A 45599-nucleotide genomic window follows, 5' to 3' on the forward strand; every position below is an offset into this window, starting at 1 on the left:
GGATAGAGCCTATCCACGTGCGTTAAAAATGAGTAAAAACAAGTATCCCATTAAGCCTAAGAAAAATGCCGTTCACACTAAGTGAACGGCATTAGGGATAACCCCGCTTTTTCTATTTCCGGTGCCCAATTCAGGGCAAAATTGACTTCCTGAGCCTTGACTATTGTTCGCAAGAGCAAGAAACATGCTAATCTAACGAGCCTTTTTTAATATTCAGCAATGTCATCATAATGAAAGAAACCCTGATCTATATCTGCAAAGCTGTGGTCTTTGGCCTGGTAATGGCAGCCGTCTTTCTGCTGGCCAACCGTTTTATGGGCGAAGGCAATCTCGGTGGCAACCTGTTGCAGTTCAGGGGAAACAGTGGTGCAGAGCTGTCCTTTGCCAAGGCGGTACGCCGCGCCGCGCCGGCGGTAGTGAATATCTATAGCCTGAGTATCAACCAGAGCCGGCCTCTAAATGGCGGCTCTCTGCAGGGCTTGGGCTCAGGCGTCATCATGAGCAAGGAAGGCTACATTCTCACTAACTATCATGTGGTCAAGAAGGCCGATGAAATTGTGGTGGCATTGCAGGATGGCCGAAAATTCGGTGCAGAGGTAGTCGGTCAGGATCCTGAAACCGACCTGGCCGTGCTGGAGATCCAGGGGGATAACCTGCCAGTAGTACCGGTTAACCTCGACAGCCCACCTCAAGTGGGCGATGTGGTGCTTGCCATAGGTAACCCCTATAACCTGGGGCAAACCATTACCCAGGGGATCATCAGTGCCACAGGTCGTAACGGCCTGAGCACAGGCTACCTGGACTTTCTGCAAACCGATGCCGCCATCAATGCCGGTAACTCGGGTGGCGCCCTGATAGACACCCATGGCGGCCTGATAGGCATCAACACTGCCGCCTTCCAGATAGGCGGTGAAGGGGGTGGCCATGGCATCAACTTCGCCATTCCCATCAAGCTGGCCTACGCTGTCATGGGCAAACTGATCAAGGACGGCCGGGTTATTCGCGGGGCTCTGGGGATCTCGGGTGAAGACGTCAGCCCGGTTGTGGCGCAAATACTTAACTTGCCGGATCTTCGCGGCGTAGTGGTAACCGGCATAGAACCCAATGGCCCGGCAGCACTGGCCGGTCTGAGGCCCAGAGATGTGATCACTCAGTATCAGGGTGAAGAGGTTACCCGCATCTATATGCTGATGGACAGGATTGCCGAGACCACCCCAGGTACCAAGGTCACCCTGCAGGTGATCCGCGCCGGTAAACAGATAGAGCTCCCGGTCGTTATTGGCGAGAAGCCGGTCGACTACAACTGAAAATAAATCTGCCGGCAAAACCGCCAGAGACAAAAACACCGGGCCAAGAACCCGGTGTTTTTATTGGTAACAGGACTTAGTCCTGCTCTTCGTCGTCTTCATCTTCCAGCTCGTCACCTATGTAATAGGTGCCCCAGCCGTCATAGTCAACCTTATGCTTGACCGCCAGCTGCAGCAACTGCTCACAGGCCTTATCCAGAAGTTCGGCTTCCAGTTGGTGGTAGGCAATGGCGTCAAAACAGAAAATCAAACTACCATCATCCAGTTCCACCTCTTCGGCATCGTTAACCTCAAAGCCCAATTTAAAGGCATCGACTGCGGCCTTTTCCAGGCGGTCAAAGTTAGTGGACGAAAAATGGTGTTCTATGGTGTATTCAGCATCGGCCTCAGAACCGTCATCCAGCAAGGACTGAATAATGTCACGGTTTTCCTGCTTCTGTGCCTGCAACAGACGTTCAATGGACATGCTTGTCTCCGAAAAAATAGGTCAGAGGGTATTATACGATATCCGCGGGCACAGTTTTACCCATAAGTGCTGCCGCCTCGGCATTGAGTTGTTTCAGTTTGCTGGCCATGGTGGCATGGACCTTATCGGACAACTCTTTAACATTGGCCTTGCTTAGGCCTTTGGTCGCCACCGGCTCCATCATCTCAATGATCACCACGCCATTGTTCCAGCGGTTGAGCTTGATATGGCACTGATTGGAAGCCAGTACCGGTACCATAGGCACTCCGGCGGCTATGGCGGTATGAAATGCCCCAGCCTTGAAGGGCAGCAAGCCGCGACCGCGACTGCGGGTGCCTTCAGGAAATATCCATACAGAGAGGCATTTCTCTTTGATCTTACGCGCCGTCTCGGCCATGGTTTCAAAGGCGCGGGTACGGTTTTTACGGTCGATGAGAATATTACCCGAAAGCCAATAAAGCTGACCAAACAGCGGCATCCACAACAGGCTCTTCTTTCCCAGGCTGACAGTGCCTTTGGGAACCGCTGCTGTGTGGGTAAACATATCGAAATTATTTTGATGGTTCGCCAGAAAGATACAGGGCTCACCCGGGTTGGTTTTGCCTGCACGCACTATGACTTTAACACCCAGTATAGGCGCTACCGCCGAAAACAGTCGGGCAAACAGGTGTACATTGTCTCTGTGTCTTGGACGCAAGATGCAAAAAATGCCACCAAAAACAAAGGCCAGCAATAAGAGTACCGCCAGCAGCAGAGAACGGACTATCAACAGCATAAATTTACTCCACTTATGCAACGGCGGACAGTATAGCTACAGGCCTGCTGTGGCTCAATCTTTTGTTTACATCTGTGCGCTGATTTTTAACAGCATAAAAAAATGCGGCCACTGGGGCCGCATTCAATCTCGCCAGTCTCAGCGGCGGCCGCTGAAGCCAAGCAGCACACGGAACAGCAGAGCGCTCAGTGCCAGAGTTGCCACTATGGCGGCCCCACTAGGCAGGTCATAACTCGCCGAGGCCCACAGACCGGCGACATAACCCAATACCCCGACCAGATAGGCCCAGCCAAGCGCGAAACGGCCGCTGTATTTATTCAGCGCCAGTGCAGGCAGGATCAAGGTGCTGAACACCAGATAGACACCCACCAGCTCCACCGACAGGGTTATCACCAGGGCAAACAGGGGATAAAACACGGCGCCATTGAGCAAAGACGGGCGCCACAGCAATAGCCCCAACACCAGAGCATAAACCAGTGCCGGCAAGATCAGTTGTGGCCAGTTGACCCAAAGGATCTGTCCCGACATCAGTTGCTTGAGCAGCTCGGCACCATGGGGGTCGTTGGAGAGCAGCAACATGGCAGCCACAGCGGCCAACACGTAGAAGCAGCCGATCATGGCCTCCAGCTCAGAGGCCATCTTACGTGACAACCAGGCTATGACTCCGGCCCCGGCCAGGGCAAACAATGCCGGCATCCATACATGAGAATAAGGAATATCCTCCAGATCATGGTTAAGATGCGCCACTATCGCCCCCAGAGCCGCCACTTGGGCAATCGCCAGATCGATAAAGATGATCCCGCGCTTCAACACCTGGCGCCCCAATACCACATGGGTTGAGAGCACCAGCAGGCCGGCCGCAAAGGCCGGCAAGAGTATGCTGAACAGTCCGCTGTCCATAATCAATTCACGCTCTTGAGCAGCGAGATGGCGCTGTCATACAGGCTGAAAAGATCCTGACTCTGGGCGTTACCACCGACCGACATGGGCAATACCAATACAGGCAACTTGGCTCTTTCACCCAACCAGTTGGCGCCACGTTCATCCTGATAGGATGCCACTACCACGGCACTGACATCCCCTTGCCCTGCCCGCTCAAGCAGCGAAGCCAAGTGTGAACTGCTGGGGGGCAACCCGGGCTTGGGCTCGAGATCCGCGACCTGAGAAACTCCCAACCAGTTGAACAGATAGCGGAAACTGGTGTGATAGGCGATAACCTTCTTGCCCTTGAGTGATGCCGCTTCGGCTTCCCACTTGGGAATAGCCTGCTGCCAACGCTCGCTGAATGCCTTGAGCGCAGCCTCGTAATCGGCTTTTCCTTGAGGGTCCAGGGCCACCAGCTTGGCGCTCAGCGCCTTGGCGATATCCAGCATCCGATACGGGTCAAAGTGCAGATGCGGATTCCCCTTGGCGTGCACATCCCCCATGCTGCGGTCGACCGAATCCAGCTTATCCAGGGTCTCAACCTGATCGGCTGCAAAAAACAGCCCCTGATCCGTAGAGCGCACCTTGGCGTTGGAAGATTTCATCTGCAGCATAGGCAACCAACCGATTTCCAGATCCGCACCGGCGCAGACCGCCAGATCAGCCTGGCGCATCTTGGCGATTAAACTGGGTCGAGCCTGCACCTGGTGAGGATCCTGCAAGGCGGTTGTGGCCGAATAGATGTCCGCATCCGGCGCCAAGCTCTTGGCCAACGCGGCATATTCAGGTTCACAGGCAAAAATATTCAGGCTGGCCTGAGCCTGCCAACTGGCCACCAGAGTCAAAGCGGCCGTGGCCAGGCCGACAAATTTAGAATTGATGCGCACCGTGGGCCCCCAGAGTCATAACGTATTGCAGAGTGATAACATTGTCGTCTTCGATACCGTCGAAATTAGTGCCACGCTGATTGGTGTACTGCAGTCTTACGGTAGAGAAGTGGCTGTGATGCCAAGCCAGGCTAACTTCGGTTTCTTTCAGCTTCTGACCGTGGAAATGATCGTCGTGGGCCTGCTGGGTATCCAGCTCGCCGTAGCGGATCCCGGTAGACCAGCTGGGGCTCCATTGGTAGACACCGCTCAGATACCAGCCCTGATGGTAATCTTTCGGCTCTGCATGGGCGTGTTCATCCTCGTGATGCTCATGCTCGGCCTCGGCAACGAAATCTGCCACCCGGAAATATTCACCACTCACAGTCAGGTGCTGATACTTGTAGTTGCCGTTGGGTGCCCACTTATAAACAAAGTCGGCAATATAGGTGTTTTCACCCGTATAAGAGGCACCATGGCTGTGACCTTCATGGTCGTGGCCGTGATCATGCTCCTCTTCCTCACCCGCGTGCTCTTCAAAAGGGGTCATGCGGCCATTTTCATTGCGCAGATAGGACAGCCCCAACTGCCAGGAGCTGTCTGTCCCTATATCGCCACCTATCTTGGTGTAAGCGGTATAAACACCCACATCCTTGAACTCGCGCTCGCCGTGTTCATCCTCGGCACGCATCTTGTCGCCCTTGAAAGCTTCCAGCCCCATTACCCAGTAAAGGTCTGTCGGCGCCACATAGTTCAAGCGGATACCATCATCGAAGTAATGATTGCCCAGGAAGGCACGGTAAGCCGCCGGTCTGTCGGTAAAGGCGTCTGTGTGGGGATGTTGGTTATTGAGATAGCCCACATCAGACAAGAAACGTCCGGCGCGCACCGCAAACCCTGCCGGCATCGCCAAGGTCTGAATAAAAGCCTCTTCCAGATTCACTTCGGTATCACCATCATGATTTTCTATGGTGGTGGTGAGTTTGCCGTAAAACATATCGTCAATATTGGCGCTGAGCGCCAGTTCGGTTTCCCCTAGACCAAAACCTTCCTGGCGCTCGGCCATGGGACGATCCGCCGTTTGATAATAGCCATCCAAAACCGCACTGATCGCCGGATTGGTCAGCGTAGGGTCCTGGGCCATTGCACAGGTGGAAACCAAGCCACAGGCCAAGGCCAGAGGCGAAATACGAGTTGAAAAAACAGTCATTTTAGCTCCTGAAATACAGCAGTCATCGCACCGCAATTCCATGCGGTCGATAGCAAAATTTAAATAGATGTCTCTTTAAATTCAGGCTGTTACAGGTGGAGCACGACTGTTAAACAGGCGAACGTGGGTCGCCTGCCTGGAAGGAGCCGTAAAACTGACTCTGATATAGGATTGTTTGACAGCATCCAGATGCAGCCCGGTGCCGGGCATGAGCTTGTTCAGCTGATGCTGATGGAAACAGAGGGTACAGTGGGTCTTGTGACCCTCTTCGAGATGGGAAATGCTGTGGGCCGATGCAGCCACAGACAAGAGCACCAGTATAGCGGCAAGCCATATGGCAATAGTGCTTCTTGTACGAACAGCGATATCCAAACCTAACATCCCCCAGATAGATCCGGCGCTAGTGTAAGCCAGCCTACCCCGAGGTTGCAACAAGGTTAACAAGGCGAAGCTGAAACTAAAAGTTACAAGATATGTAACGGCGCCAAGGTTTCGGCGCTAATTACAGCTTACAGGCCTGGCTGAGATTAAGTTCTGCTTAAGCTCAGCCGGTTAAGGTTTACCCTATACTCTTTGTGCTCGCGCGGGCCCGCCCATGGGAGCAGCCTAACCAAAGGAAAAGCTATGTTGGCATTTCTCAAAAATAACCTGGGGATTATCCTGTTTGCCATTCTGTTTTGCGGCGCCATTTTGGGCGGCATCTATTACGTAGAAACCTCCCTGGCCAATCAGGTACAGGTGGTAGACTGAGCCCTCAGCGATACTTCTGCCGCTGCGCCGAATCATCCTCTTCAACTTTAACCGGCGCTTCAACCGTGTGAAGATGATCCATCAGGTGGCTGATCAGCAAGACGATCAGCCCAAGGATTGCGACAGGTATCCCGAAGTGTCTGGTCTCTGGAACCAACCAGGCACAGATAGCCGCAGCCGCCCCCAGATAAAAACCCACCAGTTTCAATTTCAATAACCAAGGCGTCTTCCCAAGCCAGGCTTCACAATGAGGACACTGGATCTGCGCGGAAAAGCCACTGCCCCGCTGCCGGGCTATCTGAGAAACATTAAAGGTTTTATTGCAATTGGAACATAGCACTCGAGCGTTCTCCGGCGAGCTCAACAAAGGGGCGCTATTCTAGCAAAGCTGGCGTCTGCCTTATATCTCCCATGAGTGAAAAACCACAAATCCGCGAGCTTTTTGGGCGTCATGGGACATTTCGTGTCATATTTATTGACTCCAACACTTCAAAAATACAGATAAAAATCGGACAAAAACATGGTTAGAACTCTCTTGCTCGTGTTGTGTTTATCTCTTTCCTGGCAATCTTTCGCATCTGAACCCGAACCGCTCGCTACCGAGCAGCTCACTTTGATGCAGCAAACCATAAGACAAAATATCCAACAGCTTCGCAGTGCCAAGGGCGAACTCAAGGCGGTGACTGAGTTTAGGATCAAGGCGCTGACTCTGGCACAAAGAAATAAACTCAAAGAGAGCATAGATGCCATTGGCGACAAGAGCGCAGAACAGAATGCCAAGGTGAATGTTTTGCCGCACCTGCAAGCGCAGCGGCAACTCCTGCAGGAGATGGTGCAATATCTCGACAAGGAGATAATGTCGCTGCAGGGCAAGCTCGGCAAAGGGGAAGATCAACAGCTGATGCTTGAGATCTCCCGCCGCAGCCTGGAAAAGGATGAAATTCAAAAAGGCTTGCTGGAACTGCTCAATTGGTCAGAGCAACTGGGACAGGATGTCAGCCAGGCGAAAGAATCACTCAAGCAACGTCTTATCGTCAGAGCCGAGTTGCTCGAAAGTCTGGTGAGCTACAACCAGCAGCAGTTGGGCGTGCAAATGGCCGAAAATGCGCTGGCGGGCAAAGATATCAGCAGCGAGCAGAGCAAGACCTTGACCCTGCTGAAAGAGCGGTTGGAAAACAACAGCAGCAGCCTGAGTGCAGTGATAGGCATGCTGGATAAACTGGATGTAGATACCAGCGATCTGAAAAAGACCCTGTTTGCCATTTCCGGAGATATCACCCAGGACGTCCTCAATATCGATATCGTCTCCAGTCTGGCCGGACAATGGTTTGATATCGCCAAGGCGCAGTTGATTGAAGGCGGGCCGGATATACTGTTCAAGATATTTATCTTCTTGTTTATCTTGCTACTTACCGTCTTGCTGGCCAAATTAACCAAGCGAATCGTCGCCAAGGCGGTCAGTAACTCCAAGCTCAAGTTCAGCAAGCTGCTGCAAGACTTCTTCACCTCGCTTTCCGGCAAGATTATTTTCACCCTGGGACTGCTGATAGCCTTGTCACAGCTTGGATTCGAACTCGGCCCACTACTGGCCGGTTTCGGTATTGCCGGGGTAATTATCGGTTTTGCGCTGCAGGATACCCTGTCCAACTTCGCCTCAGGGATGATGATCCTTATCTATCGTCCCTTCGATGTGGGAGATCTGATCCATGCCGCCGGAGTCACAGGCAGAGTCAGCCATATGAGCCTGGTATCTACCACCATCAAGACCCTGGACAACCAGCGGCTGATCATTCCCAACAACAAAATTTGGGGCGATACCATCAACAATATCACCGCCGAGCATCACAGACGGGTAGATATGACCTTCGGCATCAGCTACAGCGATAATATTGAACAGGCCGAAGCCGTGCTGGAGCAACTGGTGCAAGAGCATCCCAAAGTACTTAAGCACCCTGAGCCTACGGTTAAACTGCACCTCTTGGGCGAATCCTCGGTGGACTTTGTGGTGCGCCCCTGGGTCAGGCCGGAAGACTATTGGGAAGTTTACTGGGACATTACCCGGGCGGTGAAGATGCGTTTCGACGAGGAAGGGATCAGCATTCCATTCCCGCAGCGGGACGTACACTTCTATCGCGGTTAAATCGGCGCGGCAGTATCCAATACAACAAAGGGCGCATCTGCGCCCTTTGTAATTGTCGAGTTAAAGCCCTATCACTTCACCCTGCTCATTGATATCGATATGCAGGTAGCCTGGGTTCAAACCCAGCCCAGGCATTGTCATCACCTTGCCCACCAAGGCGGTGACAAAACCGGCTCCGGCGTTAAGCCTAAGCTCAGTAATAGGCAAAGTAAAACCGCTGGGCGCCCCCTTGAGTTTGGGATCGTGACTGATAGACATAGGCGTCTTGGCCATACACACAGGCAACTTGTCTGCGCCAAGACGCCGGATCTCGGCCAGTTGCTCACGGGCCTTGGCCGACAACTCAACCCCGGCAGCGCCATAACCAAGCTCGGCCAGAGTTGCCAGACTGGCCTCGAGTCCAAGCGAAGGGTCATAGAGAGGCTTGAAGCCATCGCCCTTGCCTATGGCTGCCAATACCGACTCGGCCAGGGCCTTGGCGCCATCGGCACCTAGGGCAAAGGCCTCACTGAGTTCACAAGCATCGGCGCCCTCGGCGAGGCAGGCCTGTCTCAGCCACTCAAGCTCCTGCTCGGTATCCTCGGGGAAACGGTTGACGGCCACCACCACAGGTGTGCCGTAGCGGTGCACATTGGCCAGGTGCCAGGCCAGGTTGGCAAAGCCCTGCTCCAGTGCCTGTTGGTTAGGCCGGCTTACTGCCTCCCCCTTGAGCCCGGCATTACTCTTAAGCGCTCTCAAGGTCGCCACCAAGACGGTGCAATCTGGCTGACGCCCGGAAATCGGCGCCTTGATGTTGCAGAACTTCTCAAAGCCCATATCCGAGCCAAAGCCGCCTTCAGTGACCACATAGTCGCTGAGTTTCAGCGCCATTTCGTCGGCAATGATAGAGGAGTTGCCATGGGCGATATTGGCAAAAGGCCCTGTGTGGATAAGACAAGGGGCGCCGTTGAGGGTCTGCATCAATGTCGGCTCCAGCGCCTGACGCAAAATGGCGCACATGGCACCGGCAACCCCGAGCCGCTCGGCTGTGATGGCCTGTCCGGAGGTATCGAGTGCCAGCAACACCAGGCCGACACGGCGGCGCATATCGGCAAGATCGCGACTCAGGGCCAAAATGGCCATCAGCTCCGAGGCGGCGGTGATATCAAAGCCAGACTCATGCTCAGGGCCATTGTTATTTCCCAGCCCTACCTGAATTTGCCGCAGGCTGCGATCATTGTGATCCATCACCCTGTGCCAAAAGAGCTTTTCCGGATCGATATTGAGCGCATCCAAGCCACTGCGACGGCTGAACTCTGCCGCCCCGAGGCGTTGCTCGTGATGCAGCCTGGCATCCAGCGCGGCTGCGGCCAGGTTGTGGGCGCTGGTAATGGCGTGAATGTCCCCGGTAAGATGCAAATTCAGTTCTTCCATCGGCACTATCTGGGCATAACCACCGCCGGCAGCCCCACCCTTGACGCCAAAGACCGGCCCCATACTGGGCTGGCGCAAACAGGCGCAGACCTTGTGCTCGAGCGCATGCAGGGCTTGGGTCAAACCTATGCTGGTCACCGTCTTGCCTTCACCGTGTGACGTAGGCGTTATCGCAGTCACCAGAATCAGCTTACCGGGCAGATAGTCATAGACCCGTTCGAGCAAGGACAGCGGGATTTTTGCCTTGTGGTCGCCGTAACAGCTGAATTCACCGGGACGCAACCCCAGCTCAGTAGCGATATGCTCAATGGGACGCCTTGGCGTCATTCTAGAGATTTCTATGTCCTTCAACATTCAGTAAAACTCCCACAAGGGCCAAAGCAAATAGCTCAAAGGACCCGCATACTAGGCCATTCCGGCTTCAAGCTAAAGTCGGAGCCCTCTTTATTCAGCAATACCTTAATCTGGGTCAAGAAATCTCTGACCGGAATTGGCCGAAAAACAGTTTCCGAACGGAGGGAAAATAGCGAACGCAGGAATCATGGAGCCAAACAGGGGCCAAGGCGGGAAACCTAGGCCCCGACAGCTCAGAGCAGGGAGATCTCACCACAAAGATGCGGCCTGCGCCCTTTCTGATCTCTGAGTTCAAACTTATAGCCCTGCTCCATGGCCTCGGCACAGAAGCAGACACTGGCCGGCATAAACAGCGGCAACTTGAACGCCACGTCAATGACACAGGGCCTATTGCCCAGCTCAGGCATCAACTGAGCCACGCAGCGGGCCTTGGACCACATGCCATGGGCCAGCACCCGGTCGAAACCAAAACGCTTGGAAAGCAAGGGATGCAGATGGATCAGGTTATAGTCACCCGAGGCTCTGGCATAACGCCGCCCCAAGTCGTCACCCAACTCCCAGACACTGGGGTTTTCCCACTGAATATCCCCGGCCTTGGGTGGTCTTGCCCTGCGCCCCGGCTTATCTATGCGATACAGATAAGTAGACAAGGATTCCCACACCAGCTCTCCGGCCACAGTCACCCTGGAAATAAGGTCAAACTCCAGCCCGGAATCTGTCTCTCGGCTGTCAGTGAGGCGACAGTCGATATCGAAACGCTCATCAAGGGTAACACTGCGAAACTGACTGATACGGTTACGCAGGTGGATCATTCCCAGCAGAGGAAAAGTGATGGCGTCATGGGTAAAGATCACCGCATGCAACCTGAAGGCCATCACATACAGATAGGTAGGCGGCAGAGTTTTGCCATCAAACTCGAAGCCACACACCTGAGCGTAGTCGGCCACCTTGCCGGGCTCCAAAACCACGCCGGGAGTATTAACGCTGATACGAGGTAAAGGCTGGTTGTCCCAGCCAGGCTTTCGCCCGAAAAAAATCTTGCGATACAGCGAAAACAACGAAGGCATTGTTCGCAGTTCGACACTGAATTCCATAACCAAAAAGCCCACCTTGAGTATTCCAAGCCGAGCATTATACCTCATCCCTGCCGTTTTCGGAGCTATCTATGATTTTGCGATCTGTCCGCCATAAGCGCTTGGGCCTGATGCCAAGGGCTGCGGCTTGTGAGACACTATATGCCTTCAAGTCATTCAGAACCCTCCAAAGTGCAAGATCAGAACTTTGACAAGCTGGCGCAAAAGTTCGCCAACAATATCTATGGAACCCCCAAAGGGCAGATCAGAGCCGCCGTACTCTGGCGTGATCTGCAAGAGCACCTCCCCTATTTTGCCGGCCGTAAACTCAGAGTACTGGATGCCGGTGGCGGTTTCGGTTTTTTCAGTCAGAAACTGGCGGCCATGGGGCATGAAGTAGTACTTTGCGACATCTCCTCGGCCATGCTGGAACAAGCCAAAGAGCAGATTGCCGCCTCGGCCGAGCTCTTGGATATTCAACTGCTGCACTGCGCCATTCAGGAGTTGAACGTAACGGAACAGGGCCAGTTCGACCTTATCCTCTGCCATGCGGTTGCCGAATGGTTGCATGATGCCAAGGGGACGCTGGCAGGCTTGCTGTCACTCTTGAAAGATGACGGCCTGTTTTCACTGATGTTTTTCAATAAGGAAGCGATGCGCTTTCACGCCCTGGTGTCGGGCAATCTCGACTATGTGGCTGCCGATCTGCAGACCCGCAAAAAAGTCCGCCTCAGCCCGAAACATCCGCTGCAAATAGCCGATGTACAAGCTTGGTTTAACGAGTGGCAACTGGAGTTGAGGTGTGAATCCGGGGTAAGAGTCATCCATGACTATCTTAAAAAGAGCTTGCCGGATAATTTCGACTTCCAGCAACTGCTGGAGATGGAGCTGAAATACTCACGCCAGCAGCCCTATCTTTCTCTGGGCCGCTACGTGCATTTCATTGCTCACAAGGCATCCGGGCCGAACAACTCGATCGAGGGTTGATCTTTGCCATCCACTATCTGATCCAGATAACGGTTCTCTTCCGGCACCAGCTGCGCTAGGCGTTCGGGATCCATGTGCTTGAGCAAGACCTTGCCGCTGTTGGGGTGAAACATCACCTTACGCGGCCAAGGGCCACCCAAATCCTCCGCCTGCACAGGGATCTGCTCGAGTTCGAGATAACGTAGTACAAAATCTATGTTGGACTGGCCGACATTCAGCACACTGCTTTGGCCCATTCTGGCACCGCCGAATACTTTGGCCTGTAATCTGTGTCGCTGACCACCGACACAGAGTATGGCATTGATCAGCTGCTCCATGGCCCAGTTGCCGTAGCGGCAGCTGTAGCTGGTCAGTTGGTGCCAATCTTCGTGAAGTTTGCGCTCGGGTAACAGAAAATGATTCAGGCCACCTATGCCGAGTACAGGGTCCCAGATACAAGCCGCCACACAAGACCCCAAGCGGGTAAAAATGTACTCATCGGCACCTGTAATATAAAAATCGCCGGGATCGACCCTGGCAACCACCTTGCCAAAACGTTCATCCCACTGACGAACTGTTCCTTCAAACCCCTTGTACGCCTCGCTAATGCCTTGCATCTCAACTCCCTGTGTCCAAGCACAGCAAGTATAGACCTCAGCGCCTCAGTTTGCCTCGCCGGGCGGTATATCACAGCTTTGCCGCCAGCAGTTACGGCTGCTGACTCCGGCTTTATGCAAATACTCGAGTAAGCTCTTTTTACCGGCCAGATGCCCGGCACCGACGGCCACAAATAGTGGCGCCTGATTGGAAGCCATCAGACTCAACAGGCGCTCGGCCATGCCTTGGTTACGCTGCCACAGCAGTTTTTCCAGCAATACGTCTTCACCTTCGGTGGACAGCTGATGCAACATCAACTCGGCCAACGCTTTTTCATTACCGCTGCGCCAAGCCGTGATCAGCGCCTGGATCTCCCTATCTTCACCGCGAATGCTCTCCCGCACCATACTCCACTGATACTCCAGCGCCAGCGAGTCCAGCAGTGCCAACTGCATTTCTGTACTTTCCAGCTCCAGCACGGGTCTGTCACCGACCCCATCCAACAGATACTGTTCCACACCCAGGCTGGGTTGATAACCCAGCTCCACGAAGCGCTGCATACTGATCTGTACCGACTGCAACCAGGGGGACATCATAGCCAATTGCCGGCACAAAGGCTTGCCGCCACAGTATCCCTGCAGCAGCGTCTGGGTTTCCTCATCAGGTGTTGCGGCCTTCAAGCCATACTTCTGCAGCAACTGCTGCGCCGCAGGATCGCGGACATCGGCTTCCAGCACCAGAGCACCGGCGTGGCGATAGGCCTGCTCTATCTGGTTTGGCAGTGGATAGAAGTCGGTCTTGCCGACATGCACTGAGCCCATGAGAAAAGCCGTCTTGCCGGCAAACTCCAACTGATGGAAAGGCGGCTTGTCGCCATCTCTTGCTTGGGCCATACCGCTTAAAAGCAAGCCACATCCGAAGAAGATCCACAGCAGTCGACTTGTTGCGCGCATCCCTGTTCCTTATAATTTCAGCCAAAGTTCACCAGTTAGAGGCTGTTATGCCATACACCAAGGTCATTGAGCAACTGAAAGCCAATCTGCAGACCGCTTACCGTCAGGCTGTCGATGCCGATAACCGTCTGGATCAGCTGCAACAGGCCGGCCATGGAAAGTTTTCTGCCGTATTTACCCAAGAGCAAGGCTTTACCACATGCAGTAATCGCTTCCTCCCTTATGTACAGGAGCTGGCACAGGCGGTAGCGGATCTTGAAGCCGAAACGGCGCCCACCCCGGAACAGTTGGAGGCGCTGCTGCCGAAACTGGCGGTCTTGCTGCAGACCCTACAAAAATTTAAACAGCAGAGTAAATAGCAAGAGTTCAAACTGCAAAATCACTCCGATAAGCCGGGTCAAGCCCGGCTTTGTCATCTTAGTGTCACTTGCAACACCTAGACTCTATCCGATTTGGGGCCTGGTGAGGTATTGCAGTTTGATGGCCATAGACAGGATTGCTGAGCTTAGAAGTGTGTTGGATAAAGAGGATATCACCGCACTGTTTCAGCCGATTATCAACATAGACAGCAACAGTATTCATGGCTTTGAAGCCCTAAGCCGCGGCCCTATCGGCAGCAGCGTTCATTCTCCATTTCATCTGTTCAGTACCGCCGAACGACTGGGGCGCCTCTCCGAGCTGGAGACCTTATGCCGCCGGGTCTCCATAGCGCAATTCCAACAAAGACAACTGCCGGGCAAGCTGTTTATCAATATCTCCCCCAAGGCACTGCTGGATCCAAGTCATCCCAAGGGGCAAACACTCAAACTCTTGCAACAGTTCGGCATAGCACCATCCAATGTGGTCATAGAGCTGTCGGAACAATACCCGGCCGATGACATAGATCAGCTCAAAGCCTGTCTGGATCACTACCGCAATCAAGGGTTTCTGACCGCACTCGACGACCTTGGCGCCGGCTACTCAGGCCTGCGCCTCTGGTCAGAACTCTCGCCCGACTATGTCAAAATTGATCGCCACTTTATCCATCAGATAGATAAGTTTCCGGTTAAACAGGAGTTTGTCCGCTCCATCATAGAACTGTGCCAAAGCCTGACCTGTAAAGTCATCGCCGAGGGCATAGAGACAGAAGCCGAGCTGACGATACTGCGTCAGCTCGGGATCACCTATTGTCAGGGCTTTTTGCTTGGCAGACCCGAGGCGCAACCTGATAGGCAATTGCAGACCCGCTATCTCGCCATTCGTCAGCAGGAACAACCGAGATACAACGAGGCAGCGGAGAGCCTGTGCCATCAGGCACAAACCTGCTGCTCTGATACCGAACTCAAGCAGTTGAGCGAACGCTTTCTCTCCCAGCCAGAGCTTCAGTGCATAGTGGTGCTGGAGCAGAAACAACCCTTGGGGCTAGTATATCGCCATCGACTGATGGAGCTGTTTTCCCGGCCCTATGGCCGCGCCCTTCATGAGCACCAAGCGGTCACAGAGCTCATGGACAAAGATGTGCTTATGGTCGATGCGGCCACGCCGCTGTCGCGGGTGAGTCAAAAACTCACCGCCAAGCCTGGTACCGAAATAGCGCAGGAATTCATTATTCTGCGTCAGGGCGACTTCATCGGTCTGGGCCACACCCGCGAGCTGCTGCAGCGCATCACTGAACACAGAATACAGACGGCGCGCCACGCCAACCCATTGACTGAATTGCCCCGGGAATGTGCCCATTCAGGAAGAGCTGCAACGGCTGCGCAAACTGCGACAGCATTTCTATCTGGCCTATTTTGAGCTATGCCATTTCAAACCCTATAACGACATCTACGGCTTCAGTCGCGGTGATGAAGTGATAAGGGCAGTCGCCGGCCTGCTCAGACAATACGGCAAGGCGCAATTTATCGGCCACGTGGGTGGGGATGATTTCGTAATGATAGGCACAAAGCCGCAACTGCTCGGGGTTTGTCAGCAAATATTGGCAGAGTTTGAACAGGGCAAGAGGCAGTTTTTCAGTGACGAGCACTGGCAAAGACAACACTTGTTTGCACAGGACAGACAAGGGCAGGAATGCCTTCAACCGCTACTGCGCCTCAGCGTCGGAATACTGCCACCGCCATTGAGTCTGGACGCCAGCGAGCATCAGTTGTCCCGCTTGTGTGCACTGGCAAAAAAACAGGCCAAGCACAGCACTCAAGGGCTGTGCTTGCTGAAGATGCCGAAGACGGCTTAGAGTTTAGGCTTGAGTGTTTTCTGGAACCAGTCTTTCAGCATTCTTTCTTCATAACGGAAGCTGTCGCTGTTAATTCTGTCTACATGGTCGAGAAACTGCATATCAGTCAGCTTTTCATCGCCGGCAACGACCACCTGATCGCCTTCCAACAAGCGATAACTGAAGCTTATCTTGGGCGGATAAACGTTCTTGACTACACGTATATCGTTGGCGGTAGCGCCAAAGGTAGGCCGCACATCGCCGGCCAAATCCACGTCTGTGACTGTCAGTTCCAGCTTTTGGTTGTCTTTTAGAGATGAGGAAACGTCTTTATCCAAGGCTTTGGTCAAGGTCTCGAACAGACGTTTTTCGTAACGGGATTGCAGCTCGCTGGCAGACTTGATGTCCCGAAAATCCTTGGGTGACTGCCACTCAATTTTTACCTTACCCGACTCGGTAACCGGGTTTTCATCGACCTTGTCGGCCGCCAGCGCCGAGCCAGAGGTCAGGGCTGCTGCAAGTAACAGATATCTGATTTTCATATCAGCCTCCTTTGGGAGCGAATGTCAGTATGCATTTGGTTCAAACTCAGAGTATAAAATTTAACCTGAATCCGGGCTTAACGCAAAACTAATATGCGAACATCATCCTGTTATAAGTGATTATTTTATTTTGTTATTTTTCATAGCCACCCACAAAAATGCGTTAACCTGAGTATCAATTTGTAGCAGCCCCAACAAGCTTTAACACAAGGCTGCTTGAGTCAGGCCCGAGGAAGTAATCTAATAGCAGTGCTAAAAAAACCAGTCACAACAGGAGTGCCAGTGAAATTCTCGCCGTCTTTGCTGATTACCTTGGGACTATTTACCGCCCTGGGAATTGTTCTCGTCGCCATCAATCAGGATGCCAAACCCAAGGGGCCGGAAACCTGGAGCGCCTTCATTTATACCCATGGCTTCGATTCGGGGCGTTATATCAAAGAGGACGATTTTGGCGACTATGCCAGCTGTAAGGCGTTTGCCATCGAGAAGTCCCAGGCCTCGGAGGGGGCACCTTGGGAGTGTGGCAGCTACTGCCGCTTCGACTCCCGCCGCCAAGGCTTTCAGTGCGAGCAGATGCGCAACGACTAAGCCTGCTTAGAAAGGGAAACGGGCGCTGAGCTTGGGGTAAAGCTTGCGCAATGCCTTGGGTTGATCGTTGAAACGTTTACCCTTGGGCTGACTCAGCCCCGAAGGCACAAAAGGCAACTCTTTCCCGGTACGGGTCTCGTATAGCTGGCCGGCCAGCAGATCTATCTCCTCAACAAAAGGATAAGCATAGCCATTCAGCTGCGGCCAAACATCCAGTTCCCCCAGCGAATCCGCTGCATTGCAGGCCGCCTGATAACGCTCCTTACCCAGAGTCACCAGGAAGTTGCGAAACTCGGCAAAACCATAATCTGAATCGACTCCGGCGATGATGTAAGCAGCTCCCCAGAGATCCCAGCTGTAACTCAGCCTGAGCTGCCGGGCAAAGTGTTTATCAAACTCTGCCAGCTCATCATCGCTAAGACCTTGCAGTTTTTCGGTCAAACGCGCCTGGAGTTGTTGTTGGTCCTGTTCTGGATAGTCGCGGCTGACCAGCTCCCAAAACTGCTCTTCTGTCATTGAGTGTTATCCTGCCAAAAATGTCGGCGGTTATTTTACCGCAAAAAGCGATTAAAATCCGGCTGGACTCCCCCCAGGGCTTTCCATAGACTTAGGCCAATTTCTCACAGGAGTCATTTATGTCCATTTCAAGACCAATACCATTGGTACTGCTTTGTATCCTCTACCTGGTACTGGCTGTGGTAGCACTGTGGCGCACCATCAGCACCGGCGCTGTGGATCTGTTTACCTTGGGAGTCATCCCTGTATTGGTAGGCATAGTAATGCGCACATCCTGGTCATTGTGGGCATTGCGTATCTATCTCTTTATTCAGACTCTGGGACTCATGGCATTTGCCACTACGGCTTTGGTTGCACTGCAGATTACGCCGCAGGATGTCAAACTGGAGCTGGCAGGGCGAAATATCCCCTTGCTGCCGCTGGCGGCTGTGTTGCTGGCCTTGCTGTTATTCCAGTATTGGGTGGCTTTTTCCGGCAGGACCAAGCGCTTTTTGCAGCAGGAAAAGTCTGACTAGATCGCACTGAATTTAAGGAAATCGGCGACCGGCTCACAATTTTGTGTCTTTTTGGTTAAAAAATAGCGGATAAAGCCCAAGAAGCCCGCTGAAAGGCCTTTTCAAGCCAAAAACCTTATGGCATGTTAGATGGGCAATAATAACTTATCGACGGAAAGAAGAGACGCTCCAGATGAACAAAACTGAACTGATCGCTAAAATGGCAGAACACGCCAACCTGTCCAAGGCAGAAGCTGCCCGCGCACTCAAGTCGTTCGAAGTAGCGGTGACCGATGCCATGAAAGAAGGAACTAAAATCTCCATCGTAGGCTTTGGCTCTTTCGAAACTTCAACCCGTGCAGCCCGCACTGGTCGTAACCCGCAAACCGGTAAAGAGATCCAAATCCCTGCCGCCACTATTCCCAAGTTCAAGGCCGGCAAGGCACTGCGTGACAGCGTCAACTAAGCCGCTTTTCACGGATGAAAGCGCCTCATATTGAGGCGTTTTTTTATTGCCTGAGGTTCCTAACACTCCATTGCACAAAAAAAGTGCAGCCCGCCCCAGCGAAATGCAACATTTCCTTAACCTACCTCACACTCAAAAGCTAACCACATGTATTTAATGCCTATTTAAACTTGGCACAGGATTCGCTCATTCCGCACAGACAATAACGAGTATCTGCACCGGTCAAGCTTGCCCGGCTCCAGAACCCAAACCATCGAGGGGATGAGAATGAAACACACCAAGTTTTCACTGTCAGTTATTGCAGGTCTGTTGTTGGTGGCCGGCGAAGCCCAGGCCGCTGTATCGGGGAATATAGGTGCCGCCTCCAACTATCTGTGGCGCGGCACCACCCAGACGGATGACTCTGTCGCCGTTCAAGGCGGTATAGACTATAGCCACGACTCGGGTTTTTACCTGGGAACCTGGGCCTCCAATGTCGACTTTGGTGACGATACCAGTTACGAGCTCGATTTTTACGGTGGTTACTCCGGCAGCATAGGCGAAGACTTTGGCTATGACATCAGCTATCTCTACTATGGCTACCCGGATGCCGAAGGCGATATCGACTTTGGTGAGCTGGCGCTGACTCTCAGCTGGAAGTGGTTTGAGTTGGGTTATGCCAAGGTGGTTAACGCCGGTGATGACGTGGCCGCTGCGCCACTGGATAACAAGGATTTGAGCTATATCCACGCCGGGTTCAGCTATCCCATCACGGAAACCGTGACGCTGACGGCACACTATGGTTATTCAGACGGTGATGTGGTGCAGAGTTGGTTCGGGGTTTCCGACTACGCCGACTACCACTTGGCCATCAGCAAGGAAACCGGCATAGGCTCAGTCTCCTTTATGGTGGCCGATACGGATCTGCCGGACGACGATGCCAAGATAGTGCTCAGCTATGTCTATGAGTTCGAATTCTAAGGATGGGAAAGCCCGAGGCGCAATCAGGCGATGACAGGACGATTGCGTTTACGGGCAGCAACCATTTTTTCGATATGCTCCACTATCGGCTCGGCCACCTTGATACCTGTGGTCAACTCTATACCTTCAATACCCGGAGCTGAATTGACTTCAAGCACCAAGGCGCCACGCTCGGAGCGAAGAATATCCACTCCGGCAACAGCCAGCCCCATCGCCTTGACCGCATCAATGGCTGTCTTGCGCTCCTGAGGGGTAATCTTGATTTTCTCGGCGCTGCCGCCCAAATGCAGATTGGAGCGAAAATCCCCCTCCGGGCCCTGACGTTTCATGGCCGCAACCACCTTGTCGCCCACCACAAAGCAGCGAATATCACTGCCGTTGGCTTCTTTGATATATTCCTGCACCAGAATATTGGCCTTAAGCCCCAGAAAGGCTTCAATAACGCTCTCGGCGGCCTTTTTGGTTTCGGCCAGCACCACGCCTATCCCCTGGGTGCCTTCCAAAAGCTTTATCACCAGCGGCGCACCACCCACCATGGCGATGAGATCAGGAATATCATCCGGCTTGCTGGCAAAACCTGTGACCGGCATACCCACCCCTTTACGGGAAAGCAACTGCAGTGCCCGCAGCTTATCCCTTGAGCGGGCTATGGAGATAGAGTCATTGGCAGCATACACCCCCATCATCTCGAACTGGCGCACCAGGGCACAGCCATAGAAAGTCACACTGGCATGGATCCTCGGGATAATGGCATCAAAACCGCTGAGTTCTTCACCTTCAAGATGGATACTGGGCTGCACCGAGTTGATGTTCATATAACAGTTGAGTGGATTGATCACCCTGGCCTGATGACCACGTCCCTCACAGGCTTCCACCAGCCGGCGGGTAGAATAGAGCTCGGGAAATTGAGAGAGAATACCGATTTTCATGTTTGAGTGATCCGCCAAAGAGTTATGGCCCAGCAAAAGAAGTGGCATCTTTGACTATCCCTTGCCAATAGGCAAGTAAAATCAAACATCCCCCTCGGCCAGCAAAGGTAAAATATGCTGGGTTTCAAAATCCTGGGGCTGAATTGGCCGACAATAGAGATACCCCTGCAGCAGGTTACAGCCCCGCTCACGGCAAAACTGCGCCTGCGCCTCGGTTTCTATGCCCTCGGCAACTGACACCACGTTAAAGCCGTTGGCAAAGTTGATCAAGGCCGACAACAGACGCTTGCCGCGTTCATCCTGTTCGACCGAAGCCACAAAACTCTTGTCGATTTTCAGCACATTGATGGGAAAGTACTTGATGTGTTCGAGGGATGAAAAGCCAGTGCCAAAATCATCCAGAGAGAAAACAACTCCCAGTGCAGCTATCCGCTCCAGTACCTTGGCCAGTTCCAGCGGTTCCTCTATCAAGGCATTTTCGGTGAGCTCCAACTCCAGCAGCGAAGCCGGTAGCCCGGTTTGCTGCAATACCCTGACTATGGTCTGATACAGGGTTTCACGAATGATCTGCGACGGTGACAGGTTAACCGCCACAGATAACTGCTTGCCTACCGGAGCGAGTATGGCGAGCCACTTGACGGTTTGCGCGCAGGCCTGTGCCAACACCCACTCGCCTATCTCATCTACCAGGCCTATCTCTTCGGCTATCGGCAGGAAACTGTCCGGCGCCAGCAGCCCATCTTCAGGATGTTGCCAGCGCAGCAAGGCCTCCATTCCCAACAGCTCGCCAGAAATCGCATCGAATTTCCCCTGATAAAAGACCCTGAATTCATCCCGCTCCAGCGCGGTTCTCAGGCCCATCTCGATGCGGTTGCGAAACCTGACTTCTCTGGCCAACTCTTCAGAATAGAACTGGATCTGGTTGCGGCCCACCTTCTTGGCGCGATACATGGCAATGTCGGCACACTTGAGCAGCTCAGAGCTGTCACAGACAGAATCGCTGTACACTGCAATGCCAATGCTGGCACCGATAAGCACATCATGTTCCCCCAGAGGGAAAGGCTCTTCAAAGGCCCTTTGCAGCCTGTTGGCCACCGCCATCGGGAAGTAACGATTCTCCGACTCGGTCACCAGCACTACAAATTCATCGCCGCCGAGACGGGCAATGAGATCCCCTTCCCTGAGCGCCGCACTGAGACGGTTGGCCACTTCCACCAGTAGGATATCCCCCACCTGGTGCCCTAAGGTGTCGTTGATACCCTTGAAATCATCCAGATCCAAGAGGATCACCGCCAGCATGTCCTGATGACGCTTGACCTGACTCAAGGTACGATTCAGGCAGAGCTCAAAACCGTAACGATTGACCAGCTTGGTCAGGGAATCATGTTCGGCCAGCTCTTTGAGTTTCTCGTGGCTTTGGCGCAATGCCAACGCCATGGAAGCCCTTTGCTTGGCATTGCGGATGGCACGGGTCAAGCGGCTGGTATTGACTTCATCCTTGAGCAGAAAATCCTGCGCCCCCAACTCGATGCAGCGCTGCGCCAGCTTGTCGTCTTCATAACGGGAGATCATCACTACCGCGGTTTGCTCTCCGGCCGATTCATTGAGGCGGCTCAATACTTCCAGGCCATTGGCATCGGGCAACATATAGTCGAGCAGTATGCCGTCGAAACGCTGCTGGCAGGCGAACTCCAAGCCACTCTGGGCACAGTTGGCCTCCATCACCTTGAACGCCAGTGACGATTGATCCAGGGCGCGGATGATAGCGGCTCTGTCTATCTCATCATCATCGATCAACAGCAGATTCATGCTTTCCATCCCTCAGGCTTCCGGCAACTCAACAATACGCCAATAGCTTTCCAGCATATTGAAAATATTATAAAAACCATCGCTTATTTCATGTTTGACCATATAGCCGGCCACATGATGCTTATAAGCCTCTACCTTGTCTTCATCGGCGCTTGAGGTGGTCAGCACAAAGACTACTGAGAGAGACAATGCAGGGTCATTGCGGATATGGCTGAGAAACTCCAAGCCATTCATCCGCGGCATATTGAGATCCAGTAAGATTAGATAAGGATGATGTACCCGACCATCATTCAGCATCTCCAAGGCCTCCAAACCATCTTTGGCTCTGACCAAGGGGTTCAGTAGTCTAAGCTGCCGCATTGCCCGTTGTACCGCCATGTAATCGACATCATCGTCATCGACCAACAGAATAGTGACTTCCTTATATCCGGCAGTTTGGCTCATGACTCCTCCTTGAAGTGCACCGGCCAGGTAAAGTAAAAGCTGCAACCACGCCCTTCCGATTTCACCCAGATCTTGCCGCCCATATTTTCCACCGACTTTTTCACCAAAGAGAGCCCCAGGCCACTGCCCTCTACCTCATCTCTAGGCTTAAGCGTTTGGAATATCGCGAAAATTTTATGATGAAACTTGGCCGCTATCCCAGGGCCGTCATCGGTAACACAGAAACAATAATAGTCGCCCTGGCGCTCGCTGCTGACGCTGAGTACCCCCTCCCCCTTGTCGTGGTGTTTGATGGCATTGCTGAACAGGTTTCTAAATACCAACTCCAGCGGCACCCTGGCCGTGGTCAGAACAGGCATTTCAGACAAGATAACCAGCTTGAACCCGGTTGGCGGAGCCACCAGGCTGAAGGTGTCCTGCAGCAACTGCTTGCTGTCCACTTCGGTCAACTCGGTATCTACCCTGCCTATGCGCGAGAAGGTCAGCAAGCCATCCAGTAAGAGAACCATCCGCTGAACCCGGCTCTTGATCAGGTGCAGATACTTCTGCACCTGTTCACTGCTGTTATCGCTGAGATCTTCTGCCAGCCACTCGGATAACTGCTCTATGCCCCGCAGCGGCGACTTAAGATCGTGAGAGGCTATATAGGCAAAACTGTCCAGCTCACGGTTTATTTTTTCCAACTCCTCTGTGTGACGAGCTTTCTCGGCTTCAATCCTTTTGCGATCCGATACATCATTGATAGTGGCCAAAATCGACTGGCCATTGGTGAAATGGATTGGGGTTAGCCCCACTTCGACCGCCACCAGAGAACCGTCTTTGGCTCGGCCGAACAGGTCATCACGCTGGGACATATTCTTGGCAATCGGCTGCTGCAGATAACCGCCCATGTGCCGATTGTGAGACTTATGCAGACTTTCCGGCAGCAGTATGTTCACGCTGCGGCCCAGTAGTTCGTCCCGGGCATAACCGAACAGTTGCTCAGTATGCGCATTGACCAGAGTGATGAGCCCATGGCCGTCAACCATGATCAGCGCCGACGGCGAGGCCTCTATAACCAAGCGGAAGCGTTTTTCATTGGCCAGTATCTCGTTGGCCAGCAAGCCTTCCTGATATCTGGCTCTGGCATTACTGAGCAGAAAATAGAGCAGCACCAAGATAAACAGCAGGCCTATGCCCAGCATCAATTTGCTTTGCAGTTTCTCGGTTTCAGTGACAAAACTCTTGTCAGCGCCGATTTGCAGCAACCATTGATGACCACCGACCTTGAGCGGCAACACATGATTGTAGGTTTTGGCAATCGGCCCCAGCTCCTCAGTGCTGTACAGCAACGAAGTGTCTGAGGGGGTGTCGCCATCAAAGATCTCTAGATTCAGGCTGGGAAACTTATCGGCCAAAATGCCTTGCATAAGGTTATTCATTCGAAAGGCGGCATAGACCACACCTGTAGCAGCCTTGGGGCCGGCAGAAGTTTCATCATAAAGCGCCAAATACATCAAGAAGCCGGCCTGAATATCCTGCTGGGTTTCCTGTACCAAGGTAATTTTGCCGGAGATCGCCGCCTCCCCTGTGTTGATGGCTCTATCTATTGCTTCTCGGCGAGTCGGTTCGGAATACATGTCATAACCAAATGCCCGCCGGTTACGCCAATCAAAGGGTTCCAAATAGATAATGGCCTGGTAGGTATCACGCTTACCAACTGGGTACACCCGATATTCTTCAAAACCTTCAGCCCTGATGGCCGCCTCATGGGCCGCCAGTTGCTCCGGGTGCAAAATAACGCTGTAGCCTATCCCCTGGATCCCGGGATAAAAGCTTTCCATCTTGGCGTTGGTCACATACTCATGCCACTCCTCACGAGTCACTCCATCGGATGCCATAAACAGGCCCACACCACCCCGCAACACCTGCTCATAGGTCAACAGACGATCTCTTATGGCATCTTTGACCAGCATGGCCTGATACTCAAAGCGCTCACGTCCGCGCTGCTCCGCATATTGATTGAACAGATACCAACCCAGGCAGGTGAACAGAAGCGCCACCAACATGATCAGCCAAACCGAGGCCGGAGTGGAAAAACCGAAGCTTTTTGCTGGGGAGGATGATGCGGTGAGACGATCGTCCTGGATCATAAACAGCCTAGTCCTTAGCCAATAAAGCGAATGCTATGAGGTTAATTCTGGTCAGGATCATGGAAAAAACAAGTCAAAAACAGCAAAAAATCCCCAAGTTTTAGGTCCTTGGAAAAGATCGTCAAAATGTTGTCTCGATCTCACTTCCTGTTGCGACTCAGTGCTAGATTTCAGTTTAACCAAGGCTAATATTGAGTAGAGGGACGGACAGAATCATTTGCTTTGTTAGACAAAAATTTTTGCTTTTCAGCCAATGCTTTTTTGGCTAGAAAATCCTTGGATAAACCGTGAGGAATTCGTTATGGCCCATATTGTTGAACTCGTGCCCAACGATGCTGAAATTGAAGCGATGACCACCCCAAAAAACCGTCAGGCCGAGAAGGCACTGCAGCACAAACGTCAGGTAAAACGCCGCTTGGAAGATTACCTGGAGCGCCTGGAACTCAGACGAGCCATGGGGCTCGATGATGACGATATGTTTTAGGGAAGGTGTGAACAAGCCCCATGTGCTCTGCGTCGGCTTTCAGATGTGGGAGGATGTCAGCAACATCCTCCTTATCCTTGCCGCCCCCGTAAAGACTGGGTTTGAATAAGCAGGGCCTCGGCTTTGGCTCCCAACCAGACGTATAATCCCAAAGCCACCAATAAACCAACCACTGCCAGCATCATCAAAATCGCTCCCTGAATATATTCCACCTGCCCGAGTGATGCCTTGAACATGGTCAGCAAGGCCTCAATAGAGATGGCGATCAATATGGTAGAAACAAAGCGGGTAATGGTGCGCCGGGTGGAGCTGTGGCGGAAGATGTCTTTATGCATCAACACCTCCTCTTCCAGTATGGTCTTGCCGAGATCGAATATCGCCAACGCCAGGGTGATATAGATGATGATCCCGAACGGCTTGAGTGAGTCATGAGCCAGCTGCGGCCCCTGCGCCAACAAGTGCCAGATATCCCTGGCCGAAATCAGCACCAGTACCCCAACTATAATGAATAACCCTGTTACCAGAGTGAGATAAACCGCCTTGAACAGTGGCGTCACCTTGCGCCTGTGACTGTCGCCCATCATAAATTCAATCAGCCGGGTCAGATTGATATCTACCACCACAAAGCCGCGACTGGCATCCAAACGACTCACTCCCAGGGACGCCGACAGACACAATTGCCCGGACGCATTGGAAAGATAAGGTGAAGTTATCTGCACCCCGCTCTTGTCGCTGGCATTGAGAAAATAGGGGCGCTGGCTGCGATCCGGGTGTTCACCCACAGCCAGCAGTTTGATCTTTTGCTTGATAAGCGCCAGATTCGGGCTCACTTGGTGACCATTTTCGTCGAGTAAATACATCAATTCCACGAAGGGGTAACAGGCTGCCACTTCAGAAAATACCCTGATGGCCCGCCCTGTGTCGTCAAAGAGCTGAGAGTCGGCCATTCCGGTCAGAATCGATTGCAATAGTTCATCGATTAGCGGCTGATACTCATGAAAACGTTCAATCACACTCAAGTAACTCATGTTTGCCATAACTGCTCCTGAAATTCCGGCCATCTATCTCAGGTAAGCAGCTTGAATGCCAACAATGCAACATGATGAATATCAATTAATTAGCTTAAATCATCTGGGGCGACTATGCTCAATAACCAAGCGGTTGCACCAAGATCTGGCAAAGATAAATTCTGTTGCCAGACAGCGCGTTATCCAAGATGATAGCCGCCAATAGCCTGTGTCCTTCCGAGGAGACTATTGATGCCAGACACAAGTGCCTATAAAGAGGATCTGCGGCGCCTCTCGGACGAGCTGATCCGGTTGCAGACGCCGATAAAAATCCTCGATGCCATCAAGTGGCCGAGAGAGATGGAAGCCCGTTTTCTCGAGAGTAACTGCAAGCAATTACCCGCCATAGACGCCGAGTTTTACCAGCGTCTGCCGCTGCCTTTTGATCCGGATAAGACCCGCCAAGAGTTGACCGAACTGCGCCTGCAGACCCGCAAGCGCCTGGGAAGATACGACAAGCTGGGCAAGATATTGATAGCCAATATCGAGCAATATCTTCAGGTTATCGACATGCTGCAACACCGCGGCAAGGCCGACTTCGGCGAATTCAGCCGCCGCCTCTACGGCAGTGCCAACCATAAACTCCATGGTGACAGACACAATCTCAGACAGCTCGGCGACCGTTTGAGTTACATCTTCTCGCTGCCGGCAGCGCTGCGCAGCAATCGTCATCACCCCAAAGAAATCGCCGCGCCGGAGGCGGTGGATATACTCGGCCGCCGCCTGAAAGATTACTTTCACAGCGACGATATTCGGGTGCGTCTCAGTGATGGCATAGTCTCGGATGCCGCCGTGGGCGGCGACACGGTCAAGCTCAACAGCAAGGCGCTGTTCAGCCAATCGGATCTTGATGTCTACGAGGTGCATGAGGGCTGGGTGCATGTGGGCACCACCCTCAATGGTCGGGCTCAACCCTGGGCTACCTGGCTCAGCGTCGGTTCTCCCAGGGTAGCAGCAGCCCAGGAAGGGCTGGCCGTATTGATGGAAACCATTACCCTGAGCTCCAACCCAGGGCGGGCCAGGCGTATCAGCGACAGGATCACCGCGGTCGATATGGCCGAGCAAGGTGCCGACTTTATTGAAGTATTCAACTATTTCTGCGGCCAGAATCTCAGTAAACGAGACAGTTACCGGGTAACTCAGCGGGTGTTTCGCGGCGGCATGGTACAGGGTGGCAGCTACTTCACCAAGGACATATCCTATGTACGTGGCTATGTGGAAAACATTAACTTTATCCGCTCCGCCATCACAGCCGGGATCCCGGAGATTATCCCTATGCTGTTTGTCGGCAAGCTGGCCATTGAGGATATCCCGGTGCTTTATCAGGCCCACAGGGAGGGGCTTATTGCCGCCCCCAAGTATCTGCCGCCCATGTTTGACAACTTCAGTGGCCTCTACGCCTGGTTTGGTTTTGCCTCCGGGATGGCCGGGATAGACCTCAAGGGGGTGCAGAGGCACTTCAGCCGCCTGTTCAAACAGTTACCCAATGCCGAACCTATGTTCGAGTTGCTGGAAGACACTGAGTTTGACAGCAACGCCGACTGATAAAGAAACAGGGCAACTCGAGTTTCCCTGTTTTGGGTTCAAAAGCAATTGTCTCGCTATTTTTGCAACTCGGCCTGGCGCTGCTTGATGAAGTATTCCCGAGTCAAAGCAAAGACCACTGGGCTGAGCAGTAACAGGGCTATCAGGTTGGGGATCGCCATCATGGCATTCAGGGTATCGGCCACCAGCCAGATAAAGTCCAAAGACGCCATGGCTCCCACGGGCACCATCAGAGTCCAGACCAGGCGAAACGGCACTATAGCCTTGGTACCAAATAGGTACTGCACGCATTTTTCACTGTAAAAGCTCCAGCCGAGAATGGTGGTAAAGGCGAAGATAGCCAGTGCCACGGCCACTATGTACTGCCCTATGGGCAGAGCGTGGCTGAAGGCGTAGGAGGTTAAGGACGCGCCGGTTTCCCCCGAGGTCCAGGCACCGGAAACGATAATCGCCAAACCTGTGATGGAGCAGACCACTATGGTATCGATGAAGGTACCCAACATGGCCACCAATCCTTGCGCCACAGGGTTATTGGTCTGGGCTGCTGCATGAGCAATCGGCGCACTGCCAAGACCTGCCTCATTTGAAAACACCCCTCGGGCCACCCCGAAACGTATGGCGGCCCACACTGCCGCACCGGCGAAACCGCCCTGAGCCGCCACTGGGTTGAAGGCGCTCTCGAATACCAACTCCAATGCCGCCGGGATCTGATCGAAATAGACCACAATCACAGCCAAGCCTGAGGTGATATAAAACACAGTCATCAGGGGTACCAACTTACCGGCAACGTCGGCAATCCGCTTGATGCCGCCCATCAGGACGGCCCCCACCAAGATCATCATCGCCAAGCCGGTTGCCCAGGCTGGAACACCAAAGTTGCTGTCCAAGGCATCGGCCACCGAGTTGGCCTGCACTGTGTTGCCGATACCAAAACCGGCAAAACCACCAAATAAGGCGAATAGAGTTCCCAACCAGGCCCATTTCTGGCCGAGACCATTCTTGATGTAGTACATGGGGCCGCCTATGTGGTTGCCACTATCATCGACCTCGCGATACTTGACTGCCAGCACGGCTTCAGAAAACTTGGTGGCCATTCCCACCAGCGCGGTGCACCACATCCAGAACAGTGCCCCCGGGCCGCCAAGAAAGATTGCCGTCGCCACCCCGGCGATATTCCCTGTACCTATGGTGGCCGACAGTGACGTCATCAGCGCATTGAAGGGGCTGATCTCCCCTTTCATATTGGTGTCTTTATCCGGGATCCGCCCGGACCAGAGTAAGCGGAAGCCTCTCCCCAGCTTGAGAAGCTGCATAAAGCGCAAACCTATGGACAGAAACAGTCCTACCCCCAGGATCATCACCAGCATGGGCACACCCCAAACCAGGCTGTTGAGCTGGCTAACCCACTCCATTATTGTTTCCATTCCAACCTCGTGTAGTTATTGTTATCGCTGCAGTTTCCATCTGTAATGGCAAAAACTGCATAAGGAACACCCAGATTACAACGAAAGATTAACAATTGGAAACCTACTGTTATACCTCCCGCCGGGAAGCGAAAACACTCAACGTCCACGCCCCCTTAAGAGAAAGGGCGCGAACGCGCGCTGGATTAATTAGGATAAGACTCAGTCGACCAATCCCAGGTTGGCCGGCAACTTGGCTATATCACCGGCCACCCATTCGGCCTCTATGCACTGCTGCAGATGTTCTGCCATAAAGTGCACCAATTGCCGCGCCGCATAGGGCATACGCCTGTCTTTACGGCTCACCAGATACCAATTGCTTTCCAGCGGGAAGCCTTTCACATCCAGAATAGCCGGGCGCTCGCGCCCTTCCTCCAGGGTATGGGCCGAGATAACTGATAACCCCAGCCCCGAGGCGACCCCCAGGCGAATGGCCTCATTGCTCTCTATCTGCATACAGTCGCCCAGTTCCATCCCCTGACCGCTGAGCCAGGACTCAAACATTAACCGAGTAGCCGACCCCGGCTCACGGATGAGAAAGCGCTCGCGACTGAGCTGCTCAAACTTGAGTTCACTCTGCCCTGCGGCCCAATGATCTCTGGGGGCAATCAGCTGCAGTGGGTTACGGATGATCCGCGCCGATTGCACAGTTTCGCCCCTGGGGGGATGGCTGAAGAGGTAGAGATCATCTTCCAGATGCTCAAAGCGATTCAGCACATGGGCACGGTTACCTATGTTCAGTGTGACTCGGACACCGGGGAAACGACGATAGAAAGCGCCGAGGATCCGCGGCACCACGTACTTGGCCGTGGTCACCAGGCCGATATTGATGTGGCCGCTCTCCCCTTCCTGCACCTTGGCCAGCATGCCGTTGAAGTCTTCCAAACGAGTCATCACGTCGACGGCAGCCCGGTAAAGCTCCTGCCCAACCTGAGTCGGCCGCAGCCCTCCCGGGCTGGTTTCCAGCAAGGGCTCACCCACCAGCTCGGCCAGTTTTTTCAATTGCAGCGACACGGTCGGCTGAGTCAGATAAAGGTGTCTGGCAGCGGCGGAAATATTCTGCCGCCGGACCACTTCAATATACACCTGCAACAAGCGCAGGCTGAGATGGCGAAGATCCATAGATAATTATCTATATATATGTAGTGAATAATTTATTTTCCAATATAGCGCTGGGCGAGCACAATCTCCAGCCGTCTAACAAGGAGAACCCCATGCCTGATGTTGTTATTGCCTTTTTCGGTCTAGGCCTGTTGGCCGGTCTGCTCAAATCGGATCTCAGAGTCCCCGAATCCACCTACGAAACCCTTTCCATACTGTTAATGCTGACCCTGGGCCTCAAGGGCGGCATGGCGCTGCACGGCCACACAGATCAGCTGTCCTTTGCCGAGCTGGGGTTAGTGATAGGTCTGGGACTGGCTATCCCGCTGGCGCTGTATCCCATATTGAAAAAAGTGGTTCGCCTGCCACAGAGCGATGCCATCAGTATTGCCGCCCACTACGGTTCGGTCAGTGCCGGGACTTTTGCCGTTGTCTACGCCATGACAGAGCAGCTGGGCTGGCCACTCAAGCCCGAAACCACTCTCTATCTGGTACTGCTGGAGCTGCCATCCATCATAGTCATGTTGTGGCTCTATCGACGCCTGAACCGGGATAAGCCGGGACGCAGCGGTAATATCCTGCTGGAAGCGCTTACCAGCCGTGGGGTGATATTGCTGGGGGGCGGCGTGCTTATCGGATGGGGCTACGGCTCCGAGGGCTTGGCCTCTTTGAGCCCTGTGCTGATGCAGGGATTCAAGACCTTGCTGGCGCTGTTCCTGCTGGAGATGGGATTGTGTACCGCCAGGGTTTGTGCTCCGCTGCCATTGAGTCACTGGCGCCTGTTGGCATTCGCTGCCATCACGCCTTTCGTACTCGCCTGGGTGGGTATCATTACAGGTCACGCCCTGGGGCTACCCGCCGGTTCGGCACTGGTACTGGCAGGCCTCTGCGCCAGCGCCTCTTATATTGCGGCACCGGCGGCGATCCGCGCGGCCATCCCATCGGCCAATATCGGCGTGGCCATGCTTGCCTCGCTGGGGGTCACCTTTCCGATTAACCTGTTGATAGGGCTCAATCTTTACCGTCAATGGGTGGCCTGGATTTACGGGCTCTGAATCTGTTCCTGCGGCGTGGGTTCAGACTCGAGTAGCAGCTTGAGATTGCTGAGCCCGCGCAGCAGATCCGTGGCGATCATGGTTTCAAAGTCAACAAACAGAAACATCAGATTCGTCGGGTAATCCAGGTGCCCCTTAAAGCTCCAACTGAGGTTGGTTCTATTGCCTTCATAGGGTTCAAATAGCATGTAGGCAGGTTCAGTGGACTCGAAGGGAGTCAGAAACCTGAGCTCATAATCGATGCGCTTGTTAGTTTCCATGGCGACTATCTCTTGCTCGCCTTGGCCCACCTCCGGGTTATCACTCTTCCAGGCAGAGACAAAACCGACAGTGCCGTCAACGCCGCGATAGCTGCGTTTCATCGCCGGATCCATCTTGGCCCAGACGCTGAATTTATCTTGATTTTTCAGATATTTCACATAGTCATAGACCTCAGCCACCGGACGGTTTATCACCACATTGGTGGTCACCTGGTAGTCGCTTTTGACAAACAGGGCGGCAATCAGCGGCACAGCCATTATCAGTGCCAACAGAATAAACAGTGTCTTGATAAAACGCATAAGGATTCTCCAAACAAGTTTTCTTCCGACAACAATTACTTGCCTGAGTATATCCCGCAAGCAGACCAAAAAGTAACCAAGTCGTTAGAGATTGAAATAGCCTTCTTGAAACCGCCTGCACAAACAAACCCTGGCCGAGAAGCGAACCAAGCCACAAATCCCCTCAGGCGATTTGTTGTGCAAATGCTTTTAGGTTACAGTCACCTGTAAACATGGACGTCTAATCAAGGGACTGTAATGGGATTTATCCTGGCGCCATTGCTTGTTATCTGGCTGGCAATACTGACTGTGGCGGGTTACCAGGCCACTTTATACTTCAAAGAAACTTTCAGCCTCAGCGGACTGTTGGCATTTTCCAGTGTCAGTTTGCTTTGCGCCGCCCTCTATTTCCTGCTCCATTTCCGACGCTATCAGGACGCCGAATCCTTGGGTGCCTTCGATATCAGCATGGAACTGCTGTTTAACCCCATAAGCGGTGGCATCTGCGTATTGGCGCTGCTGCTGATCTGGCTGGTGCCCATGGGGGTTTGCAAGCCTCTACTGCTGGCACTGGTACTTGGCCTGGCTATCGCCACCCTGGCCGGGGTCGTTTATGAGGAGAGCTTTATGACAAAACATGGGATTCAACGCACTTACTGAACAAGATATAGTGCGAGCTGTGATTTCCGGCCACTGAGGCCACATCAACCCAAGGAGAGAGAATGATCAAACTCAGCAATAAAGAAACCGGCGCTTTTATCGGCCATATCTCTGAGCAGCAGCTGCAGTATCTGATCGACAACCTGGTAGAAGAGCATGATGCCGACCAGGATTACTGGCTGAACCGCACTCAAATAGAAACCTTCAAGGCCAGCGGTGCCGATGCCGAGCTCGTCAACCTGTTGGAAATGGCCATGGGCGAAGCCGATGAGCTGGAGATCCTCTGGCAGCACCAGGGCTAAAGCCAAGTTTGCGCCAACAGTAAAAACGCTCCTTTATCAAGGGGCGTTTGTCTTTCCCGGAATACCTAAAACTGCATTTGGAGATAATCCAGGTGTTCAGTACCAACGCGAAAATCAAGCCATTAATGGCTAATGGCTTTTCTCACCTCTTGATTGAGAAACTGAACCCTTTGCGACAGCTCCATACTGCGTTTACGGATCAGATAGAGGGTTTCATAAACCATGGATGGCGGCCGATACACATCAATCCTGTCTTGTTCAATGAAGCTGGCCACGGCCGATTGCGGCAACAAGGTAAAACCCAAACCAAGCGATACAGGAAGCAGTATCTGATTTATCTGGTTGACGTACCCGCTGATTTTTATCTTTCCCGTATCGAGTGAAGCCAGGTTTGGTTCTGCGCAATTGGACAAAAATAGCGACAGGTAATGCTCCGCATCCGGATGACTGATCAATCCCAGGGAGAGCAAGGTCTTTGCAATATCACCCGTCACTTTACAGCCCTTGGGCACAACTATCAGTAAAGGCTCCTGACCTATGACTTCCACGCTGAGTAAACTCTGGTTTGGCACATGGGTAACAATGCCCGCATCGGCCTCTCCTTGTAGCACCAGCGCCAATATTCTTTGATTGGGAGCGGCCTCCACTTCGACTGTGAGCCCTGGGTGTTGGCTCTGTAATGCCAGCAGTTTGGGGTATAAATGCAGCGCCAGTGAACCGGAGCAAGCCAACTGATAGCGGCCAGAGAAGGGGTCATTGTCACTGAGTTTGGTAAATAGGTTTTGCTCATTCAATGCCTGTTGGCAGGCATACTCATACACCAATTTGCCCTGCTCAGTGATCTCGAAAGTCTTGTTGATACGCCGGATCAATGCATGGCCGCAGCTTTCTTCAAGCTTACGGATCTGTTGACTGACACCGGGCTGGGTCATAAACAAGACGTCTGCCGTTTTTGTAAAATGGCCGGTATCTATCAACGTTTTAAATGTTTTCAGCCAGTTAGGGTTAATCATTCAGATTGATAATAACAATACGTAATTAAAATAATAATAAATGATAATTTTTAGACAAGTCAATTGCGAGTTAATCTGCCTCCATTCCAACGCCGCACTATACAAGAGGCTAATATGTCTACAACTTATCCACGTACTTTTTCCCATATAGGCATTTCCGTTCCCGACCTGAATGCCGCCGTCAAATTCTACACTGAGGTTCTGGGATGGTATGTCATTATGGAGCCCACAGAGATCACTGAAGATGACTCAGCCATAGGTGAGATGTGTACCGATGTTTTCGGCTCCGGCTGGCAGCGTTTCCGTATCGCTCACCTTTCTACAGGTGATCGTATCGGCATAGAGTTGTTTGAATTCGACAACCAGCAGAACCCGGAAGATAACTTCGAATACTGGAAAACCGGCATTTTCCATTTCGCAGTGCAAGATCCCGACATAGAAGCGCTGGCGGAGAAAATTGTCGCCGCCGGCGGGAAAAAGCGCATGGCGAAACCCAGGTTCTACTATCCCGGCGAAAAGCCCTACCGAATGATCTACATGGAAGACCCGTTCGGCAATATCCTTGAGCTATACAGCCACAGTTATGAACTGCACTACTCTGTCGGCGCCTATAACTAAGGAAGGTGCGAACAAGTCCCATGCGTGCTCTGCGTCGGCTTACGGGCCTGGATGCAAGGCGTGGTTCGCAGTAAATGGCCCTGTCCTTTGCAAGAAGCACAACACAGCAGGCAGGCCTGTAAGCCACGCCCTTCGGGGCTTTCACAGCAACCGGCTCTCTGCGTTATCCGACTTCGACAGGCCCCGGCATGCCTTCAGTCAGATGCCTTGAACGCCAATTGCTGTGCAAGCCAGAGTGCCACGAGGACTTATTCGCACCTTCCCTAAGCTCAGGCGAATCAATACCGGCATCCCCTGGCATTGGGATGTCAGTTCACTATATATCTCCCACAACCCAGCTCAGTTCGGGTAAACGGCTGAGATCCAGCTTGTCGCCTTCGGTCGCTATGGCCGAGGCCTGAGGTCTGGGTTTGGGCTGCACACCATCGGCATGTTCCAGCACACTCAGGAGTTGCCGCTGGGCATCCGGCTCACCGTGAACCAGAATGAGTGGCGGCGCGCCCTCAAACTCACGGTACCAGCGCAGCAGTTCGGCCTGATCCGCATGGGCCGACAACCCGCCGACTGTGTGAATTCTGGCGGCGACGTTCACCGAGTTGCCGTTGATGGTGAGCTCACTGGCACCATCGACCAACAGCCGCCCCGGGGTTCCCAGTGCCTGAAAACCACAGATGATAATGTCACACTCGGGCCGCCACAGGTTGTGTTCCAGATGACAGCGGATACGACCGCCGTTACACATGCCGCTGCCGGCAATAATGATAAGCCCCTGGTGTACGTCGTTGAGTTCCATCGACTCTTCGGTACTTTGGATAAACTCTATTCCAGACAGCAGCGGGTGCTGCCCGGGGTGTTGATGCACGAAACGCTTGAAGTCCTCGTCCATCAAGGGATAGTTATTGATATACACCTTGGTGGCCTCTATGGCCATGGGGCTGTCGAGGCAGATTTTCCAGCGTGACAGATCCCACTCCCCGGCATAGAGGTGAAACAGATACAAAAGCTCCTGCGCCCGGCCAACCGAAAAGGCAGGGATCAGGATATTGCCGCGGCTCTCACTGATGGCTGTAGCGAAGATCCCCTTGAGTTCTTCCAGGGTCGCCTCCCAACTACGGTGCAACCTGTCGCCATAGGTACTTTCCATCAGCACCAGATCGGCCTGCTGGATCAGCGTCGGGTCTCTCAGAATCGGCATACCGGCGCGGCCGAGATCGCCACTGAACACCAGTTTTTTCTGGGTGTTGCCATCATTGATCCACAGCTCCAGTAGCGCCGAACCCAGAATATGGCCGGCATCACTCAGACACAGGGTCACACCGGGAATGGGATCCAGCTTGGTGCCATAGTCCAGTGGAATAAAGCGGGTCAGTGCCAGTTCGACATCTTCTTCGGTGAACAGCGGCTCTATGGGCTCGAGATCTTGCTTGGCACGTTTGCGGTTCTGCCGCTCGGCATCACGCTGCTGCAGCATGGCGGCATCCTTGAGCATGATGGCGCACAGCTCCATGGTGGCCTTATGGGTATAGATGGGGCCGCTAAAACCCTGCTTCACCAGCAAGGGCAAGCGCCCCGAATGGTCAATATGAGCGTGGCTCAACACCACGGCAGTCAGGGATTCAGGAGCAAAGGGAAAGGCTTCATGGTTACGCAGTTCATCCTGCCGCCCTCCCTGAATAAGACCACAATCCAACAGCAAGCTTTCGCCGTTGACCCGCAACAGATGGCAGGAACCTGTGACTTCTTGGGTGGCGCCCCAAAACTGCAAACTCATGGACATGACACTTCCCTCTTTGAAACAATTCGGCCAATACAGCTGCGGAAAAACTCTGCCGCACCTTCCCTAAGCCTATGCCCTTATGGAAAAAAGTGACACTCCCTTATAGTCTAATTTTGCAGTGGATCATTGCGCCTCATGCTCTTGGGGCAGACCACGGGAGATAACCAATGTCAGCAGTAACATGGCGCTGGAAACCCAAAGACAAGCCTCCAGCCCCCACCACTGAAACAGCGCACCGGAAAGCACTGTGCCCAGCAAGCGCCCGGCGGCGTTGGCCATATAGTAGAACCCCACATCCAGGGATACCCCATCCTCACGGGCATAACTGACAATCAGAAAACTGTGCAGCGAAGAGTTCACCGCAAACAAGGCGCCGAATAGCAACAGGCCGCCGATCAGCCAGACGTGCGAGTATTGGCTACCAAGCCCAAGGGCGATAAGTGCGGGCACCAGAGCGAGCAGGCCGCACCAGAAGAGCGCCGCCGCCCGTCCCGGCAAGGCCGAGCCTTTATGTTTGCCGACTTTCTTGCCGTCAGTCCTGGCGGTCAGCCTGGGCGCCAGGGCCTGCACCAAGCCGTAGGCGATAATCCAGCCGGCCAGAAAGCCCCCCACCTGCCAGTGATCCCAGCCAAATTGACTGGCCAGATACACAGGCAAGGCAACCACAAACCAAACATCCCTGGCGGCAAACAGAAACAGCCTGGCCGCAGAGAGAATGTTCACTGCCCGGCTCTTGGAAAACAGCTCACTGAACTTGGGCTTATTCTTGGCCTGGCCCAGTTCCGCCTTGAGAAACAGCAGCGAACTCAGCCACACCAAGGTCAAAACAGCGGCCATGGCGGCAATGGCACCGGCAAACCCCAGCAGGCTCAGCAGGGCGCCGCCGAGGAAGAAACCTATCCCCTTGAGGGCGTTCTTGGAGCCGGTCAGCAACGCCACATAGCGATACAGGGTTTGCCCTGCCTGGGCCGCATCCTTGGGTACCAGAGTCTTAACGGCACTCTTGGCACTCATCTTGTTGAGATCTTTGGCAATCCCCGACAGTGCCTGGGCCGCCATCATCCAGGGAATGGTCAGCCAGGCCTGAGGCACCAACAGCATGGCCAGCGCCACTATCTGCAGCCCAAGGCCGATATTCATGGTGCGGTTGAGCCCCAAACGGGCGCCGAGCCAGCCGCCCAACAGATTGGTAACCACACCGAAAAACTCATAGAAGAGAAACAGCATGGCAATGGCCAGCGCACCGTAACCCAACTGATAGAAATAGAGCACCACCAGCATGCGTAGCGCACCATCTGTCAGGGTAAAGGCCCAGTAGTTGCCGGTGATCAGCAGATATTGGCGCAGCGCCGGACTCATTTCAGCCATGGTGTCGTCCTTCAGGCATCCCGGTCCAAACGGCCCACCATCAGCGCCAACTCGGCGGTGCGATTGGCATAACCCCATTCATTGTCATACCAACAGTAGAGCTTCAGCTGAGTGCCGTTGATCACCATGGTGGACAGCCCATCCACTATGCAGGAGCGGGGATCTGTCTTGTAGTCCACCGACACCAGCGGCCGCGACTCGAAGCCGAGAATGCCCTTGAGTTCAGTCTCGGCCGCCTGTTGCAACAAGTCGTTGACCTGTTGCTCTGTCACTGTTTGCTCCAGTTCAAACACACAGTCGGTCAGTGAGGCGTTGGCCAGCGGCACCCTGACCGCATGGCCGTTGAGGCGGCCTTTCAGCTCAGGGAAAATATGGGTAATGGCGGTGGCACTGCCTGTGGTGGTCGGGATCAGGCTCTGGCCACAGGCGCGGGCTCGGCGCAGATCCTTATGGGGCGCATCCAATATGGTCTGGGTGTTGGTGATGTCGTGGATAGTGGTCATGGAGCCATGGCGAATGCCGAAGTTCTCATGGATAACCTTGACCACAGGCGCCAGACAATTGGTGGTACAGGATGCGGCTGTCACTATCGGATGCCTGGCCGGGTCATAACTCTGATGATTCACCCCCATCACCAGGTTAGCGACACCGTCCTCTTTCACCGGCGCTGTCACCACCACCCGTTTCACCCCTTGATCAAGATAGGCTTGCAGCAGCGCCTTGGTTTTCATCTTGCCCGAGGCTTCGATCACCAGATCGCATTGAGACCAATCGCTGTCTGCAATGGCCTGATTGCGACTGGTCGCTATCCGCCGACCGGCTATGACTATGGCACTGCCCTCATGCTCGACTGGGTGCGACCAACGGCCATGAACCGAGTCAAACTCCAACAGATGCGCCAGGGTGGCGGCATCACCTGCAGGGTCGTTGATCTGCACAAATTCGAGTTCCGGCCAATCCCAGGCAGCCCTCAAGGCCAGCCGTCCCATACGGCCAAAGCCGTTAATTCCCACCTTTATTGTCATCTCAATTCTCCGTTAATTTTTTGGCCGCTGCCCAGTTACTGCGGCTACGGTTGGCAAATGCCACCAGGGACAGCATCACAGGCACTTCCACCAGTACCCCAACGACTGTGGCCAGCGCAGCTCCCGAGTGCAGACCAAAGAGGGAGATAGCCACGGCAACCGCCAGTTCGAAAAAGTTGGATGCCCCTATCATGCAAGCCGGAGCGGCTATGCTGTGGGGCAGGCGCAAACGCTTCGCCAGCCACCAGGCCAGCAGGAAAATACCGTAAGTCTGCAGTAACAGTGGAATGGCTATCAGCACAATATTTTGCGGCTGGGCCACTATGGTTTCGGCCTGCAGTGCAAACAGCAGCACTACCGTCAGCAGCAGCCCCAATATCGACCAGGGTTTGAGCCTGGACAGCAAGGCCGTGATCGCCTCTGGTCGGCTATTGAGGTGTTTGCGGGTCAATACCCCGGCTAACAAGGGCAGCAACACATACAGCGCCACAGATAGGATCAAGGTTTCCCATGGCACCTGAATATCGCTCACCCCCAGCAGCAGCGCCGACAGTGGTGCGAAGGCAAAAATCATGATCACATCATTGACCGATACCTGCACCAGAGTGTAGTTGGCATCGCCCCGGGTCAGTTGACTCCAGACAAACACCATGGCGGTACAAGGAGCGACTCCGAGAAGGATCATCCCGGCGATATACTCCTGCGCCGTTTGCGGCTCCACCCAGGGGGCAAACAGAAAACGAAAGAAGAGCCAGCCAAGCAGTGCCATGGTAAAAGGCTTCAGCAACCAGTTGATCACCAGCGTCAGCAGCAATCCCTTGGGATTTCGGCCAACATCCTTGATAGCGGAAAAATCGATTTGCACCATCATGGGATAGATCATCACCCAGATAAGCACGGCGATCACCAGATTGACATGGGCGTATTCCAGCGCCGCAATTGCGGCAAATACATTAGGTGCCAGATAACCCAGCGCTATCCCAGCTAAAATGCACAGCCCTACCCACAGGCTGAGCCAACGTTCAAAAATGCCCATACATCCCCCTCTCCGGTTCCCCGGCGGTTAACTTCCGGCGCTCAAGTGATAGATTTTGGCCGGTTTTAACAGCAAGCTTGCGGCCTCGAGGCCATGGCCTCCAGCCGAGTCAGCTCATCAGCAATAAAGCCAGGGTTGGCCGTCAATGTGTCCCGCAGCAACTGCTCGCACCAAGGTGCCAGTTCGGGGCTGAGACGATAAAACACCCATTGGCCCCGGCGTCTATCCTGCAGCAGCCCCTGAGTTCGCAGCTGCGCCAAATGACGGGAGATCTTCGGTTGACTCAAGGCCAGGGCCTCAGTCAACTCGCAGACACAAAGCTCTCCCTGCTGCAGGATCAACAGCAGGCTGCGCAGCCGGGTTTCATCGGCCAAGGCTTTGAAAAAAATGGTTAGTTCCATGATAAATGCCACTCCTTAAGGCCAATGATCGGCCAGCCATACATCTGCCATTTCAGTTGGCCACTCAAATGAGCACCTTCAGTAATCTGGAGGATATATGGATAAACAGATATATGCTAAATCATATATAAAAACGCCTATAGTTCAAGCGCTATTTTGAGGAGTCTATCGGATTGGGACTGGAGATCTGGCCCAGTGGTTACACGGGTTTGCAGTGGTTCGCTTGGCAGAAGCCGACGCTATCGTAAATTAATTTTAAACCCTAATTATTTCCGGTTTATTTCAGAACCAAATCAGAAAATTGTTATAGCTCAAATATAGAACCTATCGCTTGCCTTATAATTGTATGCAATATATTAAAAATTGAGAAAACTAAAAAAATCACAACATAAACAACTGATTTAAATGAAAATACTCATTTAAATCCAGTTTAAAACCTAGTATTCAACTCAGATATAAACTTGATCATTTTCTGATAAACATGAATAATATCGTTCGAACCAAAACCATTTGAACACTAATCAATAGATTGGTTAGCCTTCAAGTGGTTTTTCGTTAGCCCAACTTCAGATGAAACTTAAGGAAGGAGAATCACGATGAATGCCAACAGCTCACAGGAGTCTGACAGTCATCTTTCACGCTACCAAATCAGCCTCAGAGATAAAGCCAAGTACCTGATCCAATTAGGGTGTTTCTGGCTCGTACTCTCAACCTACCTGTACCCATTCTGCAAACAAAAACTCAATCAAGCCTTCACTGGCAATAACGGGCACTAATCTATGGATTATTCGAGTTATATCTCTTTGGCCATCTACTTTGTGGTCATGCTGGCGATAGGCCTGTTTGCCTATCGCAACTCTACCGATGATATTTCGGGCTATATTCTCGGCGGCCGTCAGGTCAGCCCTCAGGTCACGGCACTGTCGGCCGGCGCTTCCGATATGAGCGGTTGGATGCTGATGGGTCTACCGGGTGCCATGTTTGTTATCGGCTTCGACACCATCTGGATTGCGCTTGGCCTGCTTATCGGCGCTTGGTTCAACTATCTGCTGGTGGCGCCCAGGCTCAGGGTTTATACCCAGGAAGCAGATGACGCCCTGACTCTGCCGGACTTTTTCAGCAAGCGCTTCGAGAAGAAAAACGGCTCGGTGCGGATGATTTCTGCAGCGGTGATCATACTCTTCTTTACTCTCTACACCTCTGCCGGCCTGGTCGCCGGGGGCAAACTGTTTGAATCCGCCTTCGGCCTGAGTTACCAGCTAGGCCTGGTGATCACTGTTTCAGTGGTGGTGGCCTACACCCTGCTGGGGGGCTTTCTGGCCGTCAGTATGACCGACTTTGTGCAGGGCTGTATTATGTTTGTCGCCCTGGTGATGGTGCCTATAGTGGCTTTTCAGGAGTTCAACAATGGCACTGAGATGATGGCGCAGGCCAATCACACCATAGTGCCTCTGTCTGAATCTGTGGAGAAAATGAGCCTGCTGGCGATTGTTTCCAGCATGGCCTGGGGACTGGGTTATTTCGGTCAACCACATATCATAGTGCGCTTTATGGCAATTCGTTCGGTGAAAGATATCAAGACGGCCCGCAACATAGGCATGAGCTGGATGTTGGTGACCATACTCGGCGCCCTGGCCACAGGCCTTATCGGTGTCGCCTATGTCAACAAGTTCCACCCTGGGCTGCAGGACCCGGAAACCATCTTTATTCTGTTCTCGGAAATTCTGTTCCACCCCTTGGTGAGTGGCTTCCTGCTGGCGGCGATTCTGGCGGCCATCATGAGCACCATCTCCTCACAGTTGCTGGTGTCATCCAGTTCGCTGACAGAGGATGTCTACCGCGCCGTGTTCCACAAGGACATAGACGAGAAGAAGCTGGTTAACATAGGTCGCCTCGGGGTGTTTGCCGTTGCTGCCGTGGCCACTTTACTGGCACTGGACAGCGACAGCAGCATATTGTCACTGGTGAGTAACGCCTGGGCCGGTTTCGGTGCCGCCTTCGGGCCACTGGTGCTGTTCAGTCTGTTCTGGTCGAAGATGACCCACTCGGGTGCCGTCGCCGGTATCCTCACCGGCGCCATCACTGTGCTGCTGTGGATCCTGCTGCCTGTCTTGCCCGATGGCAAGACACTCTCCAGCGTGATCTACGAGATAGTTCCCGGCTTTATCATAAGCTCCACGGCCATAGTGCTGGTCAGCCACTTTAGCCAGGATCCCTCACACTCAGTGCAGAAGACCTTCCACGCTACCCGGGAAAAGCTGCAACAGGTCGGCTGATAGCTGGATAGTACAAATCCCGTTATAGACCCGGTGGCAGACGCCGGGTCTAGCTTCAATCCCCAATCCGCTTCGAAGTAACACCTCAAACAGGTTAAGGAAGTTATGAATAAGCAACCAAGGCAACGAATTGTTTTAAAAGTCGGCAGCGCCCTGATTGCCCCTGACAGACAGGGCTGTAGCTCGCGCTATCTGCTGGCCATAGCCCAATTCATTGTGCGCTGCCGCGCTAAAGGCATTCAAACCATACTGGTTTCTTCCGGCTCAATTGCCGCCGGAGCCCACAGATTTCCGCTCAAACCGGGCAGTGAAGCCAATAGCCCTGAGGCCCAGGTGGTACTGAAAAAAGCCATGGCCGCCGCCGGGCAGACTGAGATGATGGCGACCTGGGATAAGTTTTTCGACTTTCCCACGGCGCAAATTCTGCTGACCCATGGCGATCTGCGCGACAGAGAGCGTTACCTGTCGATAAGGGAAACCGTGTTTACCCTGCTGGATCACGACATACTGCCGATCCTCAACGAAAACGATACCGTCACCACAGATGCACTCAAGGTGGGTGACAACGACAACCTGTCAGCCATGGTGGCAGCTGCGGCCGACGCTGATACCTTAGTGATCTGCTCGGATATTGATGGCCTCTACAACAAAAACCCGCATCTGCACAGCGATGCCGAGCTGCTGCCCGAGGTCAATAAAATCGATGCCGCCATCTATGCCATGGCCGGCGGCAGTCACAGCGATGTCGGCACCGGCGGCATGCGCACCAAGATAGAAGCGGCGGAAAAGGCCAGCTCCCACGGCATTGATACCTATATAGTCAACGGCTTCAAAGAGGAGAGCTTCAATGCCCTGTTGTCGGGTCGCAATCCCGGCACCCTGTTCCGGGCATCCGAAACTCCGTTGCAGGAGCGGATGCATTGGCTGACCCACACTGTCAGGGCTCAAGGGGAAGTGATAGTCGCCGCCGATGAGGTGATGGACAGCGCCAAGAATTGCGCCGAGCTTTCCAGCAATGAAGTACTTGAGGTCAAAGGCAACTTTGCCGCCGGCGATACCATACTGCTGCGCAGCGACGACGGCACCCGTCTGGCCAAGGCCCGCAGCAACTACAGCAGCAGCCTGCTGAGTTTTATCGCCGAGCAGGAAGACCCTGAACTGGCCGACAGCTTCACCGACAGCCTGGGCGGCATAGTCTCGGAAAAAGATATCGCCCTACTCAGTAAAACGCCGCAACTGGAGAAATAGCAGCGGCCCGCCACCAGAGTAGCGCAACGAACAAAGGAGGACCCTAATGAGTCTGATAACCACACTGGCAAGCTCAGCGGCCAAGGCGGCCAGGGAGCTGGCACTCATAGATACCCAAACCAAAAATCAGGTGCTGAAAGCGATGGCCCGGGCGCTTCTCGCTGAAAATGACAATATTCTCAAGGCCAACGAGGAAGATCTCCTTGCGGCCCGTAGCGCAGGTCTCAGTGAAGCCATGCTCGACCGTCTGACCCTTACGCCAGAGCGGATCGCCGCCATGGCCAGTGGCATAGATACCATAGTCGAGCTGGACGATCCCGTGGGTCAGCGCCGCGAGCTGGGCCGCCGTCCCAACGGTATTCAGATAAGCAAGCTCAGAGTGCCGCTCGGGGTAGTCTGTATGATCTATGAGGCGCGCCCCAATGTGACCGCTGATGCCGCAGCGTTGTGTTTCAAATCGGGCAACGCGGTAATACTGCGCGGCGGTAAAGAGGCGCTCAACTCCAGCCTGGCGATAGCCAAAGTGCTGCACAAAGTGCTGCAGGAGTTCAAACTGCCGACCGCGCTGGTATCCGTGGTGCCGGATCCCGACCGCGCCTTGATGCTGGAACTGTTGCAGCAGCGCGACTACATCGACCTGGTGATCCCAAGAGGCGGCGAAGGCCTGATCAACTTTGTCAGCGACAACTCTAAAATCCCGGTTATCCAGCACTTTAAAGGCGTTTGTCACCTCTATGTCGACAGAGATGCCGATGTGGAAAAGGCGCTCAACCTGCTGCTCAACGGCAAGACCCAGCGCACCGGCGTCTGTAATGCCCTGGAAGGCCTGTTGGTACACAAGGATATCGCCAAAGTATGGCTGCCTATCGCCGCTCAGGCCTTGGCCGACAAGGGGGTGAAGATCAATGCCGATGAGAAGGCGGCGCCCTTCTTCGACCAGGCCACTGTGCTGACGGAAGATGAGTTCGGCCAGGAATACCTGAGCCTGGAAATCGCCGTACGCCAGGTCGACTCACTGGCGGATGCCATGAAGCATATCGCCCGCTTCGGCAGCCACCATACCGAGGTGATCTGCACCGAAAGCCAGCAAGCGGCGCAACAGTTTCAGCAAGGGGTCGATGCCTCTGTGGTGATGGTCAACGCCTCATCGCGCTTCAGCGACGGCAGCGAGCTTGGGCTCGGTGCCGAAATCGGTATCGCCACCACCAAGCTGCATGCCTACGGCCCCATGGGACTGGAGTCATTGACCACGGAGAAATTCCTGGTCAATGGAACAGGTCAGACACGCGACTGAGGAGGGGTTTGGCAATAGCGGGGCCTAATGCCAAACTGCTATTGCCTTATAGACACAAGAGATTGTCCGCTGCATAGCGAGCCCTGCCAGTGAAGCTAATATAGCTTCAGGCCTCGATGCAGCCCATCACCTGCGGTGCGGATGGGCAGGAAGCCCGAATGCCGTGAAGGATAGGACGTCCGAGAACGGCCTTTCGCACAGGCGATCCTGTGACACGGCGTGAATACGTCCCTGTAGCCTCGACGAAAACATCCCTGTTTTCGACGGTCACAGTCCCGCCTATGCCTGGAAAATAGGCGTATGTCTGCAGCTCAAAACAACTCTGTGTGGGAAGAATTGCACCAATTCCCCCTTCGGAGCCGCCGCGGGCGTTGTTGCAAATTGGCGTAGCCGAGACAGGGATGTCGAGGCTCGAAGGTCGAGCAAGGATGCGAGTCCTGAGTGTAGCCAATTTGCTTCATA

Annotated in this window: 45 protein-coding genes and 1 pseudogene; 19 read left to right on the forward strand and 27 right to left on the reverse strand. The window is 53.6% G+C overall.

Translation table 11 applies throughout. The features are described 5' to 3' along the window. The first annotated feature begins 224 nt into the window (after window positions 1-224). Window positions 225-1307, forward strand: coding sequence for an outer membrane-stress sensor serine endopeptidase DegS (gene degS / locus ACMHXI_RS19075; RefSeq protein WP_062793558.1), 1083 nt, complete (start codon window positions 225-227; stop codon window positions 1305-1307). A 76-nt stretch (window positions 1308-1383) separates the two neighbouring features. Here the strand turns inward: degS and rraB are convergent, their stop codons facing one another. The 6 genes from rraB to ACMHXI_RS19105 all read right to left on the reverse strand — a co-directional run bounded on the left by rraB (window position 1384) and on the right by ACMHXI_RS19105 (window position 5929). After that, complete coding sequence (gene rraB / locus ACMHXI_RS19080) at window positions 1384-1773, reverse strand: ribonuclease E inhibitor RraB (protein ID WP_025009331.1); 390 nt, start codon at window positions 1771-1773, stop codon at window positions 1384-1386. A 31-nt stretch (window positions 1774-1804) separates the two neighbouring features. After that, complete coding sequence (locus ACMHXI_RS19085) at window positions 1805-2548, reverse strand: 1-acylglycerol-3-phosphate O-acyltransferase (RefSeq protein ID WP_025009330.1); 744 nt, start codon at window positions 2546-2548, stop codon at window positions 1805-1807. A 138-nt stretch (window positions 2549-2686) separates the two neighbouring features. Further along, window positions 2687-3448, reverse strand: coding sequence for a metal ABC transporter permease (locus ACMHXI_RS19090; protein ID WP_093982046.1), 762 nt, complete (start codon window positions 3446-3448; stop codon window positions 2687-2689). A 2-nt stretch (window positions 3449-3450) separates the two neighbouring features. Next, the gene (locus ACMHXI_RS19095) at window positions 3451-4359 is read right to left on the reverse strand and encodes a metal ABC transporter solute-binding protein, Zn/Mn family (protein WP_025009328.1); all 909 of its coding nucleotides are present in this window, start codon (window positions 4357-4359) and stop codon (window positions 3451-3453) included. After that, on the reverse strand, window positions 4343-5548 hold the full coding sequence (locus ACMHXI_RS19100) for a hypothetical protein (protein WP_025009327.1): 1206 nt from the start codon (window positions 5546-5548) through the stop codon (window positions 4343-4345). The genes ACMHXI_RS19095 and ACMHXI_RS19100 overlap by 17 nt, the downstream gene beginning before the upstream one ends. Before the next feature lie 81 nt (window positions 5549-5629). Further along, the gene (locus ACMHXI_RS19105) at window positions 5630-5929 is read right to left on the reverse strand and encodes a hypothetical protein (protein WP_144133909.1); all 300 of its coding nucleotides are present in this window, start codon (window positions 5927-5929) and stop codon (window positions 5630-5632) included. Window positions 5930-6172: 243 nt separating this feature from the next. On the opposite strand from ACMHXI_RS19105, the gene ACMHXI_RS19110 reads away from it, so the two are divergent. Next, window positions 6173-6298: a hypothetical protein gene (locus ACMHXI_RS19110; protein ID WP_037436329.1), complete on the forward strand. Its 126-nt coding sequence runs from the start codon at window positions 6173-6175 to the stop codon at window positions 6296-6298. Window positions 6299-6302: 4 nt separating this feature from the next. Here ACMHXI_RS19110 and ACMHXI_RS19115 read toward each other — a convergent pair whose 3' ends face one another. Next, a complete protein-coding gene (locus ACMHXI_RS19115; protein ID WP_025886860.1) occupies window positions 6303-6638 on the reverse strand; it encodes a hypothetical protein in 336 nt (111 codons plus the stop codon). 180 nt (window positions 6639-6818) lie between these two features. Between ACMHXI_RS19115 and ACMHXI_RS19120 the strand changes: the two genes are divergently transcribed. Continuing rightward, entirely contained in the window at window positions 6819-8438 is a 1620-nt protein-coding gene (locus ACMHXI_RS19120) for a mechanosensitive ion channel family protein (protein WP_107110178.1), read from the forward strand. Between the two features lie 60 nt (window positions 8439-8498). Here ACMHXI_RS19120 and ACMHXI_RS19125 read toward each other — a convergent pair whose 3' ends face one another. Both ACMHXI_RS19125 and ACMHXI_RS19130 read right to left on the reverse strand, forming a co-directional pair. After that, window positions 8499-10205, reverse strand: coding sequence for a formate--tetrahydrofolate ligase (locus tag ACMHXI_RS19125; RefSeq protein ID WP_413735832.1), 1707 nt, complete (start codon window positions 10203-10205; stop codon window positions 8499-8501). Window positions 10206-10438: 233 nt separating this feature from the next. Continuing rightward, window positions 10439-11272, reverse strand: coding sequence for a MaoC/PaaZ C-terminal domain-containing protein (locus ACMHXI_RS19130; protein ID WP_107110230.1), 834 nt, complete (start codon window positions 11270-11272; stop codon window positions 10439-10441). Window positions 11273-11470: 198 nt separating this feature from the next. Here ACMHXI_RS19130 and ACMHXI_RS19135 point away from each other — a divergent pair, with 198 nt between their 5' ends. Next, window positions 11471-12265, forward strand: coding sequence for a methyltransferase domain-containing protein (locus ACMHXI_RS19135; protein WP_107352450.1), 795 nt, complete (start codon window positions 11471-11473; stop codon window positions 12263-12265). On the opposite strand, the gene ACMHXI_RS19140 is transcribed toward ACMHXI_RS19135, so the two are convergent. Further along, a complete protein-coding gene (locus ACMHXI_RS19140; protein ID WP_025009325.1) occupies window positions 12226-12861 on the reverse strand; it encodes a chemotaxis protein CheD in 636 nt (211 codons plus the stop codon). The two genes, ACMHXI_RS19135 and ACMHXI_RS19140, sit on opposite strands and share 40 nt — an antisense overlap. Before the next feature lie 45 nt (window positions 12862-12906). After that, complete coding sequence (locus tag ACMHXI_RS19145) at window positions 12907-13794, reverse strand: TraB/GumN family protein (protein WP_208185510.1); 888 nt, start codon at window positions 13792-13794, stop codon at window positions 12907-12909. Window positions 13795-13841: 47 nt separating this feature from the next. Here ACMHXI_RS19145 and ACMHXI_RS19150 point away from each other — a divergent pair, with 47 nt between their 5' ends. Next, window positions 13842-14153 (forward strand): hypothetical protein, encoded by a 312-nt coding sequence (locus tag ACMHXI_RS19150; RefSeq protein ID WP_025009323.1) that lies wholly within the window; start codon window positions 13842-13844, stop codon window positions 14151-14153. A gap of 118 nt (window positions 14154-14271) precedes the next feature. Then, window positions 14272-16006, forward strand: a pseudogene (locus ACMHXI_RS19155) (GGDEF domain-containing protein). Here ACMHXI_RS19155 and ACMHXI_RS19160 read toward each other — a convergent pair. Beyond that, entirely contained in the window at window positions 16003-16527 is a 525-nt protein-coding gene (locus tag ACMHXI_RS19160; protein ID WP_025009321.1) for a DUF3016 domain-containing protein, read from the reverse strand. The pseudogene ACMHXI_RS19155 and the gene ACMHXI_RS19160 overlap by 4 nt on opposite strands. A 282-nt stretch (window positions 16528-16809) precedes the next feature. Here ACMHXI_RS19160 and ACMHXI_RS19165 point away from each other — a divergent pair, with 282 nt between their 5' ends. Further along, window positions 16810-17115, forward strand: coding sequence for a hypothetical protein (locus ACMHXI_RS19165; RefSeq protein ID WP_208185160.1), 306 nt, complete (start codon window positions 16810-16812; stop codon window positions 17113-17115). Window positions 17116-17121: 6 nt separating this feature from the next. Here ACMHXI_RS19165 and ACMHXI_RS19170 read toward each other — a convergent pair whose 3' ends face one another. Beyond that, window positions 17122-17631, reverse strand: a complete 510-nt coding sequence (locus tag ACMHXI_RS19170; RefSeq protein ID WP_144379758.1) for a DUF4240 domain-containing protein — start codon at window positions 17629-17631, stop codon at window positions 17122-17124. 119 nt (window positions 17632-17750) lie between these two features. Between ACMHXI_RS19170 and ACMHXI_RS19175 the strand changes: the two genes are divergently transcribed. The 3 genes from ACMHXI_RS19175 to ACMHXI_RS19185 all read left to right on the forward strand — a co-directional run bounded on the left by ACMHXI_RS19175 (window position 17751) and on the right by ACMHXI_RS19185 (window position 19551). Beyond that, window positions 17751-18146 (forward strand): hypothetical protein, encoded by a 396-nt coding sequence (locus ACMHXI_RS19175; protein ID WP_037436326.1) that lies wholly within the window; start codon window positions 17751-17753, stop codon window positions 18144-18146. Window positions 18147-18318: 172 nt separating this feature from the next. Then, a complete protein-coding gene (locus tag ACMHXI_RS19180) occupies window positions 18319-18591 on the forward strand; it encodes an HU family DNA-binding protein (RefSeq protein ID WP_025009317.1) in 273 nt (90 codons plus the stop codon). Between the two features lie 267 nt (window positions 18592-18858). After that, window positions 18859-19551 (forward strand): TorF family putative porin, encoded by a 693-nt coding sequence (locus tag ACMHXI_RS19185; protein WP_028779648.1) that lies wholly within the window; start codon window positions 18859-18861, stop codon window positions 19549-19551. Between the two features lie 23 nt (window positions 19552-19574). Here ACMHXI_RS19185 and rimK read toward each other — a convergent pair whose 3' ends face one another. The 4 genes from rimK to ACMHXI_RS19205 all read right to left on the reverse strand — a co-directional run bounded on the left by rimK (window position 19575) and on the right by ACMHXI_RS19205 (window position 24862). After that, window positions 19575-20480 carry a 30S ribosomal protein S6--L-glutamate ligase gene (gene rimK / locus ACMHXI_RS19190; protein ID WP_025009316.1) on the reverse strand — a complete coding sequence of 302 codons (906 nt, stop codon included), beginning with the start codon at window positions 20478-20480 and terminating at the stop codon, window positions 19575-19577. An 81-nt stretch (window positions 20481-20561) separates the two neighbouring features. Beyond that, window positions 20562-22289: a putative bifunctional diguanylate cyclase/phosphodiesterase gene (locus tag ACMHXI_RS19195; protein WP_144164366.1), complete on the reverse strand. Its 1728-nt coding sequence runs from the start codon at window positions 22287-22289 to the stop codon at window positions 20562-20564. Between the two features lie 12 nt (window positions 22290-22301). Then, window positions 22302-22733 (reverse strand): response regulator, encoded by a 432-nt coding sequence (locus tag ACMHXI_RS19200; protein WP_413735837.1) that lies wholly within the window; start codon window positions 22731-22733, stop codon window positions 22302-22304. Next, entirely contained in the window at window positions 22730-24862 is a 2133-nt protein-coding gene (locus ACMHXI_RS19205) for a CHASE domain-containing protein (RefSeq protein WP_413735848.1), read from the reverse strand. Before ACMHXI_RS19205 ends, ACMHXI_RS19200 begins: the two co-directional genes overlap by 4 nt. Before the next feature lie 304 nt (window positions 24863-25166). On the opposite strand from ACMHXI_RS19205, the gene ACMHXI_RS19210 reads away from it, so the two are divergent. Further along, the gene (locus ACMHXI_RS19210) at window positions 25167-25349 is read left to right on the forward strand and encodes a PA3496 family putative envelope integrity protein (RefSeq protein WP_025886854.1); all 183 of its coding nucleotides are present in this window, start codon (window positions 25167-25169) and stop codon (window positions 25347-25349) included. A 71-nt stretch (window positions 25350-25420) separates the two neighbouring features. Here the strand turns inward: ACMHXI_RS19210 and ACMHXI_RS19215 are convergent, their stop codons facing one another. Next, entirely contained in the window at window positions 25421-26386 is a 966-nt protein-coding gene (locus ACMHXI_RS19215; RefSeq protein WP_025009312.1) for a PDC sensor domain-containing protein, read from the reverse strand. 222 nt (window positions 26387-26608) lie between these two features. On the opposite strand from ACMHXI_RS19215, the gene ACMHXI_RS19220 reads away from it, so the two are divergent. After that, entirely contained in the window at window positions 26609-27961 is a 1353-nt protein-coding gene (locus tag ACMHXI_RS19220) for a flavohemoglobin expression-modulating QEGLA motif protein (protein ID WP_115389321.1), read from the forward strand. 56 nt (window positions 27962-28017) lie between these two features. Here ACMHXI_RS19220 and ACMHXI_RS19225 read toward each other — a convergent pair whose 3' ends face one another. Both ACMHXI_RS19225 and ACMHXI_RS19230 read right to left on the reverse strand, forming a co-directional pair. Next, window positions 28018-29385, reverse strand: a complete 1368-nt coding sequence (locus ACMHXI_RS19225) for an alanine/glycine:cation symporter family protein (protein ID WP_208170531.1) — start codon at window positions 29383-29385, stop codon at window positions 28018-28020. Window positions 29386-29586: 201 nt separating this feature from the next. Further along, window positions 29587-30546: a LysR family transcriptional regulator gene (locus ACMHXI_RS19230; RefSeq protein WP_115389323.1), complete on the reverse strand. Its 960-nt coding sequence runs from the start codon at window positions 30544-30546 to the stop codon at window positions 29587-29589. Window positions 30547-30638: 92 nt separating this feature from the next. Here ACMHXI_RS19230 and ACMHXI_RS19235 point away from each other — a divergent pair, with 92 nt between their 5' ends. Then, a complete protein-coding gene (locus ACMHXI_RS19235) occupies window positions 30639-31580 on the forward strand; it encodes a sodium-dependent bicarbonate transport family permease (protein ID WP_115389324.1) in 942 nt (313 codons plus the stop codon). Here ACMHXI_RS19235 and ACMHXI_RS19240 read toward each other — a convergent pair. Beyond that, complete coding sequence (locus ACMHXI_RS19240; protein ID WP_115389325.1) at window positions 31568-32140, reverse strand: SRPBCC family protein; 573 nt, start codon at window positions 32138-32140, stop codon at window positions 31568-31570. The genes ACMHXI_RS19235 and ACMHXI_RS19240 overlap by 13 nt on opposite strands. Window positions 32141-32377: 237 nt before the next feature. Here ACMHXI_RS19240 and ACMHXI_RS19245 point away from each other — a divergent pair, with 237 nt between their 5' ends. Together ACMHXI_RS19245 and ACMHXI_RS19250 are read left to right on the forward strand one after the other, a co-directional pair. Then, a complete protein-coding gene (locus tag ACMHXI_RS19245; protein WP_025009308.1) occupies window positions 32378-32779 on the forward strand; it encodes a hypothetical protein in 402 nt (133 codons plus the stop codon). 62 nt (window positions 32780-32841) lie between these two features. Further along, window positions 32842-33081: a galactosyldiacylglycerol synthase gene (locus tag ACMHXI_RS19250; protein ID WP_115389327.1), complete on the forward strand. Its 240-nt coding sequence runs from the start codon at window positions 32842-32844 to the stop codon at window positions 33079-33081. 122 nt (window positions 33082-33203) lie between these two features. Here ACMHXI_RS19250 and ACMHXI_RS19255 read toward each other — a convergent pair whose 3' ends face one another. Then, window positions 33204-34094 carry a LysR family transcriptional regulator gene (locus ACMHXI_RS19255; protein ID WP_054743306.1) on the reverse strand — a complete coding sequence of 297 codons (891 nt, stop codon included), beginning with the start codon at window positions 34092-34094 and terminating at the stop codon, window positions 33204-33206. A 114-nt stretch (window positions 34095-34208) separates the two neighbouring features. Between ACMHXI_RS19255 and ACMHXI_RS19260 the strand changes: the two genes are divergently transcribed. Continuing rightward, on the forward strand, window positions 34209-34712 hold the full coding sequence (locus tag ACMHXI_RS19260) for a lactoylglutathione lyase family protein (RefSeq protein ID WP_115389328.1): 504 nt from the start codon (window positions 34209-34211) through the stop codon (window positions 34710-34712). A gap of 316 nt (window positions 34713-35028) precedes the next feature. Here ACMHXI_RS19260 and ACMHXI_RS19265 read toward each other — a convergent pair whose 3' ends face one another. The 5 genes from ACMHXI_RS19265 to ACMHXI_RS19285 all read right to left on the reverse strand — a co-directional run bounded on the left by ACMHXI_RS19265 (window position 35029) and on the right by ACMHXI_RS19285 (window position 40319). Continuing rightward, window positions 35029-36489, reverse strand: a complete 1461-nt coding sequence (locus tag ACMHXI_RS19265; RefSeq protein WP_044733616.1) for an MBL fold metallo-hydrolase RNA specificity domain-containing protein — start codon at window positions 36487-36489, stop codon at window positions 35029-35031. Between the two features lie 123 nt (window positions 36490-36612). Then, entirely contained in the window at window positions 36613-37857 is a 1245-nt protein-coding gene (arsJ, locus tag ACMHXI_RS19270; protein WP_117200266.1) for an organoarsenical effux MFS transporter ArsJ, read from the reverse strand. An 11-nt stretch (window positions 37858-37868) separates the two neighbouring features. Then, on the reverse strand, window positions 37869-38882 hold the full coding sequence (locus ACMHXI_RS19275; protein WP_025886849.1) for an ArsJ-associated glyceraldehyde-3-phosphate dehydrogenase: 1014 nt from the start codon (window positions 38880-38882) through the stop codon (window positions 37869-37871). Between the two features lies 1 nt (window position 38883). Next, window positions 38884-39918 (reverse strand): ACR3 family arsenite efflux transporter, encoded by a 1035-nt coding sequence (arsB, locus tag ACMHXI_RS19280; RefSeq protein ID WP_413735843.1) that lies wholly within the window; start codon window positions 39916-39918, stop codon window positions 38884-38886. Window positions 39919-39983: 65 nt separating this feature from the next. Beyond that, the gene (locus ACMHXI_RS19285) at window positions 39984-40319 is read right to left on the reverse strand and encodes an ArsR/SmtB family transcription factor (RefSeq protein WP_028779633.1); all 336 of its coding nucleotides are present in this window, start codon (window positions 40317-40319) and stop codon (window positions 39984-39986) included. Between the two features lie 779 nt (window positions 40320-41098). On the opposite strand from ACMHXI_RS19285, the gene putP reads away from it, so the two are divergent. The 3 genes from putP (at window position 41099) to ACMHXI_RS19300 (ending at window position 45137) form a co-directional block, all read left to right on the forward strand. Next, window positions 41099-42595 carry a sodium/proline symporter PutP gene (gene putP / locus ACMHXI_RS19290; protein ID WP_044733612.1) on the forward strand — a complete coding sequence of 499 codons (1497 nt, stop codon included), beginning with the start codon at window positions 41099-41101 and terminating at the stop codon, window positions 42593-42595. Window positions 42596-42700: 105 nt separating this feature from the next. Then, window positions 42701-43843 carry a glutamate 5-kinase gene (gene proB, locus ACMHXI_RS19295; protein ID WP_044733611.1) on the forward strand — a complete coding sequence of 381 codons (1143 nt, stop codon included), beginning with the start codon at window positions 42701-42703 and terminating at the stop codon, window positions 43841-43843. Window positions 43844-43889: 46 nt separating this feature from the next. Next, the gene (locus ACMHXI_RS19300; RefSeq protein ID WP_413735845.1) at window positions 43890-45137 is read left to right on the forward strand and encodes a glutamate-5-semialdehyde dehydrogenase; all 1248 of its coding nucleotides are present in this window, start codon (window positions 43890-43892) and stop codon (window positions 45135-45137) included. Window positions 45138-45599: the final 462 nt, after the last annotated feature.

This window comes from Shewanella sp. BJSY2023SW005, assembly GCF_047314585.1.
In the GTDB taxonomy this organism is placed as follows: domain Bacteria; phylum Pseudomonadota; class Gammaproteobacteria; order Enterobacterales; family Shewanellaceae; genus Shewanella; species Shewanella algae.

What these genes read in the sequence shown, in the direction of transcription:
- rraB (WP_025009331.1), bottom strand. Translation starts at nt 1,773, where the DNA reads ATGTCCATTGAACGTCTGTTGCAGGCACAGAAGCAGGAAAACCGTGAC.
- ACMHXI_RS19085 (WP_025009330.1), bottom strand. Translation starts at nt 2,548, where the DNA reads ATGCTGTTGATAGTCCGTTCTCTGCTGCTGGCGGTACTCTTATTGCTG.
- ACMHXI_RS19090 (WP_093982046.1), bottom strand. Translation starts at nt 3,448, where the DNA reads ATGGACAGCGGACTGTTCAGCATACTCTTGCCGGCCTTTGCGGCCGGC.
- ACMHXI_RS19100 (WP_025009327.1), bottom strand. Translation starts at nt 5,548, where the DNA reads ATGACTGTTTTTTCAACTCGTATTTCGCCTCTGGCCTTGGCCTGTGGC.
- ACMHXI_RS19105 (WP_144133909.1), bottom strand. Translation starts at nt 5,929, where the DNA reads ATGTTAGGTTTGGATATCGCTGTTCGTACAAGAAGCACTATTGCCATA.
- ACMHXI_RS19110 (WP_037436329.1), top strand. Translation starts at nt 6,173, where the DNA reads ATGTTGGCATTTCTCAAAAATAACCTGGGGATTATCCTGTTTGCCATT.
- ACMHXI_RS19120 (WP_107110178.1), top strand. Translation starts at nt 6,819, where the DNA reads ATGGTTAGAACTCTCTTGCTCGTGTTGTGTTTATCTCTTTCCTGGCAA.
- ACMHXI_RS19125 (WP_413735832.1), bottom strand. Translation starts at nt 10,205, where the DNA reads ATGTTGAAGGACATAGAAATCTCTAGAATGACGCCAAGGCGTCCCATT.
- ACMHXI_RS19130 (WP_107110230.1), bottom strand. Translation starts at nt 11,272, where the DNA reads ATGCCTTCGTTGTTTTCGCTGTATCGCAAGATTTTTTTCGGGCGAAAG.
- ACMHXI_RS19140 (WP_025009325.1), bottom strand. Translation starts at nt 12,861, where the DNA reads ATGCAAGGCATTAGCGAGGCGTACAAGGGGTTTGAAGGAACAGTTCGT.
- ACMHXI_RS19145 (WP_208185510.1), bottom strand. Translation starts at nt 13,794, where the DNA reads ATGCGCGCAACAAGTCGACTGCTGTGGATCTTCTTCGGATGTGGCTTG.
- ACMHXI_RS19150 (WP_025009323.1), top strand. Translation starts at nt 13,842, where the DNA reads ATGCCATACACCAAGGTCATTGAGCAACTGAAAGCCAATCTGCAGACC.
- ACMHXI_RS19160 (WP_025009321.1), bottom strand. Translation starts at nt 16,527, where the DNA reads ATGAAAATCAGATATCTGTTACTTGCAGCAGCCCTGACCTCTGGCTCG.
- ACMHXI_RS19170 (WP_144379758.1), bottom strand. Translation starts at nt 17,631, where the DNA reads ATGACAGAAGAGCAGTTTTGGGAGCTGGTCAGCCGCGACTATCCAGAA.
- ACMHXI_RS19175 (WP_037436326.1), top strand. Translation starts at nt 17,751, where the DNA reads ATGTCCATTTCAAGACCAATACCATTGGTACTGCTTTGTATCCTCTAC.
- ACMHXI_RS19180 (WP_025009317.1), top strand. Translation starts at nt 18,319, where the DNA reads ATGAACAAAACTGAACTGATCGCTAAAATGGCAGAACACGCCAACCTG.
- ACMHXI_RS19185 (WP_028779648.1), top strand. Translation starts at nt 18,859, where the DNA reads ATGAAACACACCAAGTTTTCACTGTCAGTTATTGCAGGTCTGTTGTTG.
- rimK (WP_025009316.1), bottom strand. Translation starts at nt 20,480, where the DNA reads ATGAAAATCGGTATTCTCTCTCAATTTCCCGAGCTCTATTCTACCCGC.
- ACMHXI_RS19195 (WP_144164366.1), bottom strand. Translation starts at nt 22,289, where the DNA reads ATGAATCTGCTGTTGATCGATGATGATGAGATAGACAGAGCCGCTATC.
- ACMHXI_RS19200 (WP_413735837.1), bottom strand. Translation starts at nt 22,733, where the DNA reads ATGAGCCAAACTGCCGGATATAAGGAAGTCACTATTCTGTTGGTCGAT.
- ACMHXI_RS19210 (WP_025886854.1), top strand. Translation starts at nt 25,167, where the DNA reads ATGGCCCATATTGTTGAACTCGTGCCCAACGATGCTGAAATTGAAGCG.
- ACMHXI_RS19215 (WP_025009312.1), bottom strand. Translation starts at nt 26,386, where the DNA reads ATGGCAAACATGAGTTACTTGAGTGTGATTGAACGTTTTCATGAGTAT.
- ACMHXI_RS19220 (WP_115389321.1), top strand. Translation starts at nt 26,609, where the DNA reads ATGCCAGACACAAGTGCCTATAAAGAGGATCTGCGGCGCCTCTCGGAC.
- ACMHXI_RS19225 (WP_208170531.1), bottom strand. Translation starts at nt 29,385, where the DNA reads ATGGAAACAATAATGGAGTGGGTTAGCCAGCTCAACAGCCTGGTTTGG.
- ACMHXI_RS19230 (WP_115389323.1), bottom strand. Translation starts at nt 30,546, where the DNA reads ATGGATCTTCGCCATCTCAGCCTGCGCTTGTTGCAGGTGTATATTGAA.
- ACMHXI_RS19235 (WP_115389324.1), top strand. Translation starts at nt 30,639, where the DNA reads ATGCCTGATGTTGTTATTGCCTTTTTCGGTCTAGGCCTGTTGGCCGGT.
- ACMHXI_RS19240 (WP_115389325.1), bottom strand. Translation starts at nt 32,140, where the DNA reads ATGCGTTTTATCAAGACACTGTTTATTCTGTTGGCACTGATAATGGCT.
- ACMHXI_RS19245 (WP_025009308.1), top strand. Translation starts at nt 32,378, where the DNA reads ATGGGATTTATCCTGGCGCCATTGCTTGTTATCTGGCTGGCAATACTG.
- ACMHXI_RS19250 (WP_115389327.1), top strand. Translation starts at nt 32,842, where the DNA reads ATGATCAAACTCAGCAATAAAGAAACCGGCGCTTTTATCGGCCATATC.
- ACMHXI_RS19255 (WP_054743306.1), bottom strand. Translation starts at nt 34,094, where the DNA reads ATGATTAACCCTAACTGGCTGAAAACATTTAAAACGTTGATAGATACC.
- ACMHXI_RS19260 (WP_115389328.1), top strand. Translation starts at nt 34,209, where the DNA reads ATGTCTACAACTTATCCACGTACTTTTTCCCATATAGGCATTTCCGTT.
- ACMHXI_RS19265 (WP_044733616.1), bottom strand. Translation starts at nt 36,489, where the DNA reads ATGTCCATGAGTTTGCAGTTTTGGGGCGCCACCCAAGAAGTCACAGGT.
- arsJ (WP_117200266.1), bottom strand. Translation starts at nt 37,857, where the DNA reads ATGGCTGAAATGAGTCCGGCGCTGCGCCAATATCTGCTGATCACCGGC.
- ACMHXI_RS19275 (WP_025886849.1), bottom strand. Translation starts at nt 38,882, where the DNA reads ATGACAATAAAGGTGGGAATTAACGGCTTTGGCCGTATGGGACGGCTG.
- arsB (WP_413735843.1), bottom strand. Translation starts at nt 39,918, where the DNA reads ATGGGCATTTTTGAACGTTGGCTCAGCCTGTGGGTAGGGCTGTGCATT.
- ACMHXI_RS19285 (WP_028779633.1), bottom strand. Translation starts at nt 40,319, where the DNA reads ATGGAACTAACCATTTTTTTCAAAGCCTTGGCCGATGAAACCCGGCTG.
- putP (WP_044733612.1), top strand. Translation starts at nt 41,099, where the DNA reads ATGGATTATTCGAGTTATATCTCTTTGGCCATCTACTTTGTGGTCATG.
- proB (WP_044733611.1), top strand. Translation starts at nt 42,701, where the DNA reads ATGAATAAGCAACCAAGGCAACGAATTGTTTTAAAAGTCGGCAGCGCC.
- ACMHXI_RS19300 (WP_413735845.1), top strand. Translation starts at nt 43,890, where the DNA reads ATGAGTCTGATAACCACACTGGCAAGCTCAGCGGCCAAGGCGGCCAGG.